The sequence below is a fragment of the Streptomyces macrosporus genome, assembly GCF_039533145.1.
Classification (GTDB): Bacteria; Actinomycetota; Actinomycetes; order Streptomycetales; family Streptomycetaceae; genus Streptomyces; species Streptomyces macrosporus.
On record NZ_BAAASZ010000023.1, the window covers coordinates 1 to 56,096 of the forward strand.

Genomic DNA, 56,096 nt, shown 5'->3' on the forward strand with positions numbered 1-56,096 from the left:
GGGCGCCGGCGGGCGGCGGTGCGTGCCGTGTGGGGGCCGGGCCGGGCGCGGCCGGACGCGCCGTGGTGGTCGTCGCGTGCACCAGGGCCTCCCGCGCCGGCGCCGGGACGTCGCGCGGCCGGTCCTGCCGCTCCGGCCGGGAGGGCTCGGCGGGCGGGGACGGCAGGTCCGTCCCGGCTGGGGGACCGCCGGCCACCGTCACGCAGCCCGAGGTCCCCGAGACCACGGCCAGGGCCGCCCCGGCCAGGAGCAGGGCGTGTCTCACGTGTCGCACCCGGACCACTCTGCTGCACGCGCCGGCCGCCGGGAACTCCCCTAGGGAGTGACGCGGGTGGTTCCCGTGCCCTCAGTGACCTCCGTGCCTTCCGTGACCTCCGTGGTCTCCGGGACGGAAGGGGCGCGTCGGGAGGGGCTCAGCCGCCCACCATGCCGCGCAGCAACTCCCCGAGACCGGCCCGCAGTTCCTCCAGGGTCGGCACCGTGGAGTGGTAGGAGCCCGCCGTGCAGGAGAACATCACGCCGTCGCACCAGGCGACCAGCGACAGCGCGTGCCGCTCGGGCTCGGTCGAGCCCGCCGCCGTCAGCATCGCCACCAGGGGCTCGCGGAAGGTGCCGGCCCCCTCCCGGTCGTAGAGGGCGCGCAGGGCGGGCCGCCGGGTCGCCTCCAGGGCGAGTTCGTAGCGGGCGACCGCCAGGTGGCGGTGGCGGGTCAGATAGCGGTGGAGGGCCCGGGCCAGGGCCTCGACCAGCGCGTCCGGGCCGGCGTCGGGGCCGGGCATCTCCCGCGGCCCCAGCACGCGCGCCTCGCGCACGGCGAGCCGGCGCACCGCCGTCTCCAACAGGGCCTCACGGGTGCGCGCGTGGTTGGACGTCGACCCCTGCGGCAGCCCGGCCGCCTCGTCCACCGCGCGGTGGGTGAGCCCGCGCAGGCCCCGCTCGGCCAGCAGGTCGATCGCGGTGTCGGCGATCAGTTCGCCGCGGGGGGTGGGGCGGGTCGTGCTCGGGGCCATGCCGGTCAATCTACCGTCCTCACTACATCTGTAGTAGCGTGTGAGGTGCCACTACAGATGTAGTGACAGCATCGCGACCGCCGACACCGAGGGGGCACCGCCCATGAGCCGGCCACGAGCCTTCGTCATCGGCGCCGGAATCGGCGGCCTGACCGCCGCCGCGGCGCTGCACCGGCGCGGCTGGGCGGTCACCGTCGCCGAACGCGCCGCGGCGCTGGAACCCGTCGGGGCGGGCATCGCCCTGGCCCCCAACGCCCAACGCGCCCTGGACGTCATCGGACTCGGCGACACCGTCCGGGCCATGTCCGCCTGGCAGGACGAGGGGGGCCTGCGCACCCCGTCCGGCCACTGGCTCTCCCGCACCACCCAGGACGCCGCGGCCGAGCGCTTCGGCGGTCCCGTCGTCGTCGCCCACCGCGCCGACCTCGTCGCCCTGCTCGCCGCCCGGCTCCCCGAGGACGCCGTCCGCACCGGCACCCCCGTCGAGGTGACCGACCCGGGCGCGGCCGGACGGCCCGCGACCGTGCGCACCGCGGACGGCCGGGAACACACCGCCGACCTCGTCGTCGCCGCCGACGGCATCCACTCCGCCGCCCGGCGGACCCTCTTCCCCGACCATCCCGCGCCCCGCTACGCCGGCTACACCGCCTGGCGCTTCGTCGTCCCCGCGCCCGAGCGGCCCTTCAGCCCCCACGAGACCTGGGGCCGCGGCTCGGTGTGGGGCACCGTCCCGCTGCACGGCGGCCGGGTGTACGCCTACGCCACCGCGACCGTCCCCGCCGGGCTGCGGGCCCCGGACGACGAGCGGGCCGAGCTGCTGCGCCGCTTCGGCCACTGGCACCACCCCGTGCCCGACCTGCTCGCCGCCGTGGACCCCGCCGCCGTCCTGCGGAGCGACGTGTACCGCACCGCCGCCGCGCTGCCCGCCTACCACCTCGGCCGGGTGGCCCTGCTCGGCGACGCCGCCCACGCCATGGTTCCCAACCTCGGCCAGGGCGGCTGCCAGGCCGTCGAGGACGCCGTCGTCCTCGCCCACCACGCCGCCCCCGATCCGGAGGGGACGCCCGCGGCCCTGGCCGCCTACACCCGCGACCGACTGCCCCGCACCATGACCGTCGTACGCCGCTCCGAACGGGTGGGCCGACTGACCACCCTCACCTCCCCGCCCGCGGTCGCGCTGCGCACCGCCGCCGTCGCCCTCCTGGACCGGATCGGCCCGCGCACGGCCCTGCGCAGCCTCGACGGCATCGCCGACTGGCGGCCACCGGAGCCGTACGCCGCCGGGACGCGGGGGAGGGAGGCCCCGGCGGACCGGCGACACACCGGGGGACACACCGGGGGACACACCGACGGCAGCGGCCCGGGAGACCCCGGCGCGCTCGAACGGCGCGACCGAACGGCGTGACCGGGCTCGGCGGCACCGGGCGGACCGCCCCGGCCCGCCGCGACGCCGTACGCGCCGGGAGGCAGCCGAGCGCCGGGGGCGCCCCGCGCGGCCACGAACCGTGCGAAGAACCGCGCGGACGGGCCGTCACCACCGCGCCGACGCGGTCCGGGTGAGCGGCGCCCGCTCCGGCCCCGCGTCCCCCCGCGCTCCCCGGGACCCCCGCCGCGCCCGGCCGCCCGCCGCGACGGCGGCCGACACCAGCAGCGCCGCGAGCGCGGCGGCGACCACCCAGTCGCCGAACCGCACGTAGGGGCTGGTGCCCGAGGCGAGCGGCACCTCGTACACCGCCGACCCGCTCAGATCGGTGCCCAGCCGCTCGCCCACCGGCTCGCCGCGCGGCCCGTGCACCGCGCTCACCCCCGTCAGCGTGGCGTGCACCATCGGCCGCCAGGTCTCGGCCGCGCGCAGCGCCGCCAGGGACGCGTGCTGCTCGGGCGCCCAGCTCTCCTGGAAGGAGGACGTGGCCGACTGGGCCACCAGCATCCCGACGCCATCGCGCACCAGCGCCCGGCTCATGTCGGGGAAGGCCGACTCGAAGCACACCAGCGGCCCGACGCGCACCCCGCCGGCGTCCATCACGACCGGCGCGTCGCCGCGCCGGCGGTCCTCATCGGCCGCCCGGCCCACCGCCGTCGCCCAGCCCAGCAGGGAGCGGGCCGGCACGTACTCGCCGAACGGGACCAGGCGCATCTTGTCGTAGCCGTCCCCGATCGGCCCGTCGGGGCCGACCAGCACCGAACTCTTGAAGATCCCCGGCCGGTCCGAGCGCCGCGCGTCCACGTTGACCAGCACCGGCGCCCCGACGCGCCCGGACAGTGCCGCCAGCCGCCCCCGCAGGTCCGGGCGGGCGTCCAGGTCGTAGCCGACGCTGCTCTCGCCCCACACCACCAGGTCCACGTCCCGGCCCGCCAACTCGCGGGTCAGCCGCTCGCCGGTGTCGAAGCGCACGTCCGGCCCCACCACGACGCTCGGCTGCACCACCGCGATCCGGACGGTTCCCGCCGGCCGCGGCAGCGGCGCCCACGCCCAGGCCGCGGCCGGGACCAGCGCGCACACCACGGCGGCGGCCACCGCGGGCACACGGGCGCGGGGCACCGCGACGAGCAGCGTCAGCACGGTGTTGACGGCCACCACCCACACGGTGACCAGCCACACCCCGCCCAGCGAGGCCAGCCGCAGCGCGGGCGGCACCTGCCACTGGCTCGTCCCGAGCAGCGCCCACGGCCCGCCCAGATACTCCCAGGAGCGCACCAGTTCGATCATCAGCCACGCCGAGGGCACCGTCACCACGGCCGCGACCGCCCGTCCGGGGCCCGGCGCGCCCCCCAGCAGCCGCCGCACCAGCCATCCCCACGGCGCCCACAGCAACCCCAGCAGGGCCGCCATCACGACGATGAAGACGTGCAGGTTCGGTGCCAGCCAGTGGTGACCGGCCAACAGGAAGCCCGCCCCGCCCAGCCAGCCCTCCACGGCGGCCCGGCGTCCGCCGTCCGCCGTCCGCAACAGCAGCAGCCACGGAATCAGCGCGACGTAGGCCCACCACCACAGCGACGGCTCCGGAAAGGCCGGAGCGGGCAGCGCGCCCGCCGCCACCGCGAGCGCCCCGCGCCGCCACCGCGCGTCCCGAGCCACCCGCATGCCGCGCCTCCTCGTCTCGGCCAGGACCAGTGTGCGGGACCGCCGTTCCGCGGGACAGGACGCCGCGCGTCCCGCCCCGCGAGCCGGTCCCGGACCGCCGCCCGGGAGGACGGCCGACCGATGACCGCCCGTTCCGGGTTTCGGTGGTCCGTATGTGGGTCACCGTTCCCAGGAACCGGCCGGTGATGGCCCGGACGGGACACGAAAAGGGAACGGGCCACGGCGGAAGCGGAACGGGAGACGGAGGAGGCGGTGGTGGAACTCCCCCTGGTGGTGGGTGTCGACGGGTCGGAGGCCGCTCTGCGCGCGGTGGACTGGGCCGCGGACGCGGCGGTCCGCCACGGGATGCCGCTGCGCCTGCTCCACGCCTCCACCGAGTGGACGGACGACTGGGCGGAGGAGGAACCCCGGCCGGACGACGTGGTGGCCGGCGCGGCGGAACGCGCCCGTCAACACGCCCCCGACGTGCGCCTGACCACCGACGTCCTCGCCGAGGAGCCCGCGGACGCCCTGGCCCACGCGGGCCGCAACGCGTTCGTCCTGGTCGTCGGCGCCCGTGGCCGGGGCGGGATCGCCGGGCTGCTGCTGGGCTCGGTGAGCCTGTCGGTGGCGGGCCGCGCCGACTGCCCGGTGGTCGTCGTCCGGGGCGGGGACACCGCCCGCCGCGGCGAACACGGACGGATCGTCCTCGGCGTCGGGGACCTGCCGGAGGACGGGGTGGACGCGCCCGCCGCCCGCTTCGCCTTCCGCGAGGCCACGGCCCGGCACTGCGAACTGCACGCCGTCCGCGCCTGGCGCCGCCCCGTCCTGCAGGCGCAGCGGCACCCGTTGCTCCAGGGGAACCCCTCCCGGGCCCGCGAGCGGGAGGCCCTGGAGTACCTGGACGGCGCCCTGCGCGCCACCGCACGCGAACACTCCGGGATCGACCTGCGCATGAGAGCCGTGGAGGGCCCCGCCCGCGCGGTGCTGCTGGAGGAGTCCCGCGGCGCGGACCTGCTCGTGATCGGGGCGCACCGCCGCCGGGGCCACCTGGGCCTCCAGATGGGGATGGTCGACCACGCCCTCCTCCACCACGCCGCGTGCCCGGTCGCCCTCGTACCGGAGCACATCTGACCGACCACCGGACGGAGACCCATGTCGTCTGCCGCCACCGAACCAGAGGAGACCGGCCCGGGAGAGGGCGAGGACGCCGTCGGCACCGGGACGGCCGCGCACCGGGCGGAGACCGCCGTACCGGTCCGGTGCCCGCACGGGATCCGGGCCGTGGTCTTCGACACCGACGGAGTGATCACCGACTCCGCCCGGGTCCACGCCGCCGCCTGGAAGAGGGCCTTCGACGTCTGCCTGGAGACGTGGCGCGCACGCTCCGGCGACCCGGGGACGGGCCCGCGCGACCGGTTCCGCCCCTTCGACGCGGACGAGGACTACCGACGCCACGTGGACGGGAAGTCGCGCATCGACGGAGCCGTCGCCTTCCTCGCCTCGCGGGGCCTGGACCTGCCGCCGGGCACACCGCGGGACCCTCCGGGGGACGACACCGCCTGGGCCGTGGCCGCCCGCAAGGAGAAGCTGTTCACCGACGCGCTGCGGGACCACGGCGTCGACACCTGGCCCGGCACGCTGCGACTGCTGCGCGCCCTGCGCCGCGCGGGGACGCCCATGGCGGTGATCTCCGCCTCCCGCCACGCCCGGGAACTGCTCTCCGGCGCCGGGATACCGGAGGTGTTCGACGCCGTGGTCGACGGCCACGAGGCGGCCCGGCTGGGCCTGCCGGGCAAACCGGACCCCGCGGTCTTCCTGGAGGCCGCCCGGCGCCTGGGCGTGCCCGCCCCGGAAGCGGCCGTCGTCGAGGACGCGCTGGCGGGCGTCGAGGCCGGACGCCGGGGCGGTTTCGGCCTGGTCGTCGGGGTGGATCGGACGGCCGGCCCCACCAGCGCCGAGGACCTGCGCGAACACGGCGCCGACGTCGTCGTGCGGGACCTGGCGGAACTGCTGACCGAGCCCGGGGACGGCCCCGGCGAGCAGAACACCGGCCGACGGAACGCCGGCCGCCGCGACGAGGAGGGCTGAGAGCGTGGAACAGTGGGTGTGGGGATACGAGGGCTACGACCCCGCCGAGGAGCGGCTGCGCGAAGCCCTGTGCACGCTGGGCAACGGCTACTTCGCCACGCGCGGCGCGGCGCCGGAGACGGACGCCGGCGAGGTGCACTACCCGGGCACGTACGTGGCGGGCTGCTACAACCGGCTGGTGTCCACCGTGGGAGGCCGCGAGGTCGAGAACGAGGACATGGTCAACCTCCCCAACTGGCTGCCCCTGCGGTTCAGGATCACGGACGGCCCCGGCGCCCCCGCCGACGGCCCCGACCCGCCCTGGTGGACCCCCGACGAGGACGGACTCCTGGAGTACCGGCAGGAGTTGGACCTCCGGCAGGGCGTCCTGAACCGCTCGTTCCTCCTGGCGGACCCCCAGGGGCGCCGGCTGCGCGTCGAGCAGAGCCGCCTGGTCCACATGGGCGAGCCGCACCTGGCGGCCCTGCGCACCACGTTCACCGCCGAGGGCTGGTCCGGGACGATCGAGGTCGAGTCCGCCGTGGACGGCGGCGTCGTCAACGCGGGCGTCGCCCGCTACCACGCCCTCGACGGCCGCCACCTGACCGGCCACCGCGCCGGCGCCGCGGAGCCCGACACCATCTGGCTGCACTGCCAGACCAGGACCTCCGAGGTCTGCGTCGCCGTGGCCGCCCGCACCCGCCCGGCGGACGGGGAACCCGAGACGGTCCGCGACGACCTCACCGCCCCGCGGCCCGCCCGGCGGCTGACCGTCGCCGTCGCACCCGGGCGGTCCGTCACCGTCGACAAGGTCGTGGCCCTCCACACCTCCCGCGACCTGGCGATCAGCGACCCCCTGCAGGCCGCCCTGGAGGACATCGCCCACGCACCCGGCTTCCCCGACCTGCTGGAGACGCACCGCGCCGCCTGGGAGGAGCTGTGGCGCCACGCCAACCTGGAGGTGCCGGGCAAGGCCGGCCACATCCTGCGGGTGCACCTCTTCCACGTCCTGCAGACGCTCTCCCCGCACACCGCCGACCTGGACGTGGGCGTTCCGGCCCGCGGACTGCACGGCGAGGCGTACCGGGGGCACGTCTTCTGGGACGAACTCTTCGTCCTGCCCTACCTGAACGTCCACTTCCCGGAGATCTCCCGCGCCCTGCTGACCTACCGGTACCGACGGCTGCCCGAGGCCGTCCGCGCCGCCGAGGCCGGCGGGTACGCCGGAGCGATGTACCCGTGGCAGAGCGGCAGCGACGGACGGGAGGAGACCCAGACGCTGCACCTGAACCCGCGCTCGGGCCGCTGGCTGCCGGATTTCTCCCGGCTCCAGCACCACGTGGGCTCGGCCGTCGCCTACAACGTCTGGCAGTACTGGCAGGCCGGCGGCGACACCGACTTCATGCACGCCAAGGGCGCCGAGATGCTGCTGCGGATCGCCCAGTTCTGGGGGAGCGCCGCCCGGTACGACTCCGAGCACGAGCGCTACCGCATCCTCGGGGTGGTCGGCCCCGACGAGTACCACGAGGCGTACCCGGACACCGACCGGCCGGGCCTGGACGACAACGCCTACACCAACGTCACCGCCGCCTGGGTGCTCGCCCGCGCCCTGGACCTGCTGGAGGCGCTCCCCGAGCCGCGCAGCCGCGAACTCCGCGAGGAGCTGGGGGTGGCCGACGAGACGGTCGAGCGCTGGCGGGACGTCTCGCGGCGGCTGCGGGTCCCCTTCCACAACGGCGTCATCAGCCAGTTCGACGGCTACGGCGACCTGGCGGAACTGGACTGGGAGGGCTACCGGGAGAAGTACGGGAACATCCGCCGCCTGGACCGGATCCTGGAGGCCGAGGGCGACACGGTCAACCGCTACCAGGCGTCCAAGCAGGCCGACGCCCTGATGCTCGGCTACCTGTTCCCGCCCGCCGAACTGGCCCGGCTGTTCCGGCGGCTCGGCTACGCCTTCGACGACGACCTGTGGCACCGCACGGTCGACTACTACCTGCGCCGCACCAGCCACGGCTCCACCCTGAGCTCCCTGGTGCACGGCTGGCTGCTGGCCCGGGTCCGACGCCCCGAGGCGTGGACGTACGTGCAGGAGGCGCTCGTCAGCGACGTCGCCGACATCCAGGGCGGCACGACCGCCGAGGGCATCCACCTGGGCGCCATGGCCGGGACGCTGGACCTGGTGCAGCGCGGACTGACCGGCCTGGAGCCCCGCGAGGACGCGCTGGGGCTGGACCCGGCGCCGATCCCGGAGCTGTCGGAGTTCGGCTTCACCCTGCGCTACCGGCACCACTGGGGAGTGGAGGTGCGGATGCGGTCGGACGAGCTGCGCATCGCTCTGCCCGCCTCCGCCGAGGCCCCCGTCCGTCTGGCGCTGCCCGACCGGACCGTGACCGTCGACCCCGGCGAGTCGTGCCGGCTGAGCCTGCTCGGGGACCGGGCCGGAGTCTGAGGGCCGCCCGCCGGCGCGTCCGGCCGCCCCGGCACGCGCCGGCCCGGGACGGGGGTGGGCCGGCGGCACGGGGCGTCAGCGCCTGCCGGGGCGGTCCCCGCGGTGGTGGAGCCGGCTCGCCATGGCCAGGGCCAGGACGGAGACGAACAGCAGCGCCCCGAGCCCGGGGTGCAGGATCATCAGCGCCGGAACCAGGAGCACGCAGACACCGAAGAACACCCACAGGCGGCGCCGTGTCACCGGGTCGTCCACGGGCGGTTCGGGCACGGGCTCGCCGAACTCACGGAAGCGCGCCGCGAGTTCGGCGTCCTCGCCCAGCGCCCGCTCGGTCTCGTGCAGGATGCGGAGCTCTCGAGGGGTGAGTCGGGATTCGTTCATGGTCTCGGATCAGCGTGGACGTCGGGGAAGGTCTTCTGCGGCCGGGTACCCGCTCCGCGCGGGTCATCCCCGTTTTCCGGCGGTCCCCGAGAATCCGCGGACGGCTCAGCCACCGCGGTACCGCAGGAGCAGCATGGCCGCGTCGTCGTGCAGCGGCCTCCCGACGTGGGCCACCAGATCCCGGCGCAGGGACTCCAGCGCGGCGTCCGGGCTCGCCTCCCGCAGCAGGAAGGCCCGCCGGGCCAGCGGGTAGAAGCCGCCCTCCGGATCGCGGGCCTCGGTGACGCCGTCGGTGTACAACAGCATCTGGTCACCGGGGCCCAGGGAGAGGCCGTACGGCTCGGGGGGCTTGAGATCGAGCCCCAGGCCCAGGGGCGGCGCGGTGTCGGGCGGCTCCGCGAAGTGGGCCGACCCGTCCGCGCGGACGACCAGCGGCGAGGGATGGCCGTGGTTGAGGACCGTGACCGACCGGTCCTCGTGCGTCTCGACCAGGACGGCCGTGACGAACCGCTCCGCCGGCATGTGCCGGTTGACCGATCTCTCCAGCCGCGCGCTCACCGCCATCAGGTCCGGCTCGTCGTACGCCGCCTCCCGGAACGCCGCCAGGACGACCGCGGCCGTCTCCACCGCCTCCAACCCCTTGCCCTGGACGTCGCCCACGATCACCCGCGCCCCGGTGGGCGAGGTGACGACCTCGTACAGGTCGCCGCCGATCCGGGCCTCGGCCACCGCGGAGGTGTAGGACACCGCCACCCGCAGATGCCCCGCGGCCCGCGGGACCGGCCGCAGCAGCACCCGCTGGGCGACCTCGGCGATGGACCGCACGCTGGCCAACTCGGCCTCGTGCCGCTGCCGGACGGCCGCGGCGACCAGCCCGGCCGCCGCCACGCCGATCACCGACGCGGCCGCCGTGTAGCCGCGCGGTCTGCCCAACAGGTCGTCGTACGCGGCCAGGACCACGCACAGCACCAGCGCCGACAGCCCGATCGACGCCGTGCGGCGCATGCCGCCGACGAGGCTGGCGAAGGCGGGGCCGAGCGACAACAGCGGCAGGAAACCCACGTCCGGTCCCGCCGTCACGTCCACCAGGACCACGACGGCCATGGACACGTGGGGGAGGATGGCCAGCAATCGGTAGCTGTCGTCGTTGCGCTCGGCCAAGGTGAACTCCGGGGTCTCGGTGCGGACGGCCCCACGGCTGCCTGTACCAGCTTCCCAGCCCGGGACGGCACGGAAAAGCGAACGTCCGGCCGTACCGATCCCGCCGGGCGTGCCGTCCGGTCCCCTCACTCGGGCCGTTCCGGCCGCGCCGACCGGTCCGGCACCCCGCACAGGGCGTAGTACGCGCGCAGCGCGGCCTCGCCGCCCGAGCCCATCGCCGTCATGATCCGTTGGGCACGGGCCGACCGCAGATCACCGGCCACGTGGATACGTGGATGCTGCCGGTCGGGCGGGCACCAGCCGGTGGAGTCGGGCACGAGATCACCCGGAAGGAGTACGGGCGCGTTGCCGATGTTGAGGTACGCCCCCTCCGCCGTCCTCGACAGGGTGTCGCCCGCGGCGGTGGTGATCGTCACGGCGATCCGCCGCCGGCGGTCGCTCCCCAGGGCCACCCGCCGCACCGGCACCGGCTCGACGCGGGGGTCCGCGCGGACCTCGGCGGTCTTGTAGTCGTCCTCCGGCGGGTGCGCGACCAGGAAGCGGACCCGCGCCGTCGGGTCCGCGCGCAGCAGGGTGCCCAACGGGCGGTCGGCGCCCAGGACGAGCACGGTCCGGCCCTCCCACGCCGCCGGGTCGGCCTCCCACAGCGGGGCGCGGGCCAGGCCCTCGGGGTCGTGGAGCCAGTCGGTGTCCGCGGGGCCCAGCGGTCCCGTCCCGGTGGCGACGACCGCGTGGGCGGCGGTACGCGACCCGCCCGACTCCAGCGTGGCGACCACACGGTCGTCGCGGGCGTCGAGGCGGACGACCCGCGCACCGAGTTCGACCCGGCACCCGGCCGACCGCGCCACGTCGGCGGCGGCCGCCGCGGCGAACTCCGGCCCGGAGGCGAAACCGCCCAACACGTTCTCCAGGGACCGGACGTGGCGCAGCCTGCCGCACAACTCCGACCGTGCCTCCAGCAGCAGCGTGCGCATCCCCACGCCGGCCGCCATGACGACGGCGGCGCAGCCCGCCGGGCCGCCGCCCACGACGAGCAGGTCCGTCTCCGTGGTGTGTGCCGTCCCCGTCATGCCTCCCATTCCAGCATCCGGGCGGTTTGTCGGCCCGATCGGCCCAGCGGCGCCGGCCTCCGGAATGCCGCCCGTGTCCGCCCGCGCCCACGCTGCCGGAGAGGAGGGCGACGCCGCTCCGGCGGAGCGGCGCGCCGCGACACACGGGAGGCGGACGATGCGCCGGACGGAACGGACAGCGTCGACGGAGTCGGCGGAACGGGCGGAGTCGACGGAACGGGCGCGCGAGGCGGTGCGGGCGGCGACCCGGGAGCCGGCGCGAATACGACGGACCCTCCGGATACGCCGCACGGCCCCGGCCGCCGCGGTCCTGGCGCTCGCCGGTCTGGCCGCCTCCCTGGCCGCGTGCACCGCGCACGGCGGCACCGTCCGGGACGACGGGGCGCGCCCGGCGGACGACCGACGCCGGCCGTTCACCGTGCTCGCGACCGGCGACATCATCCCCTACCCCTCGATCATCCGACAGGCCGAGGAGGACGCGGGCGGCGACGGCCACGACTTCTCCCGCATCCTGGCGGGCGTCGAACCGGTCGTGGCCTCGGCGGACGTGGCGTTGTGCCACATGGAGACCCCCTACGGGGACGAGGACGGGCCCTTCACCGGCTACCCGATGTTCCGCTCCCCGCCCCGGCTCGCGGAGGCGCTGCGCGCCACCGGGTACGACAGCTGCTCGACGGCCTCCAACCACAGCCTCGACGACGGCTTCGAGGGAGTGCGCCGCACCCTGGACGCGCTGGACGAGGCGGGCGTACGGCACGCGGGCACGGCCCGCAGCGCGCGGGAGGCCGCCCGCCCGGCCCGGCTGAGGGCGGGCGGCGCCGAGATCGCCCACCTGTCCTACACCTACGGCACCAACGGCATCCCCCTGCCCGACGGCCGGCCGTGGGCGGTGAACCTCCTGGAGCCGGAGCGCGTGATCGCCGACGCCCGCGCCGCGCGCCGGGAAGGGGCCGACGTGGTCGTCGTCAGCCTCCACTGGGGCACCGAGTGGCAGCAGGCCCCCGACGACACCCAGAAGGAGCTGGCCCGGCGGCTGACCGCCGCGCGCACGGACGGCCGCAAGGACATCGACCTGCTGATCGGCACCCACAACCACGTCCCGCAGCCGTACGAGAAGGTGAACGGCACGTGGGTGGTCTACGGCCTGGGCGACCAGATGGCCAGTTTCGTCCCGGTGGAGAAGCGCAGCGGCAACGAGGGCTCCATGGCGCGCTTCACCTTCACCCCCGAGCGCGGGGGCGACGGTTGGACCGTCTCCCGGGCGGAGTACCTGGTCGGCCACTCCGACATCGGGCCGCCCTTCCGCGTCGTCCGCGCCACCGAGGAGAACTTCCCCGAGGTGCGCGAGCGGGTGCGCGAGGCGGTGCTGAGCCGGGGCGCCGCGAAGGACGGCCTCGTCGAGGGCCGCTGACGACGACCGCTCCCGGGGGCGACCGCGCGGCCGGCCCCGGGAGCGGTCGCGCTCGGCGCCGTCTCAGCCCACCGACTCGCCCGCGTGCGGGGAGACCACCCCGGCCGCGACGAGACCGAAGATCAACAGGCCCAGCAGTATGCGGTAGACCACGAACGGCATGAAGCTCTTGGTGGAGATGAACTTCATGAACCAGGCGATGACCGCGTAGGCCACCAGGAAGGCCAGGCCGGTCGCCAGCAGCGTCGGCCCCCACGAGACGTGCCCCTCGCCGATCTCCGTCAGCTCGAACAGACCGGAGGCGAGCACCGCGGGGATGGCCAGCAGGAAGGAGTAGCGGGCCGCGGCCTCACGGCTGTAGCCCATGAACAGGCCGCCGCTGATCGTCGCGCCCGACCGCGACACGCCCGGAATGAGCGCCATCGCCTGGGCCATGCCGTACAGCAGGCCGTCGCGCACGTTCAGGTGGTCGAGCGTCTTGCGCTCCCGCACCGCGCGGTGCCGTCCGCCGGAGGCGTCGCGCGCCGCGAGGCGGTCGGCCACGCCCAGGACGACGCCCAGCACGATCAGCGTCGTGGCGATCAGCCGCAGGTCGCGGAAGGGGCCCTCGATCTGGTCCTTGAGCGTGAGGCCGAGCACCCCGATCGGGATCGAGCCCACGATCACCAGCCAGCCCATCCTGGCGTCGGGGTCCCGCCGCGCCCGCCTGTCGTGCAGCGAGCGGAACCAGGCGGAGACGATCCGCGCGATGTCCTTGCGGAAGTAGATCAGCACGGCGGTCTCGGTGCCGATCTGGGTCACCGCGGTGAAGGCCGCGCCGGGGTCCTGCCAGCCCGCGAAGACCGCGGTCAGACGCAGGTGGGCGCTGGAGGAGACCGGGAGGAACTCGGTCAGCCCCTGGACGAGCCCGAGGATGAGTGCTTCGAACCAAGACATGTCGGGGAGTGCTCGTCCTTGCGTTGTGATCATCGGTCAGGTCGGGCAGAGGCTATGGCCGCCGGACGACGGGAAGGGAAACGGCGGACGAACGTACCCCGTCGCCGTGTACCGGTCCGGTTCACCGACCGGCCCGGCGCCGAGGCCGGGGCTACCCCGCCGCCAGCGCTTGGCGCAGCCGTCCGCGTCTGCGCCAGGCGACGACCGCGGCGGCCAGCCCGGAGACCGCGATGAAGCCGAACGCCACCAGGAAGACGGGCGAGGTCGGCGTCGCGGCGCGGCTGCCCGCGACGACGTACGCGGCGGTGTTGGGCACGCTGCCCAGCGCGGTGGCCGTCAGGAAGGCCGTCCAGCTCATCCGGGAGACGGCGGCGCCGTAGTTCGAGACGGCGAAGGGCACGCCGGGGAACAGCCGGAGCGCCAGCATCGAGCGGAAGCCGTGGCGGCTGAGCTGCCGGTCGCCGGCCGCCAGCCAGCGGCCGCGCAGCAGCGGTCGCAGCGCGTCCTGCCCCAGGAGCCGGCCGAGGCCGAAGGCGATCCCGGCGCCGAGCACCGTCCCGGCCACCGCCGCGACCGTGCCCAGGGGAGCGCCGAAGAGGGCGCCCGCCGCCAGGTTCAGCACCGGGCGCGGCACGAGCGCCGCCGTGCACAGGCCGTACGCCGCGGCGAAGAGCACCACCGCGGCGGCGCCGGAGAAGCCGGAGAAACCGGGGAAGCCGCCGTCGACGATCAGGCGCTGGGGCTCGTGGACGGCCACCACCGTGGCGGCGGCGGCCAGCAGGGCGGCGAGCAGGGACAGGCGGAACCACGGGGAGAACAGCACCGCGGAGCATCGGGCGGCGAGTCCGGCGGGCCGTGGGGGAACGGGGACGAGCACCGGGGGAGCGTAACCGACGAAGATGACGAACGCCCCCGCCGGCGCTGTGACCTCCGCGACGCGCCGGCCCGTACGGGCGGGGCGGACACGGAGCGGGACACCGCGCCCGCCGCACCCGCCGCACCCGCCACAATGGACCGATGGAGGAGACGGTGGACGAGCCGGTGCCCGTGATCAGGGACGTGGACCAGGGCACCGCCCGCCTGCTGCCCGACGTGGACCGCAGGCGGGCCTGGCTGCTCACCGTGGACGGAGCCCCCCAGTCGTACGTGGACCTCGACGACCCGGAACACCTGGAGTTCGAGTACGCGCGCCGGATCGCCCACGTGCTGGACTGCGCCGCCGCCCCCGGGACGCCGCTGGACGCCCTCCACCTGGGCGGCGGGGCGCTGACCCTGCCCCGCTACCTCGCCGCGACCCGCCCCGGCTCGCGCCAGTGGGTGGTGGACTCCGACCGGGCGCTGCTGGAGATGGTCGCCGAGCACCTCCCGCTGCCCGCGGACAGCGGGATCACGGTGCGCGCCGAGGACGCCCGAGCCGCCCTGCGGAGCCGGCGGCCGGGATCGGTGGACGTGCTGGTCGCCGACGTCTTCGGCGGCTCCCGCGTCCCGGCGCACCTGACCACCCTGCCCTACGCCCGCGCCGCCGCCGAGGCGCTGCGCCCGGAGGGGGTCTACGCGGCCAACCTCGCCGACGCCGCGCCCTTCGCCTTCCTCCGCTCCCAGCTGGCCACCTTCGCCGCGGTCTTCGACCACCTGTGCCTGATCGCCGAGCCCGTCGTGCTGCGCGGCCGTCGCTTCGGCAACACCGTGCTGGTCGCCTCCCGCGCCGAGCTGCCCCTGGAGCGGCTGGAGCGGCTGACGGCGGGCGACCCGTTCCCGGCCCGGGTGGCGCACGGCGCCGCGCTGGGCAGGCTCATCGGGGACGCCCGCCCCGTTCAGGAGGCCGACGCCGCGCCCTCGCCGGAGCCGCCGGAGGGCACCTTCACGGTCGGCTGATCCGCGGCGGGCCGGTCCACGGACGGGCCGGAGGCGACGACCGCCTCGCCGACCGCCTCGCGCCGGGCGAGGTTCCGCACGTCCGGCACGCACAGCACCGCGGCCGTCAGCGACAGCACCAGGACCGAGCAGCCCCACAGCGCCGCGGGCCGTCCCACCAGCTCCTCGACCGGTCCGGCCGCGGCGGTGGCGACCGGCACCAGGGCGATGGAGCCCAGCCAGTCGTAGGCCGAGACCCGGGAGAACTTCTCCTCGGGCACCTCCTGGTGCAGCGCCGTCATCCAGGTCACCCCGAACACCTCCAGCGTGACCCCGGTCGCGAACATCGCCACGACCAGCCACCCCACCGGCACCGGCACCGCCAGCGCCGCCGAGGGCAGGGCCAGGGGGAAGACGCACAGCGTGCCGGCGAGCAGGATGCGGCGCGGCTTCCAGCGGATCATCAGCAGCCCGCCGAGGACCGTGCCCACGCCGTAGGCGGCCAGCGCGAGGCCCCAGGGCCGGGCGCCGCCCAGGTGCTCCTCGGCGACCTGCGGTCCGTACACCGCCTCGGCCGCCGCGACCACCGCGTTGACGACGGAGAACTGCAGGACGATCGCCCACAGCCACGGCCGTCCCACCACCTCGCGCCAGCCGTCCCGCAGGTCGCCGAGCAGGCCGCCGCCCGGCTCGCGCGGGGACACGCCGCCCAGGTCGAGGAAGGCGCGCAGCGCGCCCGCCACCGCGAAGGCGGCGGCGTCGACCGCCAGCACCCAGCCGGGGCCGACGGCGGCGATCAGCGCGCCGCCGAGCGCCGCGCCGCCGATGGAGGCCCCGTTCACGCCCATCCGGAAGACGGCGAAGGCCCGCCCGGCCTGCTCGCCGCGGACGCTGGAGAGCACCATCCCCTCGGCGGCCGGGGCGAAGAACGCGTGTCCGACGCCGCCCAGCGCGGACAGCACCACCATCTGCCACAGCTCCGCGCGGCCGGAGATCACCAGCGCCGCGAAGACGCCCTGGGAGAGGCAGTTGAGCGCGTTGGCCGCCACCATCACCCGGTGGCGCGACAGCCGGTCGGCGACGGCCCCGCCGACGAGGAGGAAGACGACCAGGGGAACGGTGCGGGCCGCGGCGACCAGGCCCACGTCGGTGCCCGAGCCGCCCGAGGCGAGCACGGCGAACGCCGCCGCGATCAGCGCCCCGGAGTTGCCCAGCCCGGTGATCACGGCGGCGGCCGTCAGCAGGGTGTAGTTGCGGCCCGCCCAGGCGGGACGGGTCGGCCGCGTCGCCCCGCCCGCCTTCCGGCCCGTCAGTCCTCCTCGGCGTAGGGCCGCAGGGTGGAGGTCATCTTGTCGATGGTCGACCGGGGCACCTCGTCCTTGACCCCGGCGTCGGTGACGATCAGCCAGATGCGCAGGTCGTTGGAGCCGTCGATCCAGGAGACGGCCACGACCTTGCCGTCGGACTCGCACTTGTTCTTCTTCTCGACGCCGGTGGCCGTGGCGGTGGCGATGTGTCCTTTGATGCCGTGCTTGTTGGAGAACGTCTCGGCCTTGGTGGACTTGACCGTCTCCTTCTGCTCGCCGTAGGCGAAGTAGACGAAGTTCTCCGCGGCGATCTTCGCGGCCTCGGCGGTGTTGCGGGAGCCCTGGCCGCCCTTGCTGCCGACCATCGCCCGGGTGTACTCGGAGCTGCCGTCCTTGCACCACCCCTCCTTGTAGAGGGCCGGGCCGCTGAAGGCGACCTGCGGTCCGGAGAAGGGGTCGTCCTTGTCCTTCTGCCCGTAGCCGATGATCACGGTCTCCGACTGCACCTTCCAGTCGGGCGGCACGTCGAAGGCGTTGTGGTGCTTGGCGTTGGTGACGACCTGCCAGCCGGGGATCACCGGATCGGGCTTCTCCGCGTCGAGGCCGTCACGCGGGTTGCTGGGGTCGTCCTCCCGGCTGCCGGAATCCTCCTCCGACGTGCTCTGCTCGGGGGAGGGCTCGGCGGTCGGCGACGCGGTGCCGTCGCCCTTGGCGGTGTTCGTCTTGTCGTCGTCCTTGAAGACGAAGACGCCGGTGACCACGGCGGCGGCGATCACCGCGACGGCCGCGACGATGGCGATCGCCGCGGTCTTCCCGCTCTTGCCCCCACCGCCGTCGCCCTGCGGCGGCTGCGGGGCGCCGGGCACGCCGGGGTGCCCCCACTGGCCGCCGGGCTGCGGCTGCTGGTACGGGTTGGGCGCCTGGTACCCCGGCGTCTGGTAGGGGTTGGGCGCCTGGTACCCGGGTGTCCGGTACGGGTTGGGCTGCTGCGGGTTCTGCTCGCCCCCGGGCTGCTGTTGTCCTGGCCACATGGCCAGAACATTAGAGGCGTCACCCGAACGGAGCCACGGCCACCCCCGTTTCGGTACCGAGCCGGTACACGGCGGGGGCGGGCGGCCCCGCCGCTCAGCCGTCGCCGCCCTCCTGCGCCCGCCGGTGCACGAGGGCCAGGTCCCGGTACATCGCCGCGTTCGCCCGGATGCCCTCCCGTTCCTCGGCGGTCAGCTCCCGCCTGACGCGGGCGGGCACCCCGGCGACCAGGGAGCCGGGCGGGATCTCCATGCCCTGGGGCACCAGCGCGTGCGCCGCCACCAGCGAACCGGCGCCCACCCGGGCGCCGTTGAGCACGGTCGCGCCCATCCCGATCAGCACCTCGTCCTCGACGGTGCAGCCGTGCAGCACGGCGTTGTGGCCCACCGAGACGCGCTCGCCCACCACCGTGGGGAAACCCGGATCGGCGTGCACGGTGCAGTTGTCCTGGACGTTGCTGTCGGCGCCGACGGCGATCGCGTCGCAGTCGCCGCGCAGCACCGCGTTGTACCAGACGCTCGCGCCCGCGCTCAGCGCCACGTCCCCGACCACCACGGCCGTCGGGGCCACGTACGCCCCCAGGGCGACCACCGGTTCCCTGCCGCCCACGCCCTCGATCATCGCCCGCCTCTCCATCCGTGCCGTCTCCCGTCCTCGATGCCGAGCCGTTCCCCGCACGCCGTCGCGTGCCGCCGTGCCCCGGATTCCCGCTCCCGGACGCGATCACCCCTCCACCGGCACGGTAGTCGGTGGGTGGGGCAAGGATCACAGCACACGGGGCGGTGCGCCGCACCCCGGGGCGTCTACGGTGAGCGGGTGCCGAACCGCAGGAACGTGTTCTCATCCCTGGCGTCCCGTGCCGTGTCCCGCGCCGTGCACGCCCTGTGGCGTCACGCGCAGCGGGCGGGCGCCGTCACCGCCGAGCACCCCGGTCCGTACGCCTTCCGCCGGATCGGGGAGGGCACCCGGCTGGCCTTCCCCCAGGGCACGCTGTTCGGCACCCGGTGGATCGAGCTGGGCGACCACTGTGTGATCGGCGCCGAGGTCACGCTGACCGCCGGGATGATGCCGGACCTCGACCTCGGCCCGGACACGGTGCTGCGGCTGGGCAACGGGGTGGTCCTCGGCCGCGGCAGCCACGTGGTCGCCGACACCGCGCAGGCGCGCGTGACCATCGGGGACGACGTCTTCTGCGGCCCGTACGTCTACATCACCTCCACCAACCACTCCTACGACGACCCCCACACGCCGATCGGCAGACAGTGGCCGCGGTCCGCGCCCGTGGAGATCGGCGCGGGCAGTTGGCTGGGCACGGGAGCGGTGGTGCTGCCGGGGGCGCGGCTGGGGCGGAACGTGGTGGTGGCGGCCGGGTCGGTCGTCCGGGGCGAGGTGCCCGACCACGCCGTGGTCGCGGGCGCGCCCGCGAAGGTCGTACGGCGCTGGGACGCCGAGGAGGGCTGGCTGCCCCCGCTGCGCACCCCGCCGCCCGTGCCGATCCCCGAGGGCGTCACCTCCGAGGAGCTGCGCGCCCTGGCGGCGCTCGACACGGCCGGGCCCGAGGCGGGCACACTGGACGCGGCGGCCGGTCGCTGACGGGGCCCGGCCGGAGCCGGAGAACCGACGGGGTGCGTGCGCGTGAGCAACCGGAACCTGCGACTTCTACTGCTCTTCGCCGTGCTCCTGCACGGCCTGGCGGTGCTGCTGTACGCCGCCCGCTACCACTGGTTCGTGTGAGGGTTCCCGCGAGGCCGGGCCGGGCGGCGCGGGTCAGCCCGAGGCCAGCAGCAGACCGCCGGCCATCGCCAGCCCGGCGCCCGCCGCCTGCACCGCGAGCAGTCTCTCCCGCAGCACGGCGCGTGCGGCCAGCGCGGTGATCACGGGGTAGAGGGAGGCGAGCACCGCGGCGATGGTGACCGGACCGATCCGGGCGGCCAGCGCGTAGGTGCCGTTGGCGGCGACGTCGGCCAACCCGACGAAGGCGAGCGCCGGGAGGGAGGAGACGACGGCCTTCCGGCCGCCCTCCGGCGGCAGCGCCGCGCCGCCGCGCCGCACCGAGACGTACAGGGCCGCCCCGCCGACCGCGACGTTGCACAGGCGCTGGACGAACAGGGCGAGGTACAGGCCGGTGAGGGTGGTGGACGCCTCCGCGATCAGCGCCATCACCGCTCCGAAGCCGACCGCCGAGGCCAGGGTGAGCACCAGCGCCCGCCGCTGCACCGGCGCGCCCTTCAGCTGCGGACCGCCCGCCAGCACCACCCCGGCGGTGGCGACGGCGATGCCCGCGTACTGCGGCAGGTCCGGCCGCTCGCCCAGGGCCAGGCCCACCCCGACGGGGACGACGACGGCCAGCGCGGCGAGCGGGGAGACCACGCCCATCGGCCCCAGGGCCAGGGCCCGGTAGAAGCACAGCATCGCCGCCGGGCCGATCAGGCCGGCCGCGACGGCGAACCACAGCCGCTCCCCGGCCTCGCTCCAGGCCCCGGTCGCCACGACGATCGCCCCGAGCACGGCCGCGGCGATCGTCTGGGAGACGACCACCACGGTCAGGGCGGGGATGCGCCGGGTCAGCAGCCCGCCGCCGAAGTCGGCCAGCCCCCACAGCAGGCTGGTGGCCAGAGCGAAGGCGATCAAGGAAGCACCTCACAGTACAGTGTCATGGACTTCGGGGTTCACCACACGATAGTTCAGTGTAGTGGACTCGACAATCAAAAATATTTGACCATCCGCATCGGAGTGGCGCTGCCCGCGGAACGACGGGACGCCGGGAGCACGAGACGGGAGACGCGCGTGACGGACCTCGACCAGCTCACCCAGTCACTCGCCCGCAACCTCAGGCGTCTGCGCACCGAGAGGGGGTTCACCCTCGACGCCCTGGCCGCCCGCGCCGGGGTCAGCCGCGGCATGCTCATCCAGATCGAACAGGCCCGCACCAACCCCAGCGTCGGCACGGTCGTCAAGGTCGCCGACGCGCTGGGCGTGAGCATCACCAGCCTGCTGGACTTCGACCGGGAGCCGGCCGTCAAGCTGGTCCCCGCCGACCAGATGGTGCGGCTGTGGTCCACCGAGGCCGGCAGCCACAGCACCCTGGTGGCCGGGGCGGAGGCGCCCGGCCCGCTGGAACTGTGGCTCTGGCGGCTGATGCCGGGGGAGGGCAGCACCTCCGACCCGCACCCCGCCGGGACCACCGAACTGGTCCACGTCACCGCGGGGGTGCTCACCCTCACCGTCGGCGACGCCGACCACGAGGTGCCCGCCGGGACCTCCGCCGCCTTCGAGTCGAACGTCCCGCACGGCTACCGCAACGACGGCGACGAGCCCGTGGAGATGACCATGGCCGTCTCGGTGCCGCCGCCCGCGCCGCCGCGCGCACCGCGCTGACCCCGGCCCCCTGCGCGGGCCCCGCGGGGCCCGCCCGGCGAGGCTGCTAGCGTGCGGGCATGCGTGCGCCCATCGGAGAGTTCACCGACGCCTGGCCGGTCGCCGACAAGCTCGACCTGCTCGCCCCGCCCGTGGCCGCCGCGCTGCGCGGCCCCGTCCCGACCGACGGCGTGGTCTACGTCGACAGCGACCCGGACGACGCCGACACCGCCCGCTTCGGCGAGGTCCACGGCATCCCGCCGGAGTTCTCCGCCAACTGCGTGGTCGTCGCGGGCCGCCGGGGCCAGGAGACCACCCTCGCCGCCTGCGTGGTCCTCGCGCACACCCGCGCCGACGTCAACCGTCTGGTCCGGCGCGAACTGGGCGCCCGCAAGGCGTCCTTCGCCCCCATGGAGACGGCCGTCGGCGAGTCCGGCATGGAGTACGGCGGCATCACCCCGATCGGCCTGCCCGAGGACTGGCCGCTGCTGGTCGACACGGCCGTCGCCGACACCGAGTACGTCGTGGTGGGGAGCGGTCGCCGCCGCGGCAAACTGCTGGTGCCCGGCAAGCTCCTCGCCCACCTCCCCGGCGCGCGCGTGCTGGAGGGACTGGGCGTTCCGGTGGCCTGACCGGCGCCGGAACGCCCCGCGGGCGCTACTCTGCCCGCATGTCGATCCACGATGACCTGCTCGTCGACATCGCCGAGAAGGTGGAGACCGAGCAGAGCAACCAGATGCCTCTGACCGTCGTGGTGCCCGGTGCGGTCATCACCGGCAGGCTGGCACCCGAGGCCGTCTGGAAGGCGCGGGTGGCCGAGGTCCTGCGGGACTCCGAACGGCTGAAGCCGTTCGCCGAGCTGTTCGAGCCCTCCGGGGCGGACGCCCGCCGCGGCGAGGACCGCTCCCGGCCCACCCACCTGCACCTGCACCTGGCCCGCATCCTCCAGGGAAGCTACGGCCTCCCCGACACCGGGGGGATGTACCGCGTCGCCATCCGCGAGGTGAGCAGTTGGACCCTCGGCGAACTCAGCTACTCGGACGAGTGACCCACATCCGGTGACCCACATCCGGCGCGGCGGCGGGACGGACGCGGACCGCCGCCGCACCGGTACCGCCCGGCACGGGCCCGCTCGGCCCGGCGGCCCGTTCAGCCCAGCCGCGGTATCTCGATCGCCGGGCAGCGGTCCATCACCATGTCCAGCCCGGCCGCGCGGGTGCGCTCGTACGCCGCCTCGTCGACCACGCCGAGCTGGAACCAGACCGCCTTGGCCCCGATCGCCACCGCCTCGTCCGCGATGCCGCCCGCCAGGTCGGAGTTGACGAACACGTCCACGACGTCCACGGGGAAGGGGATCTCGGCGAGGGAGGCGTACCCCCGCTCGCCGTGCACCGTCTCCGCCTTGGGGTGGACGGGCACGATCCGCTTGCCGAAGCGCTGGAGCACCCGGGCCACGCCCCAGGCGGCGCGGTCGCGGTTGGACGACAGGCCCACCACGGCCCAGGTGTCGCCGCTCTCGGTCAGGATCCTGCGGACTGTCTCTGCGTCTGCGTACATGTCCCGGTCAACCGGCGCCCCGGCCGGACCATTCCCGCCGCGTCACCGCCCGGCGCCCGGCGACGCGGGCAGACGCGCGTCCACCTCGATCTCGATCTTCATCCGGGGGTCGGCGAGCCCGCACACCTGCATGGTCGCGGCCGGACGGACGGCGCCGAAGTGGCGACGCAGGACGGGCCAGCACGGTTCGAAGTCCTCCCGGCGCGGCAACAGGTACCGCACCCGCACCACGTCCGCCAGGGAACAGCCCGCCTCGGCGAGCGCGGCCCGGATGTTCCGCAGGCACTGCTCGGCCTGCTCCACCACGTCGTCGGAGATGGTCATGGTCGTGTAGTCGAAGCCGGTCGTCCCGGAGACGTGCACCCGGTCGCCGTCGACCACCGCCCGGGCGTAGCCGATCTCCCTCTCGAAGGTGGAGCCGCTCAGGATCACTCTCCGTTGTGTCATGAATACGGACGCTATGCGTCCGGTGGCGGCGCGTCCAATTCCCCGGGGACGAACCCCGGAGGAGGGCGCCGGAGCCGAGGACAGGGAGCTGATCTAGGCTGGGCCGGGTGCGGGAGCAGTACGTGACGGTCGCCGCCGAGGGCGTCCACGAGACCGAGGTCAACAGGTCGCGTTTCATCTGCTCGCTCGCCCCCGCCGCCACCGAGGAGGAGGCGCGGGCGTTCATCGCCCGCGTCCGCGCCCGGTACGCGGACGCCACCCACAACTGCTGGGCCTACGTCATCGGCGCCGACGCCGGGGTGCAGAAGGCCGGTGACGACGGGGAGCCCGGCGGCACGGCCGGGGCGCCCATGCTCCAGATGCTGCTGCGCCGCGAGGTCCGCTACGCCGTCGCGGTCGTCACGCGCTACTTCGGCGGGGTGAAGCTGGGCGCGGGCGGACTGATCCGCGCCTACGGCGGCGCGGTCGGCCAGGCCCTGGACGCCGTGGGCACCGTCGTCCGGCGGCGGATGAGGCTGGTCACGGTCACGGTGGACCACCAGCGGGCGGGCCGGATCGAGAACGAGCTGCGCACCGGCGGCCGGGACGTGCGGAACGTCCACTACGGCGCCGAGGTCGCCATCGAGGTCGGGCTGCCCGAGGCCGAGGTCGACGACTTCCGCGCCTGGCTCGCCGACGCCACCGCGGGCACCGCCCGGCTGGAGACCGGCGGCGAGGCGTACGGAACCGGGTAGGACGCGCGGCGCCCGCGCTCCCGGAGGCACCCGCCGATCGCCGTCCCCCACGGAACCGACGCCCCGTCACGCACCGCCCCCACGGCGCGACACCCGGGCCCGCCAAGGGCGTTCGCGGACGGACCCGCCGCACCGGCCGCCCGGACCGCCGGACGTCCGATTCCCCCGTCCGGGGCAATGCGCCGTCCGGAACGTGCCACAATCCAGAGCACGACCCACGGGGGCGACGGAGGGAGAGACGTGCGGGGCGGAGCGGGCCGTTGAGACTGCTGCACACCTCGGACTGGCACCTGGGACGGAGCTTCCACCGGGTGAACCTGCTGTCCGCCCAGGCGGCCTTCGTCGACCACCTCGTGGAGACGGTGCGGCGGGAGCGCGTCGACGCGGTGCTCGTCGCCGGCGACGTCTACGACCGGGCGGTGCCGCCGCTGGCCGCCGTCGAACTCTTCGACGACGCCCTCCACCGCCTCGCCGCCCTCGACGTGCCCACCATCATGATCTCCGGGAACCACGACTCGGCCCGCCGACTGGGAGTGGGCGCCGGGCTCATCCGGCGGGCCGGCATCCACCTGCGCACCGACCCCGCCGCCTGCGCCACCCCCGTCGTCCTGGCCGACGACGACGGCGAGGTCGCCTTCTACGGACTGCCCTACCTGGAACCCGCCCTGGTCAAGGACGCCCTGGGGGTGGAGAAGGCCGGTCACGCGGCCGTGCTGGGCGCCGCCATGGACCGGGTCCGCGCCGATCTGGCCTCCCGCCCGGCCGGCACCCGCTCCGTCGTCCTGGCCCACGCCTTCGTCACCGGAGGCGAACCCTCCGACAGCGAACGGGACATCACCGTCGGCGGCGTCGCCTCCGTCCCGGCCGGCGTCTTCGACGGCGTGGACTACGTGGCGCTGGGGCACCTGCACGGCTGCCAGACCCTCGCCGAGCGCGTCCGCTACTCCGGCTCGCCGCTCGCCTACTCCTTCTCCGAGACCCACCACCGCAAGTCGATGTGGCTGGTGGACCTCGGGCCCGGCGGCGAGGTGAGCGCCGAGCGGATCGACTGCCCGGTGCCGCGCCCGCTGGCCCGCGTCCGCGGACGCCTGGAGGACCTGCTCGCCGACCCCGCCCTGGAGTGCCACGAGCAGGCGTGGGTGGAGGCCACCCTCACCGACCCGGTCCGCCCGCGCGAGCCGATGGCCCGGCTCGCCGCCCGCTTCCCCCACGTCCTCACCCTCGTCTTCGACCCCGAACGGCCCCCGGAGGACACCTCCCTCTCCTACGGGCGCCGCCTCCGCGACCGCACCGATCAGCAGATCCTGGAGGGCTTCGTCGCCCACGTCCGGGGCGGGGAGGGGCCCGACGACCGCGAACGCGCCCTGCTGAGCCGGGCCCTGGACGCCGTACGCGCCGAGGAAGCCCGCACGGAGGCGCCCCGATGAGGCTGCACCGGCTCACCGTCACCGCCTTCGGGCCGTTCGGGCGCACCCAGACGGTCGACTTCGACGCGCTGTCCGCCGCCGGGCTGTTCCTGCTGCACGGCCCCACCGGCGCGGGCAAGACCTCCGTGCTGGACGCCGTCTGCTACGCCCTGTACGGCGGCGTGCCCGGCGCGCGCCAGGTCCCCGGGCCGAGCCGGCTGCGCAGCGACCACGCCGACCCCGACACCCGCACCGAGGTGGTCCTCGACCTCACCGTCGGCGGACGCAGGCTGGAGGTCACCCGGCAGCCCGAACAGCTCCGCCCCAAGAAGCGCGGCACCGGCCTGACCACCGAGAAGGCCCAGTCCTGGCTGCGCGAGTACGACGCCGTCACCGGCACCTGGAAGGCCCTCAGCCGCTCCCACCAGGAGATAGGCGAGGAACTCACCCAGCTGATGGGCATGAGCCGCGAGCAGTTCTGCCAGGTGGTCCTGCTGCCGCAGGGCGACTTCGCCCGCTTCCTGCGGGCCGGGGCGGAGGAACGCGCCAAGCTGCTGGGCCGCCTCTTCGACACCCGCCGCTTCGCCGCCGTCGAACAGCATTTGGCGGAGTTGCGCACCACCGCGCAGCGCCGGGTGCGCGACGGGGACGAGAGGCTGCTCGCCCTGGCCCACCGGATGCGGCAGGCCGCCGGAACCGGCCGCGAACTCGACGGCGCGGCGTTCGAGGACCTCTCGCCCGGAGACCCGGGCCTGGCCGACGCCGTGCTGGAGTGGGCCGCCCTGGCCCGCTCCGCCGCCCGGGAGAGGCGGGACGTCACCGCCGCGGCCGTCCGCGCCGCCGAGGACGCCCACACCACCGCCCGGCGGCGCCTGGAGGAGGCCCGGGAACGGGACCGCCTCCGCAGACGCCACGCCGCCGCCCGCCGGCGCGCCGAGGCCCTGGCCGCCGGGGCGCGGGAGCACGACCGGGACCGCGCCCGGCTGGAACGGGCCCGCGCCGCCGAGACCGTGGCCCCCGTCCTCGAAGCGCGCGAGAGGGCCGAGGCCGAGCGCCGCCGCACGGCGCTCGCCGAGGAACGGGCCCGCGACCGGCTGCCCGCCGACCTGGCCCAGGCCCCCGCGGAACGGCTCGCCGACCTCGAACGCGCCACCCGCCAGGAACTGGGCGCCCTCGACGCCGCCCGGCACGCCGAGGAGCGCGGCGCCCGCCTCGCCGCCGAACTCGCCCGCCTGGAACGGGAGTCGGGCGAGGACGAGGAGCTGCTGCGGGAGGCGGAGGAGTGGCTGGCGGGCTGGGAGGCAACCCGCGACGCCCACCAGCGGCGCGTCGACGCCGCCGTCGAGGCCGCGTCCCGCGCCGAACAGCTCGCCCGGCGGCTCGACACCGTCCGGCGACGGCTGGAGGCCGCCCGCAGCCGCGACGCCCTCACCGCCGAGGAGGCCGCCACCCGAGCCGAACTGGCGGCGGCCCACGAGCGGGCGCTGGCCGCCAAACAGGACTGGCTGGACGTCAGGGCACGGCGGCTGGACGGCATCGCGGCCGAACTCGCCGGCGAACTGAGGGACGGTGAGCCGTGCATGGTGTGCGGCTCGCCCGACCACCCCGTCCCGGCCCGCCCCGGCGCGCGGCACGTCGACCGGCAGGCCGAGGAGGCGGCCCTGGAGCGTCACCGGCGGGCCGAGGAGGCGCACCGGCTGATCGAGCGGCGGCTGGACTCCCTCCGGGAGAGGCTGGCCCTGGCGGGGGAGGAGGCGGGCGAGGCGTCCGTGGCCGAACTGGCCGACGAGGTGGCCGGGTTGGAGACCGAGCACGTCGACGCCCGTCGGATCGCCGCCGGCGCCGCGGACGCCCGCGCGGCCTTCGAACGGCTCCAGCGCGAGCACGAGGTCCGCCAGGCCGCCCGACGGGACGCCGAACGCCGGGCGGCCTCCCGCGCTTCCCGGCGCGAGGCGCTGCTGGCCGAGCGGGACGGACTTCGCGAGCAGGTGGCCCGAGCCCGGGGCGAGGCCGCCTCCGTCGCCCACCGCGCCGACGAACTGGAGCGCCGCGCCGCCCTGTTGGCCTCGGCGGCCGAGGCCGTCTCGGCCGCCGAGGCCGCCGCGCGACGACTGAAGGAGGCCGACGCGCGGCTCGCGGACGCCGCCTGGCACGCGGGCTTCGACACGCCGCAGGCCGCCGCCGACGCCCGGCTCACCGACCACGAACAGCGCGTGCTGCAACGCCGCGTCGACGACCGGCAGGCCGAGGAGGCGGCCGTCGCGGCCGAACTCGCCGACCCCGAACTGGCCGACGCCGCCGCCCTCCCGCCGGTCGACGTCGACGCGGCCGAGGCCGCGCTGGACGCGGCCGTCGCACGGTTGAACGCGGCCTCCGCCGCCGACGCCGAGGCCCGCCGCCGCTGCGAGGAACTCGACCGGCTCTCCGCCCGCGCCCTGGCCGACGCCCGAGCGCTCGCCCCGCAGCGCGAGGAGTGCGACCGCGTCACCCGGCTCGCCGGACTGGCAGCCGGGACCTCCGCGGAGAACGAGCGCAGGATGCGCCTGGAGTCCTACGTCCTGGCCGCCCGTCTGGAGCAGGTCGCCGCCGCGGCCAGTGCCCGGCTGACGCAGATGTCCGGCGGACGCTACACCCTGGTCCACTCCGACGCGCGCGGTCCCGGCCGGGGCCGCTCCGGTCTGGGCCTGCACGTCATCGACGCCTGGACGGGCAGCGAACGCGACACCGCCACCCTCTCCGGCGGGGAGACGTTCTTCGCCTCGCTCGCCCTCGCGCTCGGCCTCGCCGACGTCGTCACCGAGGAGACGGGCGGGCTGCGCCTGGACACCCTCTTCATCGACGAGGGGTTCGGCAGCCTGGACGACCAGACCCTCGACGAGGTGCTGGACGTGCTGGACTCCCTGCGCGAGCGCGACCGCAGCGTCGGCATCGTCAGCCACGTCGCCGACCTGCGCCGGCGCATCCCGGTCCAGTTGGAGGTGGTCAAGGGCCGGGCGGGCTCGGTCATCCGGCATCGGGGCGCGACACCCGAGTGACGGCCGCACCGCCCCGGTCGCCGGTGCCTCCCGCCGGGGCGGGACCGGCCACGCGGTCCTCCTCCCCGGCGGGCGGCGCGCCGGCGCCACGGGCCGCCGGGCACGGAAGGCCCGGCGGCCCGTGAGAGGAAACGATTCGGCGCCTCAGGAGACGGGCTTGAGGTGAACCGGCAGGGACCGGTGGCCGTTGGCGATGAAGGACGCCTGGGGCACCAGTTCGGCGGGGTCGACGGCCGGCCGCATGTCGGGGAAGTGCTCGAAGAGGGCCGGGAGCGCGATGGACGCCTCCAGACGGGCCAGGGGGGCGCCGAGGCAGTAGTGCACCCCGTAACCGAACGCCATGTGCTCGCGCTCCTCGCGGGTGAGGTCGAAGACGTCGGCGTCCTCGCCGTTGAGGGCGGGGTCGCGGCCCGCGGCGCCGAAGGCGAGGATGATCGCGTCGCCCTTGCGGATCCGCACGCCGTCGAGGTCGATGTCCTCCACCGCGTACCGCAGGGGCATGTGCATGATCGGGGCTTCGAGGCGCAGCGTCTCCTCGATCACGTCGTCCCAGGTCGCCTTCCCCTCCCGCACCAGGGCGAGCTGGTCGGGGTGGGTGAGCAGGGCGTGGGTGGCCTTGGCGATCAGGTTGACGGCCGTCTCGCTGCCGGCGCCGATCATCAGGACGAGGGTGCTGATCAGCTGGTCCTCGTCGAAGGCGAAGTCGCCGTCGCGGGCGGCGATCAGGTCGCTGGTCATGTCGTCGCCCGGCCTGACGCGCTTGATGTCCGCGAGCGCGCGCATGCAGGCCCACATCTCGGCGTAGTCGGCGCGTGCCTGCTCGGGGGAGGCGCCGGTGTTCAGGACGGCGTCCATGACCCGACGCGTCCAGGCGCGCATGTCGGCCGGGACGCCGAACAGCTCGCAGATGACCTCGTTGGGGATGATGTAGGCGAACCGGGCGCGCAGGTCCACCGGTTCACCCGGCTCGATGGACTCCAGGTCGGTGATCAGTCCGTCGACGATCTTCTGGACGCGGGGGCGCAGCGCCTCGGTGCGGCGGGGCGTGAAGGACGGGGCGATCATGTTGCGCAGGCGGCGGTGCTCCTCGCCGTAGCTGGTGAAGGCGCTCACCACGCGCACCCACACGTTGAGGGCCCAGTCCTGGGGTATTCGCTCCAACTCGGGCCAGTGCCGGCGGGGGTCGCGGGAGACCCGGCGGTCCCCCGCGAGCCGCTTGACGTACTCGTGGCCGGTCACCGACCACGCAACCACGCCGCCGGGGAGCTCCACCGGCGTCGCCGGTCCTCGGGCGCGGAGTCGGGCCGCCTCGCCGTGGAGGTCGCGGCCGGTGGGATCGAGGACGTGGACGTCGGTGCCGGGGACGGTGGGGGATTCCATGACTGACCTCCGGATGTCGGTTCGGACGCGGGTGGCACGGTCGTGGGCACGGAGACGGGTGCGGAGAGTGCGGGGAAGGTCACGGGCAGCGCCGTGAGGCTGCGGTGGAAGGGTCCGTGACGCCAGGTCAGATCCTCTGCGGGGACGGCGAGTTCGACATCGGGGAGCACGTCGAGCAGCGTCTCGATCGCCACGTCGGAGATGATCTCCGAGATGCTCTGCGCGGGGCACACGTGCGGTCCCGCGCCGAAGGCCAGGTGCGCGTGGTTGGCGGTGCGGCGGTCCGTGTCGATCTCGCGGGCCACCTGGCTGTTGACGGCCTCGTGGCTGATGAGCACCGGGACGCCCGGGGGGATCACCAGCCCCGCTCCGGAGTCGTCGCGCAGGTCGTACTCGCCGATGGCGTAGTGGAAGCAGAAGTTCGCCATCGGGGACCGCTCCCACAGCACCTCGTTGAGGGCGTCGGCGACGGTCAGGCTGCCGCCGGAGAGGTCGCCGGCGAAACGGTCGTCGGTCAGCAGCAGCATGATCGCGCTGGAGATCCAGGCCGACTGCGGCACGACGCCCGCGCCGATGAGGACCACCAACTGGTGGAGCATCTCCTCGTCCGTCAGCCCCAGTGGGTGGTGCAGCAGCCAGGAGGTCAGGTCGGCTCCGGGGGAGCGGCGCTTGGCGGCGATGAGGTCGGCCAGGCAGCGCGCCAGCTCCTCGCTGCCCCGCTGGGCGATCTCGGGTTCGGCCGCGATCATCTGGAGGCACGCCTCGGCCATCCGGTCCGTCTGCTCGTCGGAGCAGCCGAAGAGCTGGGTGAACACCAGCGCCGGGATGCGGGTGGCGTACTGGGAGACCAGGTCCGCCGAACCGGCCGCACCGAACTCGTCGATCAGCCTGGCCGCGCTGCGCTGCACGAAGGAGCGCACCCGGTAGGAGTCGACCCGGGCCAGGGCGTCGTCGACGGTCTTGCGCAGCCGCAGGTGCCGGTCGCCGTCGGCGAACAGCAGGCTGGGCCGGAACCCCATCATCGGGACGACCTCGTTGTCCATGGGGATCCTCCCCTGGACCAGGGCGGTCCAGCGGCGGGCGTCCTTGCTGAACTGCGAGCTGCGCAGCACCTCCAGCGCCGCGCCGTAGTCGGTGACCACGATGGCCGGGACGCCGGGGGCGAGCTCCACCCAGTGGGCGGGCCCGTGCGGGCGGAGCCCGGCGTAGACGGAGTCCGGGTCGGCGGCGAACTCGGGACCGTACAGCGCGGGCAGACGGCCGCCCGCGCCGCCGTGGGCCCGGTGGGCCGGGCAGCCCGGCGGAGGAACGGTGCCCGGGCCGAAGGACGGGGTTGTCACTGGAGGTGCTCCCGGTAGTGGGTGTGAACGTGCTTGACCAGGGCGATCAGTGCCCGCGCGGCAGAGGCACGGTCCCGCGCGTCACAACTGACCAGGGGGGTTTCGGGGCTCAGGTCGAGGGCCTCGCGGAGCTCCTCCTCCGGGAACCGGGGCGCGTCGGGGAAGGAGTTGAGGGCGACCGCGTACGGCAGGCCGTGCTTCTCCACCGTCTCCATGGCGTCGAAGGAGGCTTCCAGCCGCCGGGTGTCGGCCAGCACCAGGGCGCCGTAGGCGCCCTCGGTGAGCTGCCGCCACACCGGCGCCACCCGCATGAAGCGCTGCTGGCCGGGCGCGCCGAACAGGTAGAGCACCAGGTCCGGGGCGAGGGTGAGACGGCCGAAGTCCATCGCGACCGTGGTCGTCCTCTTGTCCTCGATGCCCTTCAGATCGTCCACCAGCGCGCCGGCCTGCGTCATGACCTCCTCGGTGCGCAGCGGCTCGATCTCGCTGACCGCGCCGATCAGCGTGGTCTTGCCGACCCCGAACGGCCCGACGACGAGGAGCTTCGCGGCGGTCTCGACGGTGTCGCGCACGTAGATGCCGCTGTCAGAGGATGTTGTTGAGACCATCCAGCACCTTCTCCAGGACGTCGAGATCGGTGGGTTGGGCCACCGGCGGGGGCTTGCGCACGACCATGTGGCCGCTGTCGATCAGGTCCGCCAGCAGGATCGTGGTGACGGCCACGGGAAGCCGTACGTGACCGGCGACCTCCGCCACCGACAGGTAGCCGCCCTGGCAGAGCCGGACCATCTTCTGCTGCTCCGGCTCCAGCTCCCCCACGGGGCGGTCGCCGGTGGCGGTGACGAGGGCGACCAGGTCCAGGGAGTGGGTGTTGCGACTGGGTTCGTGGCGACCGCCGGTGATGACGTACGGCCGGACCAGATCCGTGCGCACGCGGCGGGGGGTCATGTCGGACTGCCGGCGTCGCGGCGGGGCTCGCTCGCCATCTGCCCGCCGAGCTGGGCCACCAGCTGGTGCATCCGGAAGCCGATCGCCTCCACGTCGGCCGCGGCGGAGGTCGCGACCGTCAGGAAGCTGCCCTCCCCGGCCCGGATGGTGATGACGTACCCGTCGCGGAACTGCGTCAGGCTCTGCTCCCAGGAGTCGGGCTCGGAGCGGCACAGCCGCGCGCTGGCGCTGGAGGTGGCCTGCACGCCGGCCAGGGCCGCGGCCATCTGCTCGGCGGTGTCCCGGTCCAGGTTGGGGGTGCAGGCCCGGACCAGGCCGTCCCCCGACACCAGCAGGGCGTCGTAGACCTCGGGCTGGTCCATGAGCTGTCCCAGCATCCAGGCCAGCTTCTCGTTGTCGAAGATCATGCCTCGCTGTTCCCTTCAGACCCTTCGGGCGTCGACGTGGAGCGCTGGGCGGCCCGTGCCGCGCGGGCGAACCCGCCCAGCGTGGCGGCGGACTCCCGCGGTGAGCGGCCGGGCGCCGACGACCGGCCGGACCGTGCGACGGGCACGCCGGACGCCGGCGTCTCCGCGGAGTGCCGCCGCCGCTTGGGGAGACCGCCCGCTGTCGTCTCCCGCGCCGCCGACGCCGGGACGGGCGCCGGCGCGGAGGCCCGTACGGCGACCGCGGAGGGGGCGCCGTGCGCACCGGCGGTGTCCGGCGCCGGCGCGCTGTCGGTCAGCAGCGCGCTGGGCAGGAACGCCACGGCCCGCACCCCGCTGTAGGGGGACTTGGTCACCGACACCTCGAACCCGTACCGGGCGCTGAGCAGGCCGATCACCGCGAAGCCGAACTTCGGCGGGTCTCCGAGCCGGGTGATGCTGACGGGGCCCTGGCCCGACAGCAGGCGGTTGGCGCGCTCCCGTTCGCCGGGTTGGAGGCCGACGCCCTTGTCGTCGACGACGACGGACAGTCCGTTGTGCGCGCGCTCGAACTGCACCAGCACCCTGGTGTCCGGGTGCGAGTAGCGGGTGGCGTTCTCCAGCAGTTCGGCGAGCGCGAGCACCAGCCCCTCCACGGCCCGCCCGACGACGGCGCGGTCGCCCTCGTCGTGGAAGACCTTGACGCGCCGGAAGTCCAGGATGCGGCTGACCGCGCCCCGCACCACGTCGCTCAGCGGGGTGGCGTTGTGCTGCCGGCCCGGGTAGGAGCCGCACACCACGGTGATCGCCTGGGCGCGGCGCAGGATCTGGGCGGTGGCGTGGTCCACCACCTGCAGGTCCGCCAGCACCTCCGGCGAGTCGTGCTTGCGGAGCATGTCGGTGACGGCCATCTGCTGCTTGTTGGCCAGCGCCTGGAGGGTGCGCGCCACGGACAGCAGCGTGGCCTGGGTCATCTGCGCGGTACGGCCCTCGGCTTCGGTGAGGGCGCGCAGGACCTGCTCCTGGAGGTCGTGGAGGTGGCGCGCGAACGGTGTCCCGGCCAACTCCACCGAGACCGGCGGCGGGTCCGGGACGGGCTGCCGGTCGCTGACGGCCTGGACGGTGGCCGGCAGGCTCACCCCGGCCAGGCGGGCCAGCTCGGCGTCCCGGACGAGGTTGCCGGAACGGGCGTCGGACAGTTGCGTCCGCAGTGCGCGGATCCGGCGTGTCTGGTGCACCACCACCGGCGTGAGAGCCACACCCAGGCCCGAGCCGAGCAGGCTCGCCACGGTCGTTATATCGGTCATCGGCATTCCTCGCGGACGCATCGTTGCGGGAAGGAACGGTCAAGCCGTCGGGTGGGGCCGACCGATGAAGATCACGGTTCGCGTGCGACAGCAGCGTAGGCGTCCGGCACATGCGAGGGAGGGGAAATGGCCGGCTTCCCACCGTGCCGGTGACCGTCCGAGAAAGCCCGCCGGAGGGCGGCGAAGGGCAGGTCGGAGAGGCGGACCGAGGGGCGCGACAAGGACGGAACGCAGGCTTCCTCTTCCGTTCGCGTCCCTGCCGCGCGGCGGTGACGCCGGGGGAACGCGACGGTGGACCGGGGAGGACGCGGAGGCGTCGCGCGGGGTGCCGGAGGCTCCCCGCGGCCGTGTGCCGGGGATCGCGCGGGTGCGCGGCCGGGACGGGGGGACGGCGGCCGGACGGAAACCCCGCCCGTGGGGGCGCGTGCGGCCGCGTGCCCCCACGGGCGGGTGACGGAAGGCGACGGTGCGCGGCGGGCGGATCAGAGGGCGGACAGCTCCGCCACCAGGTCGTCCAGCCCCAGCGAGCCCAGGGAGAGGGCCTCCGTGTGCCACTTCTTGGCGTCGAAGGCGTCGCCGTGCGCCGCGCGGGCCGCCTCGCGCCCCGCCAGCCAGGCGCGTTCGCCCAGCTTGTAGCCGATGGCCTGCCCCGGCATGCCCAGGTACCGCACCAGCTCGCTCTCCACGAAGTCGGCCGGGCGCCCGCTGTGCATGCCGAAGAACTCCTGGGCCAGGGCGGGGGTCCACCGCTCGCCCGGGTGGAAGGGGGAGTGGTCGGGGATCTCCAGCCCCAGGTGCATGCCGATGTCCACGATGACCCGCGTGGAGCGCATCATCTGCGCGTCCAGGTAGCCCAGTCGCAGCTCGGCGCTGTCCAGGAAGCCGAGTTCGTCCATGAGCCGCTCCGCGTACAGCGCCCAGCCCTCGACGTTGGCGCTGACCATGCCCACCGTCGTCTGGTAGCGCGAGAGCCGGTCGGCGACGTGGGTCCACTGGGCGAGCTGGAGGTGGTGGCCGGGAACGCCCTCGTGGTACCAGGTGGTGACCAGGTCGTAGACGGGGAAGCGGGTCTGGCCCATCGTCGGCAGCCAGGTGCGGCCCGGTCGGGAGAAGTCCAGCGACGGCTTGGTGTAGTACGGGGCGGCGGCGCTGCCGGGCGGGGCGATCATGGACTCGACGCGCCGTACCGGCTCGGCCAGGTCGAAGTGCGTGCCGTCCAGCTTCTCGATGGCCTCGTCCATCAGGTCCTGGAGCCACGCGCGGGTCTCCTCCACGCCCTCGATCGCCCTGCCGTGGGTGTCGAGGTGCCGCAGCGCCTCCCAGGGGGTCGCGGCGCCGGGCAGGACCTTCTCGGCCTCGGCGCGCATCTCGGCGTGGACGCGGTGGTACTCCTCCCAGCCGTACGCGTATGCCTCCCCCAGGTCCAGGTCGGTGCCGTTCCAGTAGCGCGCCCACCGCCGGTACCGCTCGGGGCCCACGGTGTCCGGGGCGCCGTCGACGGCGGGGGCGTAGGTGTCGCGCAGCCAGTCCCGCAGGCCCTCCATGGCGCCGGTGGCCGCGGCGGCTCCCTTCTCCAGGTCGGCGCGGAGGGCTTCGGGGCCGTCGGTGACGAGGGTGGCGAACCAGCTTCCCCCGCCGCCCGAGCCGGTCCACTCGTCCAACTGCCCGATCACCGTGGACACTTGGCGGGGGCCGGCCGGGAGCCCCTTCGCCAGGCCCGCCTCCAGGGAGGCGCGGTAGCCCTCCAGCGCGGCCGGGACGGCGCGCAGCCGCCGGGCGAGGGCCGCCCGGTCCTCGTCGCTCACGGTGGGCATCACGGTGAAGACGCCGCGCACCGAGTGCACCGGGGAGCTGAGGTTGCCGACGGCGCGCAGCCCCTCGCCCGCGTCGTGCACGGCCAGTTCGGCGGTCAGCCGCTCCCGCAGCAGACGCGCGCAGCGCCGCTCGACCGCGCTGTCGCCGCCGGGACGCCGCTCGGCCTCGGCGAGCCGTGCCAGCGTGGTGCGGCACAGCTCGGCCCGGGCCTCCCGGCCGGCCGGGGAGAAGTCGGGCAGCCGGTCCGAACTCTCGGGAAGGCCGAGGTAGGTGCCGAGGACGGGGTCGAGTTCGACGAGGGCGTCGACGTGGGCGTCGGCGACCTGCCGGGGCAGGGGCGCGCTGTTCGTGGCTTCGGGCATGGGGCACATCCTCATACGGAACCCCCTGCCGCGTCACCGTGGGGACGGCCTCCGCCGCCGGCTCACGCGGTGGGCGCGGGCGGCAGCAGGGGCCCGCACGTCCACTGCTGGAAGATCAACCGCGTCTCGACCCGGGCCACCTCCCGGCGCGAGGTGAACTCGTCCAGCACCAGACGCTGGAGGTCGGCGGTGCCGGCGACCGCCACGTGGACGAGGTAGTCGTCGGGACCGGTCAGGTGGAACAGCGCCCGGGACTCGGGCAGGGCCCGCACGCGGTCCACGAACGGACCGATCAACTCCCTTCTGTGGGGCCGGACTTGGACCGAAAGAAGGGCTTCCAGGGGCCTCCCGACTTTGGCCGGATCTATACGCAGTGCGTGACCGAGGATTACCCCGCTGCGACGGAGTCGTGATACGCGGTCCAGACATGTCGAGGGGGCGACGCCGACGGCCGCGGCGAGGTCGCGGTAGGTGGTCCGGGCGTCGTTCTGCAGGAGGCGCAGAATCTCCAGATCGACCGGATCGAGAGCGACGGAATCGGGCATTCGCCGAACGTAGCACGGCGTGTTGCCGCTACACGCCGGTAGCTGTTCAGCATCGTTCCATGCCTCAGGACAGCATGGACACGACACCCGCGACACCACCCCGCTCGCCGGACACCGAGGCCGTGCACGCCGGCCGCGAGGACCTCGCCGCCCTCGGCCTGCACGTCGCCCCCCTGGACCTGTCCACCACCTATCCGTCCCCCGACAGCCGTGCCGAGGCCGCCCGGCTGGACGAGTTCGCCGCCACCGGCGCCCGGCTGGAGGGGCCGCCGGTCTACGCCCGGCTCGACAACCCCACCGTGGCGCGCTTCGAGACGGCCCTGGCCAGGCTGGAAAGGACCGAGGCGGCCGTCGCCTTCGCCAGCGGAATGGCCGCCCTGAGCGCCGTGCTGCTGGAGAGGGCCTCGCGGGGCCTGCGGCACGTCGTGGCGGTGCGCCCCCTGTACGGGTGCAGCGACCACCTGCTCACCAGCGGGCTGCTGGGCACCGAGACGACCTGGACGGACCCGGCCGGAATCGCCGACGCCATCCGACCCGACACCGGACTGGTGATGGTGGAGACGCCGGCCAACCCCACCCTGGCCGAAATGGACCTGGCGGCCGTCGCGCACTCCTGCGGCTCCGTGCCGCTGCTGGTCGACAACACCTTCGCCACCCCCGTCCTGCAACGCCCGGTCGAGCACGGCGCCCGGATCGTGCTGCACAGCGCCACCAAGTACCTCGGCGGCCACGGGGACGTCCTCGGCGGTGTCGTCGCCTGCGACGAGGAGACGGCCCGGGGGCTGCGGCGGATCCGCTTCGCCACCGGCGGCGTCCTCCACCCGCTCGCCGGCTACCTGCTGCTGCGCGGACTGGCCACCCTGCCGGTGCGGGTGCGGGCGCAGTCGGCCACGGCCGCCGAACTGGCCCGGCGCCTGGCGGCCGACCCGCGCGTCGCCCGCGTCCACTACCCGAGGCTGGGCGGCGCCATGGTCTCCTTCGAGGTGCACGGGGACCCCCACTCGGTGATCGCCGGCGTCCGGCTGATCACCCCGGCGGTCAGCCTCGGCAGTGTGGACACCCTCATCCAGCACCCCGGCTCCATCAGCCACCGCATCATCGGCGAAACCCACCGGCGCACCGGTGGGATCGGGGAGAAGCTGCTGCGGATGTCGGTCGGCCTGGAGGACGTCGAGGACCTGTGGCGCGACCTGGACGCCGCCCTCGACGCCTCCTCGGACGCGGCGTCGAGGGCGGCCTCCAACGGCGCCGAGGGCGGTGTCACGGGGCTCGGCGACCGCTCGTCCGCTCCGCCGCGGCGGGAACCGGAGCGAGCCGGGCGGTGATCACCAGGGTGCCCTCCTCGACCTGGTAGTCCAGCGGCAGGCCCAGGCCGCGCATCGCCGACACCATGCCGGTGTTGTGCGCCTGCGTCACGGCGTAGACGTGCTCGCAGCCCGCGTCGGCGGCCATGTCCACCAGGCGGTGCAGCAGCTCGGTGCCGATGCCGCGGCGCTGCCAGACGTCCTCGACGAGGAGGGCCACCTCGGTCTCGTCGCCGTCCCACATCAGATGGCCGAGCGCCACCAGCTTTCCCGTGGCCGTCTCGGCCGCCAGGGTGCGGCCGAAGCGCGGGCCGAGCAGGTGGTCCAGGTAGCGGTCGGCGTCCTTCACCGGACCGTGGTAGCGGGCCGACAGCGTCCGCGTCGAGCACCGCCGGTGCATCGCCTTGGCGGCCTCCAGGTCGCGGGTGTCCGCCCGCCGCACGGTGATCTCGTTCCCCTCCGGGAGCGTGAGCGTCTCGCGGCGGCGCGGCATCCTCGTCCCCGTGCCCCCGCCGGAGGAGACCGTGGTCGGCTGGGCGTCCAACCGGGCGTCCAGCTCCACCAGGGCGCGTGCCCGGGCGAACTCGGTGGGGGTGAAGGGCAGGTGGGGGCGCTCGACGACGAGTGCCCCGCCGTGCGGGTCGCGCAGCCGCATGACCGTCTCCTCCAACACGCCGTCCTCCGGCACCGGATCGCCGTCCACCCGCTCCCCGGGCAGGCGCGCGGGCACCCAGCGGATCGTGCAGCGACCCAGCAACTGCCGGAGCGCCAAGGGCAGTTCGGCGGTGTCCAGGGCGGTGCGGGTGGCCAGGCCCAGCACCCGGGTGGGGACGTCCACCAGGTCGTGGGCGTCGGCCCGCTCCAGCCAGGTGTCCCGGCCGCCCGCCGCGGCCGCCGCCCGGGTCAGCTCCTCGGCCTCCAGCGATCCGGGTGCCCGCAGCAGGAACTCGTCCACCGTCACCTCGCCCAGCGGGTGGGTCTGGAGGCCGATGACGTCCACCCGGTGCTTCGCCAGCGCGCCGCACAGCGCGGCGAGCGAACCGGGCCGCTCCCGCACGGTGGTGCGCAGCCGCCACAGCGCCGACCGCTCCTCCTCGGGGCGCGCGTCGGCCGCGCCGGTCCCCGCCGCCTCGTGCGCCTCCCGACCGCCGTGATCACCGGGTTCGGGGTCGGGCGGCGGGTGGGGACGGCGCCGTGCCCACCACGTGTGGATGCCGGCCGTGGCCAGCAGGGCGGCGGCCGACAGGATCAGCAGGACGGGACCGTCCGGTCCGTGCACCACCGTCTTCGCGACGCTGTCCGCCACGGTCACGGCGGTGAACAGGGCGGCCAACTCGACCAGATCGTGTCGCCAGTGGCGGGGGCCGTGGGCCCCGCGGCGGCGAACGGTGCGGACGTCTGCGCGGCGTGCGGAGGATTCGGTCATGCCGTCACTCTCGCCGACCGGTGTTGCCTGATCACGAACGAACTGTGACCGATGGGTTAAGGGCCTTCTGGGACTGTTGCCCTTTTTGCCGAGATTTTGCCGTCGCCCTGTCGCCGTTCCACCGCCGTCATCGGACGAGTCGCCGCAGCGTCACCCCGCACCAACGGGCGTACAGCCGCTGGAACAGCGGGACGAGCGGGCCGGCGGCCCGCGTCCACCACAGCGCGGGACGGCTGAACGCCCGCACCTCCAGCCACACCGTCCCGTCCTCCGTCCGCGTCACGACGAACGCCTCCTCGCCGCGCTCCGGGTGCCCCGGCAGTGTGCCGTAGCCGAAGCCGGCCCGCCGCTCGCCGTTCTCGGACCACACCACCCGGCACGGGGCGCGCAGCCGCAGCCGGCCGACACCCAGGCCCACCACCACCCGCACGCCGGGGTCGGCGCGCGGCGCGTCGGCGGTGATCTCCACCCCCATGGCCCGGTGCATCCGCCAGGACAGCACGGCGTCGGCGGCGGCCTCGAAGACCCCGGGGCCCGAACCGAGGCGGGTGCGGACCCGCAGCCGGCCGAAGCCGGGCGGGAAGCGTCCCTCGCGGGTCGCCCCCACCTCGGCGTACGTCGGACCGGCCGCGGGACCGCCAGTGGAATCGTCCATGGGCGCAGCGTAGGCGCCCCGGGCGCTACTGCCCCACCAGGCCGGGCCGCAGCGTCTTCGTGAACAGCACCGCGCCGCCCTCCTCGCGCAGCCGCACCGTCAGCTCGCCGCTGTCGCCGTCGATGTCCACCTGGCCGTAGAACTGGTAGCCCTCGCTCGGCGAGACGTTCCCCCGCTCCGGCGCCTTGACGAAGACCCGCTCGGGACCGAACGTGCCGTCCAGGGCGGAGGCCGGGAAGGCGCCCGCGTTCAGCGGCCCCGTGACGAACTCCCAGAACGGGGCGAAGTCGTCGAACGCCGCCCGCTCCGGGGCGTAGTGCTGGGCCGAGGTGTGGTGCACGTCGGCGGTCAGCCACACCGTGCCCGTGATCCGCCGGTGCTTGACGAACCGCAGCAACTCGGCGATCTGCAACTCCCGTCCCAGCGGCGCGCCCGGGTCGCCCTGGGCCACCGCCTCCACGTTGGTGCCGTCGGGGACGATCAGGCCCAGCGGCATGTCCGAGGCGATCACCTTCCACACCGCGCGCGAACGCGTCAACTCCCGCTTCAGCCAAGCGAGTTGCTCGGCGCCCAGCACGCCCCGCGGGTCGGAGGTCTCCAGACCGGGGGAGTTGGCGCCCCGGTGGGTGCGCATGTCCAGCACGAAGACGTCCAGCAGCGGACCGTGGTGCACCACCCGGTAGATCCGCCCCTCGCCGTCCCGCCGCGGGGAGGAGAGGGGGAAGTACTCGCCGAACGCCTGCCGCGCCCGCGCCGCCAGCACGTCCACGCGCCGCTCGGTGTAGCGCGCGTCGGTCAGGATCTCGCCCGGATACCAGTTGTTGACCACCTCGTGGTCGTCCCACTGCACGATCGAGGGCACCTGGGCGTTGAAGCGGCGCAGGGACTCGGCCAGCAGGTTGTAGCGGAAGTTGCCCCGGTACTCCGCGAGGGTCTCGGCGACCTTCGCCTTCTCCTCGGTGACGACGTTGCGCCAGACCCCGCCGCCCGGCAGCGCGACGGTCTCCGTCAGCGGCCCGTCGGCGTAGACGGTGTCCCCGCTGAAGAGGAAGAAGTCCGGGTCCAGCCGGGCCATCTCGTCGAAGATCGGGTAGCCGCCCCGGTCGGGGTTGATGCCCCAGCCCTGTCCCGCCAGGTCACCGGACCAGACGAACCGCACCCCGTCCCGGCGCCGCTCCGGGGCCGTGCGGAAGGTGCCGTACACCGGCTCGCCCGTGCGTCGCGGGTCGTCCGGGTCGGCCAGCACCACCCGGTAGTGCACCTGCCGGCCGGGCGGCAGCCCGCGCAGCGGCGTCGTCCCGGTGAAGTCGGTGCCGGGACCGAGGAGCGGGCCGCGCACGCGCCGGGGGTTGCGGAAGGACTCCGTGGCGGAGGTCTCCACCCACATCCGGGCCGGGCGGTCCGAGCGCACCCACACCAGGGCGGAGCCGGCCGTCACGTCCCCCGCCTGCACGCCCCACGCGGCCCGGGGTCGTCCCGACAACACCTGCGCGGGCGCGGCGCCCGTCCGCACGGGCGTGCCCACCGCCGTACCCGCCGTCAGGCCCGGCAGCGCCAGCGCCGCCGAGGCGGCCAGCGAGCCGCGCAGGACGGCGCGCCGTCCGGGCGCCGGGTGTGCGGACGCGTCTCCTCGTGTCATGGACGAACCTCCTGGAGTTCGGATGGAGCCGGTCGTACGGCCGCTCATGGTGATCGCGCGAGGAGAACACCGGGAGACCTCCCCGTCGCGTGGACACCTGTTCCAGGTAAACGCCGCGGTGCCCCGCCGTACACCCGTCCGGCGCTCCGCGACGCGACGTACGGGGACGGTGAGGAGCGTGATGCCGGCTCGGTGGCGGGCGGAGAGCGACGTGAAAATGACAACTTCATTTGCCGCTCGAACAGTAAGTCGCTTCTGCGGGCAGAATCGATCAGATGTACCCGAAACGGGTGACATGTTGCGTAACCTCGTCGCCACTTCCGCACCACCGGTGGGGGCGTCCGCACGCTGCGCAGGAGGGGAGACGCGTGCCCGGAATCGACGAGTGCCTGCTCGAAGCCATGACACTGCCCGGCGCCCGGGGTGCCGCCGTGGTCGACTGGACCAGTGGGCTCGCGCTCGGAGCGGTCGGCGACCCGGCGGGCGGCGACCACGAGACCACCGCGGCCGAGACGGCGGAACTCGCGCGGATGGCCGCCGAGCACACCGCGTTCGCCGCGCCCGGGGCGGCCGGCCGCGGGGAGCCGGGCAAGGGCGATCCCGTCGAGGACCTCATCGTCACCACCCGCACCGGCTACCACCTGCTGCGCTTCGTCGAGCGGGTCTTCGACGCCGGCCTCTTCGTCCACCTGTGGCTCGACCGGGACGACGGCAACCTCGCCCTCGCCCGCATCCGGCTGCGGCACCTCGCCGAACGGCTGGTGCTCGCGTGAGCGCCGCCCTCTCCCCGATGCCGGGACACCCGGCGGCCGAGCGGGCCACCGGAGCGCTGCTGCGGGTCCGCGGAACGCTCTACCTCCGCGACGGCGAGGTCGTGTACGCCGAGAGCCCCGTCGCCCCGGGCATCGACACCCTGCTCACCCGCGGCGGCCGGCTCCCCGTCGAGGGCCGGCGGGAGGCCGTGGACCGGGCGGGCGCCCACCGCCGGGTCGGCCGCTTCCTGGTCGACAGCGGCCGGTTGACCCGCGGCGAGCCGGAGGTCTGCCACCTGGGCGCGCTGTACGACGCGGCCTTCTTCGCCCTGGCCCCCGGCAGCGGCCCCGCCCGCTTCCACAGCGGCGTCGCCCGCCGGCCGGGGCCCGTCCGCCCCGTGCGCGTGGGGGGCCCTGCAACGGGAGATCCTGCGCCGTGGACGGCTGTTGGAGGAGCTGTGGCCACACCCGCGGGTCGACACCGCTCCGGTGGTCCGGCGGGCGGGAGGCGGCACCACGGCACCGACCCGCAGGCAGCGGGCCGTCCTGGAGTCGGCGGACGGCGTGCGCACCCCCGCCGACATCGCCCGCCGGCTCGGCCGTCCGGCCTTCCACGTGCTGATCGACGTGCGGAGGCCGGCCGCCGCCGGACACATCGAGACGCCTCCGGCGCCCGAGCCGCCGAGGCCGTCCCGCGCGTCCGACCGGAACCCGGAGGCGTTCGCCGGTCCGGACGCCGATCCGGACGTCGTCCTGCTGCGCCGGATCCGCGGCGCCCTGGAGGCACGCCTGTGACGCCCCCGGCCGACCACCCCGACCGCGACGTGTCCGAACTCCCCGGCGTTCCGTCGTGATGCGCGCCCTGAAGCAGCTCTCCGGCAGGAGCCGGCGGACCGCGAACCCCGGAGTGCTCGACGAACTGCGCCTGCTGCGGGCCCGCGTCCCCCACCTGACGGGCGCCGTCGCGATCGGCGTCGACGGCGCCCCGCTGGCCCAGGACGCCCCCGGCGTGGAGGCCGAGACCCTGGCGGCGCTCACCGCGGCCGTCCTCGTGGGCGCCCTGCGGCTCGTGGACAACGCCGACCGGGGGCGGTTCCGCGAACTGCTGGTGCGGGGGGAGAGGGGTTACGTCGCCGCCTACGCGGCGGGCCCCGCGGCCGTCCTGGTCGTCCTGGCGGAACCGCACGCCAACGTGGGCCGGATCCACCTGGAGGCCCGTCGGGCCGGCGCACGCATCGCAGACCTGGTCGACGGCGCGGCGGAACCGCCGAAGGACGCCTGAGCCGCGCCACGACCACCTCACGGCACGGGCACACCATGCCCGGAACCGACCGAGAAGTTCTGACAAGTATCGAAAAGTGCACGTATGTGCGCGGAGAGAGGAAGTGCGACAGCCATGGCCAACGTCGAAACCGCCCTGAAGGAAGCGATGACCTCCATCGAGGGCGCCCTCGGAGTCGCCCTCGTCGACTACACCAGCGGCATGGCCCTGGGCACCATCGGCGGAGGCAAGGAACTCGACCTCAACGTGGCCGCCGCGGGCAACACGGACGTGGTCCGCGCCAAGGCGCGGACCATGGAGATGCTCGGGCTGAAGGACGAGATCGAGGACATCCTGATCACCCTCGGCGGGCAGTACCACCTGATCCGGCTGCTGAGGGGACGGGGCAACAGCGGCCTCTTCCTCTACCTCGCCCTGGACAAGGCGCGGGCGAACCTGGCGATGGCCCGGCACCAACTGCGCAGGATCGAGGACGGGTTGGAGGTCTGACCCTTCGGCGTCCCGGCACACGCCCGGATCGGACGCGCGGCGCGTCCGATCCGGGCGCGTCACGCGTCCGGATCGGACGTGTCGGCCGCCGGCCGGCCGACGGTGTCCAGGACGACCCGCGCCACCAGCGCCGGATCGTCGTTCATCGGCACGTGCCCGCAACCGGGCAGCCGCACCAGCCGGGCACCGGGGATCGCCTGCTTGGCCCGGACGCCCTGTTGGCGCGGCAGCAGTCGGTCGCGGGTGCCCCAGGCGATGGTGACGGGGATGTCCGGGACGTCCGCGGTGCGCGCCTCGTCCTCCGTGGGGCCGGCCGTCAGCGTCGCCTCCAGCGTCGCCTCGAAGCCGGGCGCCTCGCGCAGCGCGCGGGTCTCGGCGGCCACCGCCCGGGGCGAACGGCGTCCGGGGCGGGCGTAGACGGTGCCGGTCAGCGCGGCCCGGCCGATCGCGCTGCGGGCCATCTGCTCGACCACCGGCTGGGGCAGCAGCCGGGCCCCCGCCCGCATCCCGGTCAGGACGGCGAAGGCGTAGCGCCGTTCGAGCTCGGTCCAGAAACCGGCGGGGGAGAAGGCCGTCACGGAGCGGGCGTCTCCACGACGCCCCAGTTCCAGGGCGAGCAGCCCGCCGAACGAGTTGCCCACCACGTGCGGGCGGTCCAGGCGCAGTTCGGCGAAGAGGGCCGCCAGCATCGGGGCCAGCGTGGTCGGGTCGTGCGGCAGGCCGTCCGGCAGCGCGGGCGATTCGCCGAAGCCGGGCAGATCCAGGGCGACGACCTCGTGCGAGGCCGCCAGGATGCCGGTCACGGGCTCCCACGCCTGCCGGTGGTGGCCGATGCCGTGCAACAGGACCACGGGCTCTCCGGAGCCGTGCCGCTCGTACGCGACCGTGAACGCCGGACGGTCCGAGGGCTCGACGCGGACGAAGGAGGCCGGTGGTGTCATGGAACCCTCCTGGAGACATCGGACGGGTGGCCACACATGCGTGGACACCATGTCAGCAGCCGGCCGTCCGGGGAAGAGCGGGGGCCCCGTCACCCGGCCGCGTCTGGACACATCCGGTCACGTCGGATGGGATGGTCCCGTGGTGAACGACAGCGCGACCGGCGCGGCGTCCGGCACGGGGTCCGACGGCGTCGACGTCTTCGAGGAGCACCGGCCGGTCCTGCTCGGGGTGGCCTACCGCATGCTGGGCCGGGTGACCGACGCCGAGGACGTGGTGCAGGAGGCGTGGCTGCGCTGGTCGGCGGCCGATCGCGCGGCCGTCCGCGAGCCCCGCGCCTATCTGGTGCGGACCACCACCCGCCTGGCCGTCGACCGCCTGCGCCGGATCCGTTCCCGACGCGAGGCGTACGTCGGGCCGTGGCTGCCCGAGCCGCTGGTCACCGACTACGGACACACCGTCGCGGACGGGGCGGAGCGGGTGATGCTCTCCGAGTCCGTCTCCATGGCCGTGCTGGTCGTCCTGGAGTCGCTCTCCCCCTTGGAGAGGGCGGTGTTCGTCCTGCGCGAGGCGTTCGGCCTGCCCTACGGCGAGATCGCCGAGACCCTGGACCGCGGGGAGGCCGCCGTACGGCAACTCGCCGCCCGCGCCCGCCGACACGTCGCCGAACGCACCCCGCGCTTCGAGGTCGACCCGGAGCAGCGGCGGAAACTGACCGAGCGCTTTCTCGCCGCCGCCACCGAGGGCGACCTGGACGGTCTGCTCGCCGTCCTCGCTCCCGACGCCCGGCTGGTCGGCGACGGAGGGGGCAGGGCCAAGGCGCCGCTGCGGACCATCACGGGCGCCGACAAGGTGGCCCGCTTCCTGGCCGCGATCTCGCGGACCCCGATCCCCGATCCGGAGATCGCCCCGCTCGAACTCAACGGCGGGCCGGCCCTGCTGGCCACCTCCGGGGGACGTCCGTTCGCCGTCTTCGCCCTGGACGTGGCCGACGGGCTCGTCCGTTCCGTCTACATCGTCTCCAACCCGGAGAAGCTGGCCCACCTCGCGCGGTGACGGGCGACGGGCGGCCCGTCCCGGCACCGCCCGTCACATGAAGTTCCGGGTGTGCAGCGCGGACAGCTCGGCCGCCTCGTCCGGAGGGAACCCGAGGTGGACCAGGCGGCGCTGCCTGCCCTCGTCCATCTCGCCCTGGAGCCTCACGACCGCGTCGTGACCGCGCGCCACGGCCCGAGGGGTCCACTCCCCGGCGGCCAGGACCACCAGCGAGTCGAAGACGTCCTGGTTCAGCCCGGCGGTGTCCACGAGCACGTCGTGTCGGCGCTCGACGGCGGAGCGGAGCCGGGCGCGGAAGGCGGGATCGAGGGTGGCCCGGTGGTGGAGGTGGGCGACCCCGAAGGCCACGTGGCGAGCCTCGTCGCGCCGCGCCAGACCGGTGATCCGGCGGGTGACCGGATCCGGGGCGTGCCGCTCCAGAAAGCCCAGGAGGTTCAGGAAGCTCCCCTCGCCGAGGACCGACAGCAGGAACGAGGCCAGGGAGAAGTCCGCCTCGGTGAGCAGGGTGCCCAGCGACTGCCGCCCCCCGGCGGAGGAGGTGCCCATCCCACCGCCCTTGAGGAGGGCGCGGCGGGTGAAGACCTCCATGTGCCGGGCCTCGTCGGCGGCCTGGACGGCCAGCAGCTGGAGGACCTCCCGGAAGTGCGGATGGATCCGGGCCAGCAGCCGGGCCGGCACGACGAGGGCGGCCTGCTCGTTCTCCACCAGATAGGTCATCACCTGGAGGACGGCCCGCTCGATCTCCTCGGGCAGGACGAAGGGCGTGTCCCAGTCGACCGCCGAGGCCGGATCCCACTGCTCCGCGGCGGCGCGGGCGTAGAGGGCGGGCGCGACGTCCGCCCAGACGTGGTCCCGGTCCGCCAGGTCGAAGGGGCCTTCCGGGCCGCCGCTCTCGACGAGCGCGCCGCGCGCCGCCAGCCCCCAGGCGGGCGAGGGCCTCGCCAGGACCCTGCCCGGCCCGGCGTCCCCCGCCCGCTCGGCGTCCGACCACCGGTCGAGGTCGGAGCGGCCCCGTACGACCCACTCCCGCACCCCGTGCTCACCGGGCTCCGGAGTCCGCACCCGGTGGCCGTGCTCGCGGCACCACGCCCTCAGGTGGACGGAGAGCGCCGGATCGCTTCCCGCCACCCCGAGTTCCTCGCCCGGCCGCAGTCCGCGCAGCGCGTGCTGCACCAGCAGGTGGGCGCCCCGCTCGAAGCCCAGCGGCCCCAACCGGAGGACGGGGGGATCCGGGCCGGTCACGGCTCGTACTCCTCGGCGGTGATCCTCCCGGCGGAGTCGTAGAAACCCGCCTCGTCGACCGCGGCCTCCAGCAGCGCGTAGCCGGTGGTGCGTCCCGGCCGCCACTCCGTCAACCCTTCGAGGTCGAGCAGCGGACGCGCCTCGGGATCCGCGGGGGACATGGACAGCAGCAGTCTCGCGAACTCCTCGACGAGCTCTTCGGGGGCGGTGTCGACCACCGTCATGTTGCAGTGGTCGTAGGGCGCCGACTGCGCCAGCACCCTGGTGCCGCCCGGCGGGATCGTCCCCTCCCGGCCGAACAGCAGGTGGTCGGCGTCGAGGACGCACGCCGCGTCCACCTCGCCCGCCAGCAGGGCGCGCACCGCCTCCCGCTCCCCGCCGACGTGGTCGCCGTGGAGCCCGGTGCCGATGTCGAACCGGCGCACCGCGACGTCCTCCCCCGGACGCAGGCCGGCCCGGCGCAGCAGGGAGAGCGGCAGGAGGGTGGCCTGCGGAGAGTCGACCGCGCCGACGGCCACCGTGCCGTCCTTCAGGTCCAGCGGCTCGGTGTGGGGCGAGTCGTGCCGGACGAGGACGACGGAGGCGAGGTCGAGATCGGTGTCCCTCATCACCAGCGGGTGGACCCGCCGCCCCCCGGCCCGCGCCATGCGACGGGCCCGCACCCAGGCCAGCGGCGAGTTCCAGGCGGCGTGCAACCGCCCCTCCAGCAGATCCTCGACCTGGCGCTCGTAGGCGGAGTACAGGACGAAGTCGAAGGGAAGCCCCCGGGCGCGCAGCCAGGCGCGGAACCCCGTCCAGATGGTCACGGTCTTCGGGTCGTAGGCCACCGCGCCCATCAGCAGCGTCATGCCCGGACCTCCTCGGCGGGACGGGCCGGCTCGTCGAACAGGGGGAGGCCGAGGTCGACCCGGCCGGCGAAGTCGTGGAGCGCCTCGGTCGTCGGTGCCATCACGCGTGCCGCCATCGAGTCCCTGAAGCGGCGCTCCACCCCCAGCTCCCGCCGGAAGGCGGCACCGCCGCACAGGCGCATCGCGCCGTCGGTCACCTCGCAGGCCGCCTCGGCGGCCACGGCCTTCGCCTGGAGGACCCGCAGCGTGGCGTCCGTACGGCCCGTCTCCAGCGCGTCGAGGGTGTCCGCCAGGAAGGCGCGCACCCCGTCCACCCGTGTGCGCAGCTCGGCGTACCGCGTCCGCCGGTCCGCCTGCCGGGCCAGTGATCGGTCCAGGTGCTCCAGCCTGGTGGCGATCAGATGGGTCCTGGCCCGCTCCAGCGCCGAGGCCATCAGCCCCAGGGAGACCGCCGCGTTGAGCACCAGGAAGGCCGGCAGCGCCGTCGCCAGGGCGAGGTCCAGCCCGGCGCCGTCGGCGCCCAGCATCGCGCCGCGCGGAACCCGCACCCCCCTGGCCGAGACGGGGCTGGAGGCGTTGCCCCGCAGCCCCAGCCCGTCGAACCCCCCGATCACGCGCAGGCCCTCGGCCGTGCTCGGCACCAGCCACAGCGTCATGGGTCCCTCAGCCGCGAGGGGACGGCTGGACCACACGTAGCTGTCGGCCTCGCCGGCGGAGGTGACCCAGCTCTTGTCGGCGTCCAGGACGACGGCCGCACCGTCCCGGTCGTCCTGGCGCGCGGTGCCGACCGGGGCCCAGAAGTGGCTGCGGGACCCCTTCTCGGAGAAGGCCAGGGTGGTCAGGTGCTCGCCCCGGGCGATCGCCCGGCGCACCTCGTCGGGGCCGTGGGCCTCGATCAGCGTGGTGGCCGCGTAGTGCATCGTCACGACCATGGCGGTCGATCCGCAGCCCGCGGCCAGCCGCTCCACCACGTGCGCCGCGGCGGACAGGCCCCGACCTCGCCCGCCGACCTCGGTGGCGCTGATCAGCCCGAGCAGGCCCGCCCGGGCCAGAGCGTCGATGCCGGCCCGGGGGAAGCGCCCCAGCCGGTCGACGTCGGCCGCCAGAGGAGAGACGGTGCCGTCGACGACCGAGCGCACCGCCTCGACGGGGTCGGTCGAAACCTCCGGTGCGGAACCGGGCGGCCGGGGAGGCGCCGTCACGGCGGGGCCGTCGTCGAGAGTCGGGGATGTCACGCCTGTCCACCTCGCATCGTAACCGGATGATGACTCAGAGTAGTCATCCGGGAGGTGTCGGGCAACCCCCTCCCGGCCCGTCCGTCGCGTCCTCCGGCGTCCGACCGCCCGGTGGGGGACCGGTGGGAGAGAGGGGGCGTCAGAGCCCGCCGCTCACCCGCAGCACCGCGCCCGTGGTGTACGACGCCTCCGGCGACAGCAGCCAGGCGACCGCGCCGGCCACCTCCTCCGGCTCTCCGGGACGGCCCATCGGGATGATCTCGGCCTTGCGCCACGGTCGCCGCGCGTCGCCCATCGTGGCGTGGATGTCGGTGAGGATCGTCCCGGGCTGCACGGAGTTCACCCGCACCCCGTCCGGCCCGAGCTCCTTGGCCAGGCCGACCGTCATGGCGTCCAACGCGGCCTTGGACGCGGCGTAGTGGACGTACTCGCCCGGGCTGCCGAGGGTGGCCGCGCATGAGGAGATCGTGACGATCGCTCCGCCGGCCCCGCCGTGGCGCGTGGACATCTCCAGCGCGGCCCGCCGCGCGCACAGCAGCGTTCCCGTGACGTTGACGTCCACCACCCGGCGCATCACCTCGGTGGAGGTCTCGGTGAAACGGCCCAGCGGTCCGGTGATCCCGGCGTTGAGAACGGCGCCCGTGACCGGTCCCAACCGGGCCGCCGTCTCCGCGAAGAGGGCGTCGACCTCGCTCTCCACGCTGGTGTCCAGCCGGACGGCGATCGCCTCGCGGCCCTCGGCCCGCACCGCCTCGACCGTGGCGTCGGCGGCGTCCTTCGACCGTTCGTAGCCGATGGCGACGTCGTGTCCGGCCCGCGCCAGTCGGACGGCGATCGCCGCCCCGATGCCGCGGCTGCCGCCGGTGACGACCGTGATCTGCCGTTCCGCGTCCCGCTGTGCCATGTCCGCCCTTCCGTCTCCCGGCCGACCTCGGATCGACCTGTCCGCAGCACGCTAAGGGGACCCATTGGTCTTGACCAAGAGGGTTAAGAATCCTTAAGGTTCGGCATACGCAACAACCTTTAAAAAACAAGCGCGCGTAAATCCGACGGACACGGCGACTGCGGAGGCAAGGGTGGGGACCACGCGACTGGAGACGGTGCCGGAGCCGAAGTACTGGCACCTCAAGACCGTGCTGTCGAACGCGCTCGACTCGGAGTTCGAGGTCGGGGAGGTCCTGCCGAACGAGCGCGAGCTGGCCGCGCGCTTCGGCGTCGCCCGCGCCACGCTCCGCCAGGCCCTGGAGCAGTTGGAGCTGGAGGGCCGCCTCCAGCGTCGCCGCGGGGTCGGCACCACCGTCGCCCCGCCGCGCGTCGGTGTCGAGGTGAACCCCGCCCGGCACGGCTGGCCCGGGGCGCCGGGCGACGCCTGGCAGACCGAGGGCTGCGAGGAGAGCGTGCCCCCCGCCGCGGTGGCCAGGGCGCTCGGCACGGACGCCGACCGGAAGGTGTACACCGTCCACCGCGTCCGGGTGGTCCACGGCCAGCCGGTTGCCACCGAGCTGCTCTACGTTCCGGCCGCCTCCGTGCCCGGGATGTCCGGCATAGAGACCGACGCGGGCGCCGCGCGCGGCCGGGCCGTCCTCCGCGAGCTGAACCGCCTCGAACTGGGCGGCCAGGACCGGGCCGTGGAGTTGGGCTCCGCCCGTGCCGAGGACGCCAAGCGGCTCGACCGCCTGCCCGGTTCCCCCGTCCTCGTCGTCACCACCCGCTACCTCGCCGCGGGCGGCACCGCGGCGGTCGCGGTCTCCACGTACCGCGCCGACACCTGCCGGCTGACCTTCGGGGACGCCGGCGGGGTCTCCCTGATGGCGAGCTGACGGGCCGACGGCCCCGGTGCGGGGCGCCCCGGAAAACCGGGCGCCCCCGGACGCGTCAGCGGGTGCCGGTGCCCTCCACGGTGAACAGTTCCTCCTCGACGCGGTCGAGCGCCAGCCGCAGCGCGCCGGTGGCGATGGCGTCCACCCCGAGCCGGGAGAGCTCGACCCGCGGCGGACGCAGGCAGTAGCGCTCCAACTCGCGGCGGAGCGGGTCCAGTACCCCGTCCAGCCCGGTGGCCCAACCGCCGACGACCACCAACTCGGGGTCGAGGGCCAGCACCAGCGCCGCCACGTCGTGCACCAGCCGCCGTATGAACCGGTCCACGGCCTGCCGCGCCCGCTCGTCCCCCCGGCGGGCGAGGGCGAAGACCTCCGCCACCGCCGCCTCGTCCAGCGGATGCAGGGGCTCGCCGGTCGTCGACAGCAGGTGTTCCGGGGCGGCCTCACGACCCAGCAGGTGCAGCGCGCCGATCTCCCCGGCCGCGCCGCCGAACCCCCGGTGCAACCGTCCGCCGATCAGCGAACCGGCGCCCGGGCTCAACCCCGCCAGGACGAAGACCACGTCCTGGGAACCGACGGCCGCGCCCTTCCAATGTTCGGCCAACGCGGCGGCGTTCGCGTCGTTCTCCACCAGCACCGGGCAGCGGAACGAGCGTCGCAGCCGCTCGCCCAGCGGCAATCCGGTCCACCCCGGCAGCGCGGTGCACAGCCGCACCGTGCCGTCGGCCTCCACGATCCCCGGACTGCCCACCCCCACCGCTCGCAGGGAGCCGCACGGCACCTCGCAGGCGCGCAGCAGGTCGGCGACCACGCCGCGCACCTGCTCCAGCCGCTCCTCGGCCGGAGCCCGGTCGGCCACCTCCCGCCCGGCCGCGCCCAGCCGGCGCCCGGACAGGTCGGCGAGGACCGCGGACACCCGGTGCGGACCGACCTCGATGCCGAGCAGGTGGCCGGCCTCGGCCCGGAAGCGGTAGCGGCGCGCCGGCCGGCCCTGCCGCCGGACGTCGCCGGGCCCGCAGGTCGCCTCGGCCGCCAGCCCGGCCGCCACCAACTGCTCGACCACGCCCTCGACCGTCGGACGGGACAGTTCCGTGGCCTGGGCCAGGTCGGACAGGGTCGGTGAGCCGTCGGCGGCGCGCAGAGCCCGCAGGACGACCGTGGAGTTGATCCTGCGCAGCAGGGAGGGATCCCTGCCGGTGAGCCGCCCCAACGTTCGCCTCCCGGTAGTGCACATCCGTGGCCGGATGGTATCCGGCGAGTGCCGGCACGGCGAGCGTCGGGGGAGCCCTCCGACGCCGGCCGACGCCCCGCCGGAGGACCTCCGGCGCGAGCACGGCGACCCTGGCGCGGCGGCGAGCACGGGGTGTCGCCGCCGCGGCGCCCGACCCGAGGGCGCGGCCGGCCGCCGTCAGCGCGGGCCGTCGAACGCGGCGGCCCGTAGCCGGCCGTACTCCTCGGCCATCGTCTCCAGCGTCCAGTGGGCGTTGAGCCCGCTGGGGTTGGGCAGCACCCAGACCCGGGTGTCGCCGATCGCCGCCTCCTGGGGGCCGATCCGGGCCTTCCGGTCGCCGAAGGCGGCCCGGTAGGCGGTCACCCCGACCACCGCCAGCCAGGCCGGACGCAGCCGTGCCACCTTCTCGATCAGCACGCGCCCGCCCTCGCGGTACTCCTCGGCGGTCAGCTCGTCGGCGCGGGCGGTGGGGCGGGGGGAGATGTTGGTGATGCCCAGGCCGTACGCCGGCAGTTCGTGCTGCTCCGAGGGCTTCAGCCGCCGGGGCGTGAAGCCGGAGGCGTGCAGCACCGGCCAGAAACGGTTGCCCGGGTGGGCGAAGTGGTGGCCCAGCCGAGCGGTCGTCAGCCCCGGGTTGATCCCGCAGAACAGCACGCGCAGCCCCTCGGCCACCACGTCCGGGACGGTGCGGGAGCGCAGCTCCTCCATCTCCTCGCCGGACATGCTCCTCTCGGGAGCCGTCTCCCCGGAGTTCCTCCGCACCGTCGTCGTCCTCCCGGTCCTCCCGGTCGTCGCCCTCTCCGGCGTGTTCCTCGGCGCGTTCTTCGACATGGCCCTCCCGGCGGTCGTTCCGCGGGGTTCTCCTTCCCGGGAGGGCCGTCGTCAGTCGGACGGACCGGTCAGAGGATCGCGCCGGGGGTGTAGGCGGCGGCGTCCGGGTGACGCTTGGCGATCTCCTCGATCCGGGCCACCACCGAGGCGACCTGGTCACCGGCCGCGCCGGTGAAGGACAGCCGGTCGGCCAGCAGGGCGTCGAGTTCCTCCCGGTCCAGCGGGATGCGCTCGTCGGCGGCCAGGCGGTCCAGCAGCTCGTTGCGCTCGGCGCCCTCGCGCAGCGCCAGCGCCGAGGCGACCGCGTGCTCCTTGATGGCCTCGTGGGCCGTCTCCCGGCCCACCCCGGCCCGCACCGCGCCCATCAGCACCTTGGTGGTGGCCAGGAACGGCAGGTAGCGGTCCAGCTCGCGGGCCACGACCGCCGGGAACGCGCCGAACTCGTCCAGCACCGTCAGGAAGGTCTCCAACAGGCCGTCGAGGGCGAAGAAGGCGTCGGGCAGGGCGACACGGCGCACCACCGAGCAGGAGACGTCGCCCTCGTTCCACTGGTCGCCCGCGAGCTCGCCGACCATCGAGGCGTAGCCGCGCAGGATGACGGCGAAGCCGTTGACGCGCTCGCAGGAGCGGGTGTTCATCTTGTGCGGCATCGCGGAGGAGCCGACCTGGCCCGGCTTGAAGCCCTCGGTCACCAGCTCGTGGCCGGCCATCAGCCGGATCGTCTTCGCCAGCGAGGAGGGCGCCGCGGCCAGCTGCACCAGCGTGGTCACCACCTCGTAGTCCAGCGAGCGCGGATAGACCTGGCCGACGGAGGTGAGGATGCGCCCGAAGCCGAGGTGCGCGGCGATCCGCCGCTCCAGCTCGGCCAGCTTCTCCGTGTCGCCGCCCAGCAGGTCCAGCATGTCCTGGGAGGTGCCCACCGGGCCCTTGACGCCGCGCAGGGGGTAGCGCCCCAGCAGCTCCTCCAGCCGGGCGTACGCCACCAGCAGCTCGTCGGCGGCGGTCGCGAAGCGCTTGCCCAGCGTCGTGGCCTGCGCGGCCACGTTGTGGGAGCGTCCGGCCATCACCAGCGCGGAGTGCTCGGCGGCCAGCCGGCCCAGCCGGGCCAGGGCGGCGACGGCGCGGTCGCGGACCAGCTCCAGCGACAGCCGGATCTGGAGCTGCTCGACGTTCTCGGTCAGATCCCGGGAGGTCATGCCCTTGTGGACGTGTTCGTGCCCGGCGAGGGCGTTGAACTCCTCGATCCGCGCCTTCACGTCGTGGCGGGTGACCTTCTCGCGCTCGGCGATCGAGGCCAGGTCGACGTCCTCCAGGACCCGCTCGTAGTCGGCCAGGGCCTCGTCCGGCACCGACACGCCCAGGTCCTTCTGGGCCCGCAGCACCGCCAGCCACAGACGCCTCTCCAACACCACCTTCTGCTCGGGGGACCACAGACGGGCCAGCTCGGCGGAGGCGTAGCGGTTGGCCAGGACGTTCGGGATGCGCGGCTTGTCGGTCACACCCGGGGATTCTACGGGGTGTCCTCGCAGGCGAGCGGCCCCAGGTCCGGCGCCGGGTACCTGCCCCGGTCCACGGCCGGGGCCAGGGGCGCCAGGTCGGGCCGCTTGGGCGCGCGCCCGTCGCCGGAGGAGCGTCCGGTCAGTCGCCGCCCGATCCAGGGGAGCAGGTGCCGCCGCGTGAACCGCAGGTCCTCGACGCGGCGCGCGTACCAGTGGGGCGGCACCGCGGCCGGCAGATCCTCCCGCCAGTCCGACTCGGCCGGGTACCCGAGCCGCTGCCAGACGGCCTCGGCGACCCGTCGGTGCCCCTCGGAGGTCAGGTGCAGCCGGTCCTCCGCCCACATCCGCGGGTCGCTCAGCGCGTCGCAGCCGTACAGGTCCACCACCAGCGCGCCGTACTCCTCGGCCAAGGCGTCGAGGTGCGAGAACAGGTGCTCCATCCGCGCCCGGTACCGCTCCAGGACCGGTCCGCGCCGCCCCGGACTGCGCATCAGCACCAGCCGCCCGCAGTTCGGGGCCAGCTTGGCCACGGACTGCTCCAGCAGCCCGCACACCCGGCCCATGTCGCACTTCGGGCGCAGGACGTCGTTGAGGCCGCCGACCAGCGTCACCAGGTCCGCGCCCATGGCGGCGGCGACGTCCACCTGCTCCTCGACGATCTGTCCGATCAGTTTGCCGCGCACCGCCAGGTTGGCGTACCGGAAGCCGTCGGTGCGCGCGGCGAGGCGGTCGGCGAGCAGGTCGGCCCAGCCTCGGTAGGTGCCGTCCGGCAGCAGGTCCGACATGCCCTCGGTGAACGAGTCCCCCAGGGCGACGAAACTGGTGACGACGGATGGGGCGGAAGGGGTGGGTGTGCTGTCCATGGCGGAGGTCATGGTAACCGACCGCTCGGTACGTCGCTCCGCGCGGCCCGCCCGTCGCCGTCCGTCCATCCGGCGCGGGCGGGGCCCGTTCGGTCAGCGGCCCACCAGCTCGCGCAGCACGTCCTCCATGGTGACCAGCCCGGCGACCCGGCCGTCGGAGCCGATCACCGCCGCGAGGTGGGTGCCGCTGCTGCGCATCGCGCCCAGCACGTCGTCCAGCGGCGTCGTCGCCCGCACCCGGGCGATCGGCCGCAGGGCGGAGACGGGGAACGGCATGTCGCGCGGCGAGGCGTCGAGCGCGTCCTTGACGTGCAGGTAGCCCAGCGCCCGGCCGCCGTTGTCCACCACCGGGAAGCGGGAGAAGCCGCTGCGGGCGGAGAGCTGCTCCAGACCCTCGGGGGTGATCCCGAACCGGGCGAAGACGACGCGGTGGGTGGGACGGACGACCTCGGCCACCGGGCGACGGCCCAGCTCCAGCGCGTCGCGCAGCCGCTCCGTGGAGCGCTCGTCCAGCAGTCCGGCCTCGCTGGAGTCCGCCACGAGGCGGGCCAGCTCGTCGTCGGAGTAGGTCGAGGCCACCTCGTCCTTGGGCTCCACCCGCAGCAG

At 74.8% G+C, this 56,096-nt stretch carries 53 protein-coding genes and 2 pseudogenes (1 of these 55 running past the window's edge); 20 read left to right on the top strand and 35 right to left on the bottom strand.

Annotation, left to right across the window (positions count from 1 at the left end; translation table 11 throughout):
• Together ABD335_RS15450 and ABD335_RS15455 are read right to left on the bottom strand one after the other, a co-directional pair.
• Positions 1-274, bottom strand: a pseudogene (locus ABD335_RS15450) (hypothetical protein); the annotation flags it as partial.
• Positions 275-413: 139 nt separating this feature from the next.
• Positions 414-1,010: a TetR/AcrR family transcriptional regulator gene (locus ABD335_RS15455; protein ID WP_344323130.1), complete on the bottom strand. Its 597-nt coding sequence runs from the start codon at positions 1,008-1,010 to the stop codon at positions 414-416.
• Between the two features lie 103 nt (positions 1,011-1,113).
• Here ABD335_RS15455 and ABD335_RS15460 point away from each other — a divergent pair, with 103 nt between their 5' ends.
• Entirely contained in the window at positions 1,114-2,415 is a 1,302-nt protein-coding gene (locus ABD335_RS15460; protein ID WP_344323132.1) for an FAD-dependent monooxygenase, read from the top strand.
• A 126-nt stretch (positions 2,416-2,541) separates the two neighbouring features.
• On the opposite strand, the gene lnt is transcribed toward ABD335_RS15460, so the two are convergent.
• On the bottom strand, positions 2,542-4,095 hold the full coding sequence (gene lnt / locus ABD335_RS15465) for an apolipoprotein N-acyltransferase (RefSeq protein WP_344323134.1): 1,554 nt from the start codon (positions 4,093-4,095) through the stop codon (positions 2,542-2,544).
• A gap of 255 nt (positions 4,096-4,350) precedes the next feature.
• On the opposite strand from lnt, the gene ABD335_RS15470 reads away from it, so the two are divergent.
• From ABD335_RS15470 to ABD335_RS15480, 3 genes are read left to right on the top strand one after another with little or no spacing between them, the layout of a single operon-like run.
• Positions 4,351-5,208, top strand: a complete 858-nt coding sequence (locus ABD335_RS15470; RefSeq protein ID WP_344323136.1) for a universal stress protein — start codon at positions 4,351-4,353, stop codon at positions 5,206-5,208.
• A gap of 21 nt (positions 5,209-5,229) precedes the next feature.
• On the top strand, positions 5,230-6,165 hold the full coding sequence (locus ABD335_RS15475) for an HAD family hydrolase (RefSeq protein ID WP_344323138.1): 936 nt from the start codon (positions 5,230-5,232) through the stop codon (positions 6,163-6,165).
• Between the two features lie 4 nt (positions 6,166-6,169).
• Entirely contained in the window at positions 6,170-8,596 is a 2,427-nt protein-coding gene (locus tag ABD335_RS15480; protein WP_344323140.1) for a glycoside hydrolase family 65 protein, read from the top strand.
• A gap of 75 nt (positions 8,597-8,671) precedes the next feature.
• Here ABD335_RS15480 and ABD335_RS15485 read toward each other — a convergent pair whose 3' ends face one another.
• The 3 genes from ABD335_RS15485 to ABD335_RS15495 all read right to left on the bottom strand — a co-directional run bounded on the left by ABD335_RS15485 (position 8,672) and on the right by ABD335_RS15495 (position 11,205).
• Entirely contained in the window at positions 8,672-8,974 is a 303-nt protein-coding gene (locus ABD335_RS15485) for a hypothetical protein (RefSeq protein ID WP_344323142.1), read from the bottom strand.
• Between the two features lie 105 nt (positions 8,975-9,079).
• Positions 9,080-10,135, bottom strand: coding sequence for a PP2C family protein-serine/threonine phosphatase (locus tag ABD335_RS15490; protein WP_425583648.1), 1,056 nt, complete (start codon positions 10,133-10,135; stop codon positions 9,080-9,082).
• Positions 10,136-10,260: 125 nt separating this feature from the next.
• Entirely contained in the window at positions 10,261-11,205 is a 945-nt protein-coding gene (locus tag ABD335_RS15495) for an FAD-dependent oxidoreductase (RefSeq protein ID WP_344323144.1), read from the bottom strand.
• A 157-nt stretch (positions 11,206-11,362) separates the two neighbouring features.
• On the opposite strand from ABD335_RS15495, the gene ABD335_RS15500 reads away from it, so the two are divergent.
• Positions 11,363-12,616 carry a CapA family protein gene (locus ABD335_RS15500; RefSeq protein WP_344323146.1) on the top strand — a complete coding sequence of 418 codons (1,254 nt, stop codon included), beginning with the start codon at positions 11,363-11,365 and terminating at the stop codon, positions 12,614-12,616.
• A gap of 63 nt (positions 12,617-12,679) precedes the next feature.
• Here ABD335_RS15500 and ABD335_RS15505 read toward each other — a convergent pair whose 3' ends face one another.
• Positions 12,680-13,552, bottom strand: a complete 873-nt coding sequence (locus ABD335_RS15505; RefSeq protein WP_344323148.1) for an undecaprenyl-diphosphate phosphatase — start codon at positions 13,550-13,552, stop codon at positions 12,680-12,682.
• 151 nt (positions 13,553-13,703) lie between these two features.
• Positions 13,704-14,429: a TVP38/TMEM64 family protein gene (locus ABD335_RS15510; protein ID WP_344323150.1), complete on the bottom strand. Its 726-nt coding sequence runs from the start codon at positions 14,427-14,429 to the stop codon at positions 13,704-13,706.
• A gap of 152 nt (positions 14,430-14,581) precedes the next feature.
• Here ABD335_RS15510 and ABD335_RS15515 point away from each other — a divergent pair, with 152 nt between their 5' ends.
• Positions 14,582-15,427, top strand: a complete 846-nt coding sequence (locus tag ABD335_RS15515; protein WP_344323550.1) for a spermidine synthase — start codon at positions 14,582-14,584, stop codon at positions 15,425-15,427.
• On the opposite strand, the gene ABD335_RS15520 is transcribed toward ABD335_RS15515, so the two are convergent.
• The 3 genes from ABD335_RS15520 to ABD335_RS15530 all read right to left on the bottom strand — a co-directional run bounded on the left by ABD335_RS15520 (position 15,367) and on the right by ABD335_RS15530 (position 18,378).
• Positions 15,367-16,719, bottom strand: coding sequence for an MFS transporter (locus tag ABD335_RS15520; protein WP_344323552.1), 1,353 nt, complete (start codon positions 16,717-16,719; stop codon positions 15,367-15,369). The two genes, ABD335_RS15515 and ABD335_RS15520, sit on opposite strands and share 61 nt — an antisense overlap.
• Positions 16,716-17,744: a DUF8017 domain-containing protein gene (locus ABD335_RS15525; RefSeq protein ID WP_344323152.1), complete on the bottom strand. Its 1,029-nt coding sequence runs from the start codon at positions 17,742-17,744 to the stop codon at positions 16,716-16,718. The genes ABD335_RS15520 and ABD335_RS15525 overlap by 4 nt, the downstream gene beginning before the upstream one ends.
• A 94-nt stretch (positions 17,745-17,838) precedes the next feature.
• Complete coding sequence (locus tag ABD335_RS15530; RefSeq protein WP_344323154.1) at positions 17,839-18,378, bottom strand: gamma carbonic anhydrase family protein; 540 nt, start codon at positions 18,376-18,378, stop codon at positions 17,839-17,841.
• A 180-nt stretch (positions 18,379-18,558) separates the two neighbouring features.
• On the opposite strand from ABD335_RS15530, the gene ABD335_RS15535 reads away from it, so the two are divergent.
• Positions 18,559-19,335 carry an acyltransferase gene (locus ABD335_RS15535; protein WP_344323156.1) on the top strand — a complete coding sequence of 259 codons (777 nt, stop codon included), beginning with the start codon at positions 18,559-18,561 and terminating at the stop codon, positions 19,333-19,335.
• Positions 19,336-19,509: 174 nt separating this feature from the next.
• Here ABD335_RS15535 and ABD335_RS15540 read toward each other — a convergent pair whose 3' ends face one another.
• Positions 19,510-20,373 (bottom strand): EamA family transporter, encoded by an 864-nt coding sequence (locus ABD335_RS15540; RefSeq protein WP_344323159.1) that lies wholly within the window; start codon positions 20,371-20,373, stop codon positions 19,510-19,512.
• A gap of 156 nt (positions 20,374-20,529) precedes the next feature.
• On the opposite strand from ABD335_RS15540, the gene ABD335_RS15545 reads away from it, so the two are divergent.
• The 3 genes from ABD335_RS15545 to ABD335_RS15555 are packed head-to-tail and all read left to right on the top strand — an operon-like array spanning position 20,530 to position 22,147.
• Positions 20,530-21,120 carry a helix-turn-helix domain-containing protein gene (locus ABD335_RS15545; RefSeq protein ID WP_344323161.1) on the top strand — a complete coding sequence of 197 codons (591 nt, stop codon included), beginning with the start codon at positions 20,530-20,532 and terminating at the stop codon, positions 21,118-21,120.
• A 59-nt stretch (positions 21,121-21,179) separates the two neighbouring features.
• A complete protein-coding gene (locus ABD335_RS15550; protein ID WP_344323163.1) occupies positions 21,180-21,731 on the top strand; it encodes a YbaK/EbsC family protein in 552 nt (183 codons plus the stop codon).
• Between the two features lie 38 nt (positions 21,732-21,769).
• Positions 21,770-22,147 carry a hypothetical protein gene (locus ABD335_RS15555; protein ID WP_344323165.1) on the top strand — a complete coding sequence of 126 codons (378 nt, stop codon included), beginning with the start codon at positions 21,770-21,772 and terminating at the stop codon, positions 22,145-22,147.
• 101 nt (positions 22,148-22,248) lie between these two features.
• Here the strand turns inward: ABD335_RS15555 and ABD335_RS15560 are convergent, their stop codons facing one another.
• Positions 22,249-22,656, bottom strand: coding sequence for a CoA-binding protein (locus ABD335_RS15560; protein ID WP_344323166.1), 408 nt, complete (start codon positions 22,654-22,656; stop codon positions 22,249-22,251).
• 42 nt (positions 22,657-22,698) lie between these two features.
• Positions 22,699-23,103: a RidA family protein gene (locus tag ABD335_RS15565; protein ID WP_344323168.1), complete on the bottom strand. Its 405-nt coding sequence runs from the start codon at positions 23,101-23,103 to the stop codon at positions 22,699-22,701.
• A gap of 107 nt (positions 23,104-23,210) precedes the next feature.
• On the opposite strand from ABD335_RS15565, the gene ABD335_RS15570 reads away from it, so the two are divergent.
• From ABD335_RS15570 to ABD335_RS15580, 3 genes are all read left to right on the top strand, one after another.
• Positions 23,211-23,837: a YigZ family protein gene (locus ABD335_RS15570; protein WP_344323171.1), complete on the top strand. Its 627-nt coding sequence runs from the start codon at positions 23,211-23,213 to the stop codon at positions 23,835-23,837.
• A gap of 260 nt (positions 23,838-24,097) precedes the next feature.
• Positions 24,098-25,264: an exonuclease SbcCD subunit D gene (locus ABD335_RS15575; RefSeq protein WP_344323173.1), complete on the top strand. Its 1,167-nt coding sequence runs from the start codon at positions 24,098-24,100 to the stop codon at positions 25,262-25,264.
• Entirely contained in the window at positions 25,261-28,278 is a 3,018-nt protein-coding gene (locus ABD335_RS15580; protein WP_344323175.1) for an AAA family ATPase, read from the top strand. The genes ABD335_RS15575 and ABD335_RS15580 overlap by 4 nt, the downstream gene beginning before the upstream one ends.
• 144 nt (positions 28,279-28,422) lie before the next feature.
• Here ABD335_RS15580 and ABD335_RS15585 read toward each other — a convergent pair whose 3' ends face one another.
• The 8 genes from ABD335_RS15585 to ABD335_RS15620 all read right to left on the bottom strand — a co-directional run bounded on the left by ABD335_RS15585 (position 28,423) and on the right by ABD335_RS15620 (position 36,379).
• Positions 28,423-29,532: a cytochrome P450 family protein gene (locus ABD335_RS15585; protein WP_344323177.1), complete on the bottom strand. Its 1,110-nt coding sequence runs from the start codon at positions 29,530-29,532 to the stop codon at positions 28,423-28,425.
• Entirely contained in the window at positions 29,514-30,998 is a 1,485-nt protein-coding gene (locus ABD335_RS15590; protein WP_344323179.1) for a cytochrome P450 family protein, read from the bottom strand. The genes ABD335_RS15585 and ABD335_RS15590 overlap by 19 nt, the downstream gene beginning before the upstream one ends.
• The gene (locus ABD335_RS15595; RefSeq protein WP_344323182.1) at positions 30,995-31,606 is read right to left on the bottom strand and encodes a GTP-binding protein; all 612 of its coding nucleotides are present in this window, start codon (positions 31,604-31,606) and stop codon (positions 30,995-30,997) included. The genes ABD335_RS15590 and ABD335_RS15595 overlap by 4 nt, the downstream gene beginning before the upstream one ends.
• Positions 31,584-31,931 carry a DUF742 domain-containing protein gene (locus ABD335_RS15600; RefSeq protein WP_425583649.1) on the bottom strand — a complete coding sequence of 116 codons (348 nt, stop codon included), beginning with the start codon at positions 31,929-31,931 and terminating at the stop codon, positions 31,584-31,586. Before ABD335_RS15600 ends, ABD335_RS15595 begins: the two co-directional genes overlap by 23 nt.
• Positions 31,932-31,942: 11 nt before the next feature.
• Positions 31,943-32,353, bottom strand: a complete 411-nt coding sequence (locus tag ABD335_RS15605; RefSeq protein WP_344323185.1) for a roadblock/LC7 domain-containing protein — start codon at positions 32,351-32,353, stop codon at positions 31,943-31,945.
• Entirely contained in the window at positions 32,350-33,657 is a 1,308-nt protein-coding gene (locus ABD335_RS15610; RefSeq protein WP_344323187.1) for an ATP-binding protein, read from the bottom strand. Before ABD335_RS15610 ends, ABD335_RS15605 begins: the two co-directional genes overlap by 4 nt.
• A gap of 482 nt (positions 33,658-34,139) precedes the next feature.
• Positions 34,140-35,834 carry a DUF885 domain-containing protein gene (locus tag ABD335_RS15615; protein ID WP_344323189.1) on the bottom strand — a complete coding sequence of 565 codons (1,695 nt, stop codon included), beginning with the start codon at positions 35,832-35,834 and terminating at the stop codon, positions 34,140-34,142.
• 62 nt (positions 35,835-35,896) lie between these two features.
• Positions 35,897-36,379 (bottom strand): Lrp/AsnC family transcriptional regulator, encoded by a 483-nt coding sequence (locus tag ABD335_RS15620; RefSeq protein WP_344323192.1) that lies wholly within the window; start codon positions 36,377-36,379, stop codon positions 35,897-35,899.
• 59 nt (positions 36,380-36,438) lie between these two features.
• On the opposite strand from ABD335_RS15620, the gene ABD335_RS15625 reads away from it, so the two are divergent.
• Positions 36,439-37,704: a trans-sulfuration enzyme family protein gene (locus tag ABD335_RS15625; protein ID WP_425583650.1), complete on the top strand. Its 1,266-nt coding sequence runs from the start codon at positions 36,439-36,441 to the stop codon at positions 37,702-37,704.
• On the opposite strand, the gene ABD335_RS15630 is transcribed toward ABD335_RS15625, so the two are convergent.
• From ABD335_RS15630 to ABD335_RS15640, 3 genes are all read right to left on the bottom strand, one after another.
• Complete coding sequence (locus ABD335_RS15630) at positions 37,640-39,109, bottom strand: GNAT family N-acetyltransferase (protein WP_344323194.1); 1,470 nt, start codon at positions 39,107-39,109, stop codon at positions 37,640-37,642. The genes ABD335_RS15625 and ABD335_RS15630 overlap by 65 nt on opposite strands.
• Before the next feature lie 127 nt (positions 39,110-39,236).
• Positions 39,237-39,764 (bottom strand): DUF1990 domain-containing protein, encoded by a 528-nt coding sequence (locus ABD335_RS15635; RefSeq protein WP_344323196.1) that lies wholly within the window; start codon positions 39,762-39,764, stop codon positions 39,237-39,239.
• 25 nt (positions 39,765-39,789) lie between these two features.
• Positions 39,790-41,403 (bottom strand): alkaline phosphatase D family protein, encoded by a 1,614-nt coding sequence (locus ABD335_RS15640; RefSeq protein WP_344323198.1) that lies wholly within the window; start codon positions 41,401-41,403, stop codon positions 39,790-39,792.
• Positions 41,404-41,771: 368 nt separating this feature from the next.
• Here ABD335_RS15640 and ABD335_RS15645 point away from each other — a divergent pair, with 368 nt between their 5' ends.
• The 4 genes and pseudogenes from ABD335_RS15645 to ABD335_RS15660 all read left to right on the top strand — a co-directional run bounded on the left by ABD335_RS15645 (position 41,772) and on the right by ABD335_RS15660 (position 43,926).
• The gene (locus tag ABD335_RS15645; protein WP_344323200.1) at positions 41,772-42,176 is read left to right on the top strand and encodes a roadblock/LC7 domain-containing protein; all 405 of its coding nucleotides are present in this window, start codon (positions 41,772-41,774) and stop codon (positions 42,174-42,176) included.
• A 17-nt stretch (positions 42,177-42,193) separates the two neighbouring features.
• Positions 42,194-42,950: pseudogene (locus ABD335_RS15650) on the top strand (transcriptional regulator).
• Positions 42,951-43,008: 58 nt separating this feature from the next.
• Positions 43,009-43,437 (top strand): roadblock/LC7 domain-containing protein, encoded by a 429-nt coding sequence (locus ABD335_RS15655; protein WP_344323202.1) that lies wholly within the window; start codon positions 43,009-43,011, stop codon positions 43,435-43,437.
• Positions 43,438-43,551: 114 nt separating this feature from the next.
• Complete coding sequence (locus tag ABD335_RS15660; protein WP_344323205.1) at positions 43,552-43,926, top strand: hypothetical protein; 375 nt, start codon at positions 43,552-43,554, stop codon at positions 43,924-43,926.
• A gap of 59 nt (positions 43,927-43,985) precedes the next feature.
• On the opposite strand, the gene ABD335_RS15665 is transcribed toward ABD335_RS15660, so the two are convergent.
• Positions 43,986-44,867 carry an alpha/beta fold hydrolase gene (locus ABD335_RS15665; protein ID WP_344323207.1) on the bottom strand — a complete coding sequence of 294 codons (882 nt, stop codon included), beginning with the start codon at positions 44,865-44,867 and terminating at the stop codon, positions 43,986-43,988.
• A 142-nt stretch (positions 44,868-45,009) separates the two neighbouring features.
• On the opposite strand from ABD335_RS15665, the gene ABD335_RS15670 reads away from it, so the two are divergent.
• On the top strand, positions 45,010-45,921 hold the full coding sequence (locus tag ABD335_RS15670) for an RNA polymerase sigma-70 factor (RefSeq protein ID WP_344323209.1): 912 nt from the start codon (positions 45,010-45,012) through the stop codon (positions 45,919-45,921).
• 33 nt (positions 45,922-45,954) lie between these two features.
• Here ABD335_RS15670 and ABD335_RS15675 read toward each other — a convergent pair whose 3' ends face one another.
• From ABD335_RS15675 to ABD335_RS15690, 4 genes are all read right to left on the bottom strand, one after another.
• The gene (locus ABD335_RS15675) at positions 45,955-47,163 is read right to left on the bottom strand and encodes a ferritin-like domain-containing protein (protein ID WP_344323211.1); all 1,209 of its coding nucleotides are present in this window, start codon (positions 47,161-47,163) and stop codon (positions 45,955-45,957) included.
• Positions 47,160-48,011 (bottom strand): phosphate/phosphite/phosphonate ABC transporter substrate-binding protein, encoded by an 852-nt coding sequence (locus ABD335_RS15680; RefSeq protein ID WP_344323213.1) that lies wholly within the window; start codon positions 48,009-48,011, stop codon positions 47,160-47,162. Before ABD335_RS15680 ends, ABD335_RS15675 begins: the two co-directional genes overlap by 4 nt.
• Complete coding sequence (locus ABD335_RS15685; RefSeq protein WP_344323215.1) at positions 48,008-49,246, bottom strand: acyl-CoA dehydrogenase family protein; 1,239 nt, start codon at positions 49,244-49,246, stop codon at positions 48,008-48,010. The genes ABD335_RS15680 and ABD335_RS15685 overlap by 4 nt, the downstream gene beginning before the upstream one ends.
• Before the next feature lie 139 nt (positions 49,247-49,385).
• Positions 49,386-50,150, bottom strand: a complete 765-nt coding sequence (locus tag ABD335_RS15690; RefSeq protein WP_344323217.1) for an SDR family oxidoreductase — start codon at positions 50,148-50,150, stop codon at positions 49,386-49,388.
• A 172-nt stretch (positions 50,151-50,322) separates the two neighbouring features.
• Between ABD335_RS15690 and ABD335_RS15695 the strand changes: the two genes are divergently transcribed.
• Positions 50,323-51,066, top strand: coding sequence for a GntR family transcriptional regulator (locus ABD335_RS15695; RefSeq protein WP_344323219.1), 744 nt, complete (start codon positions 50,323-50,325; stop codon positions 51,064-51,066).
• A 55-nt stretch (positions 51,067-51,121) separates the two neighbouring features.
• Here the strand turns inward: ABD335_RS15695 and ABD335_RS15700 are convergent, their stop codons facing one another.
• From ABD335_RS15700 to ABD335_RS15720, 5 genes are all read right to left on the bottom strand, one after another.
• Positions 51,122-52,276, bottom strand: coding sequence for an ROK family protein (locus ABD335_RS15700; RefSeq protein ID WP_344323221.1), 1,155 nt, complete (start codon positions 52,274-52,276; stop codon positions 51,122-51,124).
• A 198-nt stretch (positions 52,277-52,474) separates the two neighbouring features.
• Positions 52,475-53,020 (bottom strand): G/U mismatch-specific DNA glycosylase, encoded by a 546-nt coding sequence (mug, locus tag ABD335_RS15705; RefSeq protein WP_344323223.1) that lies wholly within the window; start codon positions 53,018-53,020, stop codon positions 52,475-52,477.
• Positions 53,021-53,196: 176 nt separating this feature from the next.
• Positions 53,197-54,627, bottom strand: coding sequence for an adenylosuccinate lyase (purB, locus tag ABD335_RS15710; protein WP_344323225.1), 1,431 nt, complete (start codon positions 54,625-54,627; stop codon positions 53,197-53,199).
• Positions 54,628-54,638: 11 nt separating this feature from the next.
• Positions 54,639-55,490: an SGNH/GDSL hydrolase family protein gene (locus ABD335_RS15715; RefSeq protein ID WP_344323227.1), complete on the bottom strand. Its 852-nt coding sequence runs from the start codon at positions 55,488-55,490 to the stop codon at positions 54,639-54,641.
• Between the two features lie 93 nt (positions 55,491-55,583).
• A protein-coding gene (locus ABD335_RS15720) for a hemolysin family protein (protein WP_344323229.1) crosses the window boundary here: on the bottom strand, positions 55,584-56,096 show its 3' portion. It continues 495 nt past the right edge of the window; only the last 513 of its 1,008 coding nucleotides appear in the window; its start codon lies off the right edge, out of view; the stop codon is at positions 55,584-55,586.

Excerpts from the sequence above, each read along its gene's own strand:
- ABD335_RS15485 (WP_344323142.1), bottom strand. The coding sequence starts at position 8,974 with ATGAACGAATCCCGACTCACCCCTCGAGAGCTCCGCATCCTGCACGAG.
- ABD335_RS15500 (WP_344323146.1), top strand. The coding sequence starts at position 11,363 with ATGCGCCGGACGGAACGGACAGCGTCGACGGAGTCGGCGGAACGGGCG.
- ABD335_RS15565 (WP_344323168.1), bottom strand. The coding sequence starts at position 23,103 with ATGACACAACGGAGAGTGATCCTGAGCGGCTCCACCTTCGAGAGGGAG.
- ABD335_RS15635 (WP_344323196.1), bottom strand. The coding sequence starts at position 39,764 with ATGGACGATTCCACTGGCGGTCCCGCGGCCGGTCCGACGTACGCCGAG.
- lnt (WP_344323134.1), bottom strand. The coding sequence starts at position 4,095 with ATGCGGGTGGCTCGGGACGCGCGGTGGCGGCGCGGGGCGCTCGCGGTG.
- ABD335_RS15455 (WP_344323130.1), bottom strand. The coding sequence starts at position 1,010 with ATGGCCCCGAGCACGACCCGCCCCACCCCCCGCGGCGAACTGATCGCC.
- ABD335_RS15620 (WP_344323192.1), bottom strand. The coding sequence starts at position 36,379 with ATGCCCGATTCCGTCGCTCTCGATCCGGTCGATCTGGAGATTCTGCGC.
- ABD335_RS15660 (WP_344323205.1), top strand. The coding sequence starts at position 43,552 with ATGGCCAACGTCGAAACCGCCCTGAAGGAAGCGATGACCTCCATCGAG.
- ABD335_RS15605 (WP_344323185.1), bottom strand. The coding sequence starts at position 32,353 with ATGATCTTCGACAACGAGAAGCTGGCCTGGATGCTGGGACAGCTCATG.
- ABD335_RS15460 (WP_344323132.1), top strand. The coding sequence starts at position 1,114 with ATGAGCCGGCCACGAGCCTTCGTCATCGGCGCCGGAATCGGCGGCCTG.
- ABD335_RS15495 (WP_344323144.1), bottom strand. The coding sequence starts at position 11,205 with ATGACGGGGACGGCACACACCACGGAGACGGACCTGCTCGTCGTGGGC.
- ABD335_RS15505 (WP_344323148.1), bottom strand. The coding sequence starts at position 13,552 with ATGTCTTGGTTCGAAGCACTCATCCTCGGGCTCGTCCAGGGGCTGACC.
- ABD335_RS15595 (WP_344323182.1), bottom strand. The coding sequence starts at position 31,606 with ATGGTCTCAACAACATCCTCTGACAGCGGCATCTACGTGCGCGACACC.
- ABD335_RS15680 (WP_344323213.1), bottom strand. The coding sequence starts at position 48,011 with ATGACGCTGCTGATGGGCGCGGTGGCCTACGACCCGAAGACCGTGACC.
- ABD335_RS15530 (WP_344323154.1), bottom strand. The coding sequence starts at position 18,378 with ATGGAGAGGCGGGCGATGATCGAGGGCGTGGGCGGCAGGGAACCGGTG.
- ABD335_RS15475 (WP_344323138.1), top strand. The coding sequence starts at position 5,230 with ATGTCGTCTGCCGCCACCGAACCAGAGGAGACCGGCCCGGGAGAGGGC.
- ABD335_RS15665 (WP_344323207.1), bottom strand. The coding sequence starts at position 44,867 with ATGACACCACCGGCCTCCTTCGTCCGCGTCGAGCCCTCGGACCGTCCG.
- mug (WP_344323223.1), bottom strand. The coding sequence starts at position 53,020 with ATGTCCGGCGAGGAGATGGAGGAGCTGCGCTCCCGCACCGTCCCGGAC.
- ABD335_RS15715 (WP_344323227.1), bottom strand. The coding sequence starts at position 55,490 with ATGGACAGCACACCCACCCCTTCCGCCCCATCCGTCGTCACCAGTTTC.
- ABD335_RS15625 (WP_425583650.1), top strand. The coding sequence starts at position 36,439 with ATGCCTCAGGACAGCATGGACACGACACCCGCGACACCACCCCGCTCG.
- ABD335_RS15690 (WP_344323217.1), bottom strand. The coding sequence starts at position 50,150 with ATGGCACAGCGGGACGCGGAACGGCAGATCACGGTCGTCACCGGCGGC.
- ABD335_RS15525 (WP_344323152.1), bottom strand. The coding sequence starts at position 17,744 with ATGTGGCCAGGACAACAGCAGCCCGGGGGCGAGCAGAACCCGCAGCAG.
- ABD335_RS15550 (WP_344323163.1), top strand. The coding sequence starts at position 21,180 with ATGCGTGCGCCCATCGGAGAGTTCACCGACGCCTGGCCGGTCGCCGAC.
- ABD335_RS15630 (WP_344323194.1), bottom strand. The coding sequence starts at position 39,109 with ATGACCGAATCCTCCGCACGCCGCGCAGACGTCCGCACCGTTCGCCGC.
- ABD335_RS15555 (WP_344323165.1), top strand. The coding sequence starts at position 21,770 with ATGTCGATCCACGATGACCTGCTCGTCGACATCGCCGAGAAGGTGGAG.
- ABD335_RS15610 (WP_344323187.1), bottom strand. The coding sequence starts at position 33,657 with ATGACCGATATAACGACCGTGGCGAGCCTGCTCGGCTCGGGCCTGGGT.
- ABD335_RS15615 (WP_344323189.1), bottom strand. The coding sequence starts at position 35,834 with ATGCCCGAAGCCACGAACAGCGCGCCCCTGCCCCGGCAGGTCGCCGAC.
- ABD335_RS15560 (WP_344323166.1), bottom strand. The coding sequence starts at position 22,656 with ATGTACGCAGACGCAGAGACAGTCCGCAGGATCCTGACCGAGAGCGGC.
- ABD335_RS15655 (WP_344323202.1), top strand. The coding sequence starts at position 43,009 with ATGCGCGCCCTGAAGCAGCTCTCCGGCAGGAGCCGGCGGACCGCGAAC.
- ABD335_RS15580 (WP_344323175.1), top strand. The coding sequence starts at position 25,261 with ATGAGGCTGCACCGGCTCACCGTCACCGCCTTCGGGCCGTTCGGGCGC.
- ABD335_RS15640 (WP_344323198.1), bottom strand. The coding sequence starts at position 41,403 with ATGACACGAGGAGACGCGTCCGCACACCCGGCGCCCGGACGGCGCGCC.